General features: G+C 72.9%; 38 protein-coding genes (1 of these 38 running past the window's edge). 15 read left to right on the top strand and 23 right to left on the bottom strand.

Annotated features, from left to right (window positions below; all coding sequences use genetic code 11):
* Nucleotides 1-185 carry the 5' end (the start) of a GMC family oxidoreductase gene (locus tag ACFY0D_RS02735; protein ID WP_390796612.1) on the bottom strand. The gene continues 1,465 nt to the left of window position 1, outside the view, so only the first 185 of its 1,650 coding nucleotides appear in the window; its start codon is at nt 183-185; its stop codon lies beyond the left edge, outside the window.
* Between the two features lie 188 nt (nt 186-373).
* Between ACFY0D_RS02735 and ACFY0D_RS02730 the strand changes: the two genes are divergently transcribed.
* The 3 genes from ACFY0D_RS02730 (at nt 374) to ACFY0D_RS02720 (ending at nt 2,258) form a co-directional block, all read left to right on the top strand.
* Entirely contained in the window at nt 374-925 is a 552-nt protein-coding gene (locus tag ACFY0D_RS02730) for an EF-hand domain-containing protein (RefSeq protein WP_390796611.1), read from the top strand.
* A gap of 164 nt (nt 926-1,089) precedes the next feature.
* Nucleotides 1,090-1,536 carry a DUF6153 family protein gene (locus ACFY0D_RS02725; RefSeq protein WP_390796610.1) on the top strand — a complete coding sequence of 149 codons (447 nt, stop codon included), beginning with the start codon at nt 1,090-1,092 and terminating at the stop codon, nt 1,534-1,536.
* 89 nt (nt 1,537-1,625) lie between these two features.
* Nucleotides 1,626-2,258 (top strand): DUF305 domain-containing protein, encoded by a 633-nt coding sequence (locus ACFY0D_RS02720; RefSeq protein WP_390796609.1) that lies wholly within the window; start codon nt 1,626-1,628, stop codon nt 2,256-2,258.
* A 71-nt stretch (nt 2,259-2,329) separates the two neighbouring features.
* Here the strand turns inward: ACFY0D_RS02720 and ACFY0D_RS02715 are convergent, their stop codons facing one another.
* The 9 genes from ACFY0D_RS02715 to ACFY0D_RS02675 form a co-directional block, all read right to left on the bottom strand.
* Complete coding sequence (locus ACFY0D_RS02715; protein ID WP_390796608.1) at nt 2,330-3,313, bottom strand: MASE1 domain-containing protein; 984 nt, start codon at nt 3,311-3,313, stop codon at nt 2,330-2,332.
* A 62-nt stretch (nt 3,314-3,375) separates the two neighbouring features.
* Complete coding sequence (locus ACFY0D_RS02710) at nt 3,376-4,206, bottom strand: PP2C family protein-serine/threonine phosphatase (protein ID WP_390796607.1); 831 nt, start codon at nt 4,204-4,206, stop codon at nt 3,376-3,378.
* 82 nt (nt 4,207-4,288) lie between these two features.
* Complete coding sequence (locus ACFY0D_RS02705) at nt 4,289-5,833, bottom strand: alpha/beta fold hydrolase (RefSeq protein WP_390796977.1); 1,545 nt, start codon at nt 5,831-5,833, stop codon at nt 4,289-4,291.
* A 332-nt stretch (nt 5,834-6,165) separates the two neighbouring features.
* Nucleotides 6,166-8,271 (bottom strand): SpoIIE family protein phosphatase, encoded by a 2,106-nt coding sequence (locus ACFY0D_RS02700; protein WP_390796606.1) that lies wholly within the window; start codon nt 8,269-8,271, stop codon nt 6,166-6,168.
* 126 nt (nt 8,272-8,397) lie between these two features.
* The gene (locus ACFY0D_RS02695; RefSeq protein ID WP_390796605.1) at nt 8,398-9,372 is read right to left on the bottom strand and encodes an ABC transporter substrate-binding protein; all 975 of its coding nucleotides are present in this window, start codon (nt 9,370-9,372) and stop codon (nt 8,398-8,400) included.
* A 1-nt stretch (nt 9,373) separates the two neighbouring features.
* Complete coding sequence (locus ACFY0D_RS02690) at nt 9,374-11,359, bottom strand: ABC transporter permease subunit (RefSeq protein WP_390796604.1); 1,986 nt, start codon at nt 11,357-11,359, stop codon at nt 9,374-9,376.
* An 88-nt stretch (nt 11,360-11,447) separates the two neighbouring features.
* Entirely contained in the window at nt 11,448-12,581 is a 1,134-nt protein-coding gene (locus ACFY0D_RS02685; protein WP_390796603.1) for a glycine betaine/L-proline ABC transporter ATP-binding protein, read from the bottom strand.
* Nucleotides 12,578-14,113 (bottom strand): GMC family oxidoreductase, encoded by a 1,536-nt coding sequence (locus ACFY0D_RS02680; RefSeq protein ID WP_390796602.1) that lies wholly within the window; start codon nt 14,111-14,113, stop codon nt 12,578-12,580. Before ACFY0D_RS02680 ends, ACFY0D_RS02685 begins: the two co-directional genes overlap by 4 nt.
* Before the next feature lie 2 nt (nt 14,114-14,115).
* On the bottom strand, nt 14,116-15,624 hold the full coding sequence (locus tag ACFY0D_RS02675; RefSeq protein ID WP_390796601.1) for an aldehyde dehydrogenase family protein: 1,509 nt from the start codon (nt 15,622-15,624) through the stop codon (nt 14,116-14,118).
* A gap of 354 nt (nt 15,625-15,978) precedes the next feature.
* On the opposite strand from ACFY0D_RS02675, the gene ACFY0D_RS02670 reads away from it, so the two are divergent.
* The gene (locus ACFY0D_RS02670) at nt 15,979-16,191 is read left to right on the top strand and encodes a hypothetical protein (RefSeq protein WP_390796600.1); all 213 of its coding nucleotides are present in this window, start codon (nt 15,979-15,981) and stop codon (nt 16,189-16,191) included.
* A 428-nt stretch (nt 16,192-16,619) separates the two neighbouring features.
* Here ACFY0D_RS02670 and ACFY0D_RS02665 read toward each other — a convergent pair whose 3' ends face one another.
* Together ACFY0D_RS02665 and ACFY0D_RS02660 are read right to left on the bottom strand one after the other, a co-directional pair.
* The gene (locus tag ACFY0D_RS02665; protein ID WP_390796599.1) at nt 16,620-17,657 is read right to left on the bottom strand and encodes a DUF6745 domain-containing protein; all 1,038 of its coding nucleotides are present in this window, start codon (nt 17,655-17,657) and stop codon (nt 16,620-16,622) included.
* Nucleotides 17,658-17,688: 31 nt separating this feature from the next.
* On the bottom strand, nt 17,689-18,015 hold the full coding sequence (locus ACFY0D_RS02660; protein WP_390796598.1) for a hypothetical protein: 327 nt from the start codon (nt 18,013-18,015) through the stop codon (nt 17,689-17,691).
* 188 nt (nt 18,016-18,203) lie between these two features.
* On the opposite strand from ACFY0D_RS02660, the gene ACFY0D_RS02655 reads away from it, so the two are divergent.
* Genes ACFY0D_RS02655 through ACFY0D_RS02630 form a run of 6 tightly spaced genes read left to right on the top strand, consistent with a single transcriptional unit; the run spans nt 18,204 to nt 24,540 of the window.
* On the top strand, nt 18,204-19,163 hold the full coding sequence (locus tag ACFY0D_RS02655) for an STM4015 family protein (RefSeq protein ID WP_390796597.1): 960 nt from the start codon (nt 18,204-18,206) through the stop codon (nt 19,161-19,163).
* A gap of 10 nt (nt 19,164-19,173) precedes the next feature.
* Nucleotides 19,174-20,298, top strand: coding sequence for an STM4014 family protein (locus ACFY0D_RS02650; protein WP_390796596.1), 1,125 nt, complete (start codon nt 19,174-19,176; stop codon nt 20,296-20,298).
* A gap of 31 nt (nt 20,299-20,329) precedes the next feature.
* Nucleotides 20,330-21,136: an STM4013/SEN3800 family hydrolase gene (locus ACFY0D_RS02645; protein ID WP_390796976.1), complete on the top strand. Its 807-nt coding sequence runs from the start codon at nt 20,330-20,332 to the stop codon at nt 21,134-21,136.
* Nucleotides 21,133-22,503: an STM4012 family radical SAM protein gene (locus ACFY0D_RS02640; protein ID WP_390796595.1), complete on the top strand. Its 1,371-nt coding sequence runs from the start codon at nt 21,133-21,135 to the stop codon at nt 22,501-22,503. The genes ACFY0D_RS02645 and ACFY0D_RS02640 overlap by 4 nt, the downstream gene beginning before the upstream one ends.
* A gap of 5 nt (nt 22,504-22,508) precedes the next feature.
* On the top strand, nt 22,509-23,414 hold the full coding sequence (locus tag ACFY0D_RS02635; RefSeq protein ID WP_390796594.1) for an STM4011 family radical SAM protein: 906 nt from the start codon (nt 22,509-22,511) through the stop codon (nt 23,412-23,414).
* A 40-nt stretch (nt 23,415-23,454) separates the two neighbouring features.
* On the top strand, nt 23,455-24,540 hold the full coding sequence (locus ACFY0D_RS02630) for an alpha/beta hydrolase-fold protein (protein WP_390796593.1): 1,086 nt from the start codon (nt 23,455-23,457) through the stop codon (nt 24,538-24,540).
* 16 nt (nt 24,541-24,556) lie between these two features.
* On the opposite strand, the gene ACFY0D_RS02625 is transcribed toward ACFY0D_RS02630, so the two are convergent.
* From ACFY0D_RS02625 to ACFY0D_RS02590, 8 genes are all read right to left on the bottom strand, one after another.
* A complete protein-coding gene (locus ACFY0D_RS02625) occupies nt 24,557-26,257 on the bottom strand; it encodes an ABC transporter ATP-binding protein (protein WP_390796592.1) in 1,701 nt (566 codons plus the stop codon).
* The gene (locus ACFY0D_RS02620; RefSeq protein WP_390796591.1) at nt 26,244-37,283 is read right to left on the bottom strand and encodes an amino acid adenylation domain-containing protein; all 11,040 of its coding nucleotides are present in this window, start codon (nt 37,281-37,283) and stop codon (nt 26,244-26,246) included. Before ACFY0D_RS02620 ends, ACFY0D_RS02625 begins: the two co-directional genes overlap by 14 nt.
* 56 nt (nt 37,284-37,339) lie before the next feature.
* Nucleotides 37,340-39,133: an ABC transporter ATP-binding protein gene (locus tag ACFY0D_RS02615; protein ID WP_390796590.1), complete on the bottom strand. Its 1,794-nt coding sequence runs from the start codon at nt 39,131-39,133 to the stop codon at nt 37,340-37,342.
* Nucleotides 39,130-40,191, bottom strand: coding sequence for an iron-siderophore ABC transporter substrate-binding protein (locus ACFY0D_RS02610; protein WP_390796589.1), 1,062 nt, complete (start codon nt 40,189-40,191; stop codon nt 39,130-39,132). The genes ACFY0D_RS02615 and ACFY0D_RS02610 overlap by 4 nt, the downstream gene beginning before the upstream one ends.
* 113 nt (nt 40,192-40,304) lie before the next feature.
* A complete protein-coding gene (locus tag ACFY0D_RS02605) occupies nt 40,305-41,165 on the bottom strand; it encodes an ABC transporter ATP-binding protein (protein WP_390796588.1) in 861 nt (286 codons plus the stop codon).
* A 103-nt stretch (nt 41,166-41,268) separates the two neighbouring features.
* Complete coding sequence (locus tag ACFY0D_RS02600) at nt 41,269-42,336, bottom strand: FecCD family ABC transporter permease (RefSeq protein ID WP_390796587.1); 1,068 nt, start codon at nt 42,334-42,336, stop codon at nt 41,269-41,271.
* Nucleotides 42,333-43,391, bottom strand: a complete 1,059-nt coding sequence (locus ACFY0D_RS02595; RefSeq protein ID WP_390796586.1) for a FecCD family ABC transporter permease — start codon at nt 43,389-43,391, stop codon at nt 42,333-42,335. Before ACFY0D_RS02595 ends, ACFY0D_RS02600 begins: the two co-directional genes overlap by 4 nt.
* A 271-nt stretch (nt 43,392-43,662) precedes the next feature.
* Nucleotides 43,663-43,938, bottom strand: coding sequence for an isoamylase early set domain-containing protein (locus ACFY0D_RS02590; protein WP_030384091.1), 276 nt, complete (start codon nt 43,936-43,938; stop codon nt 43,663-43,665).
* 287 nt (nt 43,939-44,225) lie between these two features.
* Here ACFY0D_RS02590 and ACFY0D_RS02585 point away from each other — a divergent pair, with 287 nt between their 5' ends.
* The 5 genes from ACFY0D_RS02585 to ACFY0D_RS02565 all read left to right on the top strand — a co-directional run bounded on the left by ACFY0D_RS02585 (nt 44,226) and on the right by ACFY0D_RS02565 (nt 54,985).
* On the top strand, nt 44,226-46,475 hold the full coding sequence (locus tag ACFY0D_RS02585) for an MMPL family transporter (protein WP_390796585.1): 2,250 nt from the start codon (nt 44,226-44,228) through the stop codon (nt 46,473-46,475).
* 69 nt (nt 46,476-46,544) lie between these two features.
* Nucleotides 46,545-51,338 (top strand): type I polyketide synthase, encoded by a 4,794-nt coding sequence (locus tag ACFY0D_RS02580; RefSeq protein WP_390796584.1) that lies wholly within the window; start codon nt 46,545-46,547, stop codon nt 51,336-51,338.
* A complete protein-coding gene (locus ACFY0D_RS02575) occupies nt 51,335-52,000 on the top strand; it encodes a 4'-phosphopantetheinyl transferase family protein (RefSeq protein ID WP_390796583.1) in 666 nt (221 codons plus the stop codon). Before ACFY0D_RS02580 ends, ACFY0D_RS02575 begins: the two co-directional genes overlap by 4 nt.
* Before the next feature lie 126 nt (nt 52,001-52,126).
* The gene (locus ACFY0D_RS02570) at nt 52,127-54,565 is read left to right on the top strand and encodes a SpoIIE family protein phosphatase (RefSeq protein ID WP_390796582.1); all 2,439 of its coding nucleotides are present in this window, start codon (nt 52,127-52,129) and stop codon (nt 54,563-54,565) included.
* Between the two features lie 189 nt (nt 54,566-54,754).
* The gene (locus ACFY0D_RS02565; protein WP_030010891.1) at nt 54,755-54,985 is read left to right on the top strand and encodes a response regulator transcription factor; all 231 of its coding nucleotides are present in this window, start codon (nt 54,755-54,757) and stop codon (nt 54,983-54,985) included.
* A 79-nt stretch (nt 54,986-55,064) separates the two neighbouring features.
* On the opposite strand, the gene ACFY0D_RS02560 is transcribed toward ACFY0D_RS02565, so the two are convergent.
* From ACFY0D_RS02560 to ACFY0D_RS02550, 3 genes are all read right to left on the bottom strand, one after another.
* Nucleotides 55,065-56,081: a serine/threonine-protein kinase gene (locus ACFY0D_RS02560; RefSeq protein ID WP_390796581.1), complete on the bottom strand. Its 1,017-nt coding sequence runs from the start codon at nt 56,079-56,081 to the stop codon at nt 55,065-55,067.
* A 216-nt stretch (nt 56,082-56,297) separates the two neighbouring features.
* Nucleotides 56,298-56,861, bottom strand: a complete 564-nt coding sequence (locus tag ACFY0D_RS02555; protein ID WP_390796580.1) for a hypothetical protein — start codon at nt 56,859-56,861, stop codon at nt 56,298-56,300.
* Between the two features lie 163 nt (nt 56,862-57,024).
* Nucleotides 57,025-57,498, bottom strand: a complete 474-nt coding sequence (locus tag ACFY0D_RS02550) for a hypothetical protein (protein ID WP_390796579.1) — start codon at nt 57,496-57,498, stop codon at nt 57,025-57,027.
* Nucleotides 57,499-57,671 lie beyond the last annotated feature (173 nt).

Genomic DNA, 57,671 nt, shown 5'->3' with positions numbered 1-57,671 from the left:
CAGTCCATGTGCGTCCGGTACAGCGCGGGGAAGCCGGCGGGCATGTGCACCATCGGCGAGACGTCCGCGCCGCCCGCCTCCAGCAGCAGCACGCGCACGTCGGGGTCTTCGCTGAGGCGGTGCGCGAGCACGCATCCCGCCGAGCCGGCGCCCACGACGACGTGGTCGAAGGAGTCCTCACGCATGAAATCGGACCCTCTCGCATGGGTTGCCGTCCGTCCTGCATCCGCCTCGACGGAGCGTACTGATCAAGGAGTGCCGCCTCATATCCCAGCCGGTGATCACCACCCGAACGGCCGAGCATGACCTCTTCGGGCATGGGTATTCCCCCCGCGACCAACCGCACCACGCACATGAGCGAAGAGAGACCCTGATGCCTGAGCGCACCATCCTGGACACCAAGCTCGACCGGTTCTTCGGCATGCTCGACGCCGACGACGACGGCGGCATCCGGGAGAGTGACGTCGTCTCGCTGGCGACCAAGCTGAACGCGGCGGTCGGCGCCGACGACCCCGCCACCCTCGCCCGCCTGCGTGACGCGCTCGGGGCGGTCTGGTCCACGGACCTCAAGGCGATGGACACCGACGGCAACGGTGCCATCGACGCCGAGGAGTACCGGGTCGGCGTGCGCCGCTCGCTGGAAACCGACGCCGACGGATTCCTGGGACGGATGGGCACGTTGATGCAGGAGTGGACGACGCTCTGCGACACGGACGGCAACGGCGTGCTCGACCGCGAGGAATACGCGGCCATGTACGGGAAGACGTTCGGTGTGCCGCGGCAGAAGCTCGACGAGGCGTTCAGCAAGCTCGACCTCAACGGCGACGGGGTCCTCAGCAGGGACGAGATCAGCGCCGCGGTCCTGGAGTACTTCACCAGCGAGGAGCCCGACGCCCCCGGCAACTGGCTTTTCGGCTCCGCCTGATCACGGCCGCTTCCCTCAACGCCGCTCCCTGAGCAGGGGGCCCGTATCCGCCGTTCGGCAGGTCGCACCGACCTGCCGAACGGCGTCCCCGTGGACATCTCTTCGAAGGACAGGCATTCCGGCCCGGCTTCGCCCTGTGCGCGCCGGGCGCCTACGATGCCGGTATGGATCAGCAGGCGAGGCGCGCGAGGAAGCCCCTCGTGCTGCGCTCCCGCCTCCTGCTGATCCTGGCCGTGCTGGTGGGCCTCGTGGCCATGCACGGCCTGGGGCCGGGGGCCGTTGCGGCCTCCGCCGCCGCACCCGGGTGCGCGGCCGCCCACGGGACGGCCGTCGCGCACGGCATGGCTGCCGCCGGCGAGCACGCGGTGCGGCACGACCCCGCCGTACGGGCCGATGAGCCGGCCGGCGACGGAAGCGGCGGGCACCCCCAGCACGCGGATGCGACCTGCGCCGCCACGGGTACGGCGGGCGCGCCCGTCCTGCCCTCCCCGGCCGCCGCCCCGGGCGGCGTCGCGGCCGTCCCGGTCCTCGGTGCCGGGATCGACATGAGCGGTGCGGCCCGCGGACGCGCGCCACCGTCCCTGAGTGAATTGCAACTCCTGCGCATATAGGGCGGCCCAAGACACCCCCCCAGCACTCGGACCGGTCCCTACCCCGGCACGCCCCGACGCGCGCGTGCCCTCACCGCAGGAGCAGCACCATGACCAGCAAGCGTTCCCTGATCCGCCGCGCCACGGCCGTGGCCGCGGCCGCCACCGCCGCACTCGTCCTCGCCGCCTGCGGCGGCAACGGCGACGACTCCGGCTCCGGCTCGGCCCACGACGAGCACGGCTCCTCGGCCTCGCCGTCCGCCGCCCCGGCCCGGCAGGGCGACCACAATGCCGCCGACACGGTCTTCGCCCAGGGGATGATCCCCCACCACCGGCAGGCCGTCGAGATGGCCGGCCTCGCCGCGGCCCGCGCGGAGTCCGCCGAGGTGAAGCAGCTCGCGGAGGAGGTCCAGAAGGCCCAGGATCCGGAGATCAAGACCCTCTCCGGCTGGCTGACCGCCTGGGGCGAGAAGATCCCGGCCGCGGGCGGGGACCACGGCGGACACGACATGTCCGGCATGATGACCGCCGAGGAGATGCGGCAGCTCACGGCCTCTTCCGGCAAGGCGTTCGACACCGCCTTCCTCCGGATGATGGTCAAGCACCACGAAGGCGCCGTCGCCATGGCGAAGACCGAGCAGGCCGACGGCGCGTACCGGCCCGCCGAGGACATGGCCGCAGCGATCATCACGTCCCAGAGCGCGGAGATCGCCCGTATGAACACCCTTCTCGGCAAGAGCTGACCGGCTCGGCCGCTCCGGTGCGGGCAGCCGACCCCGGCTGCCCGCACCCCGCCCGTGCCGGCGCGGGCGGGTCAGGGCGGCGGATGGTCATCGGGCGGGTACCGGTACGACCGGGGGCGCGGCTCCATCCGGGCCACGACCTCCGCGAGCCGTCCGCAGAGCTGTTTGATCTCCTCATGCGTCCTGTCGCGTTCGGTGATGACGGCCGCGACAAGGAGGGCCGTCAGCGCGGTCGTGCCGTTGAAGGCCTGGAGCGTCACCATGTTGGCGAAGACGTCGCCGCCCACGAACGGGCCTCTCTCGCCGTCGGCTGCCAGGACCGCCAGCGTCACCACGGCGAGCGCGCACGGCGCCGCGCCGGCCAGCCGGAAGCGGAACGCCGCCCAGATCAGGAACGGCGAGACGAGGAACAGCAGGTTCGAGTCGCGCGTGCGCGTGGCCAGGAGCGTGACGAAGACCGTACCGAGCGCCAGCGCCACCGCCTCGCACCATCGGCCGATTCCGGCATCCGCCGGCCACCGGGCCTTGCGCAGCACGAGCAGGAAGGGGGTGACGACAAGGATTCCCATCGCGTCACCGGTCCACCACACCGACCACGTCGGCCAGAAGTCGGCCGCGTCCAGTGCTCCGGAGAGGACCAGTACCCCGCTGCCGATGGTCGAACTGATCGACATCCCGGCGAGCGCGCCGAGGAAGACCAGTGCCAGTACGTCCCGCAGGCGGTCCAGCTCGTTCCGGAACCCGGCTCTGCGCAACAGTAGACAGGCGCAGACCGGCGCGAGGGTGTTGCCCGCGGTGATGGCGAGTACAGCGGGCAGCGACGGCCCGAGGAACACGTTGACGAGGAACGCGCCCAGCGCGATGCCCGGCCAGACGCGCAACCCCATCAGGAGCAGGGCGGCCAGGGCGACGCCGGTCGGCGGCCACAGGGGGGTGACCTGGTCGCGTACCAGCTGTTCGAGAAGGCCGATCTGTGCGGCCCCGTAGTAGACGGCGGCGACGGCGAGGATGCGCAGCGCGGTGGACCCGAGACGACCCCTCTCCGTGCTGCCCACGACAGCAGTCTGCGCTCTGATCCCGCCACCGGCGACCCCAGTGGCGCCTGTGGTCCCGTCGGTCAGAGCTGCTGCTCGGGGCCGTCGTAGCGGACGACGAGGACCGCCGCGTCGTCGCGGTGTCCCGTCAGGTCGGCCACTTTGACGACGGCGGAGGCAAGCACGTCGGGATCGGCGTCGAACCCCGCGCGCACCAGTCTGGCCACCTCGGCCAGACCGGACTCCATCGGGTAGTGCGGGCCCTCCACCACTCCGTCGGTGAGCAGGACGAGCACGCCTGCCTCGGTCAGCCGCCGGTGGGTCACCGGGTACCGCTCGCCCGGCACGATGCCGAGCGGCGGCCCGCCGCGGTCGAGTGCGATGCCGTGACGGCCGCCTGCTGTGGCCCAGACCATCGGGACGTGGCCGGCCCTGGAGACGGTCAGATCGCGGCTGACCGGGTCGAAGCGAAGGAAACAGCACGTCGCGAAGAGGCCGCGCCCCATGGCGATCAGCAGATCGTTGGCGCGGCCCAGTACCTCGCGGGTGTCGCTCGTGGTCTGCGCGAGGGCGCGCAGGCTGGTGCGCACCTGTCCCATGAAGGCGATGGCCTCCACGTCGTGGCCCTGCACGTCGCCGACCGTGAGCCCCAGTGACCCGTCGTACATGACGAAGGCGTCGTACCAGTCGCCGCCGACCTCCAGACCGCCCCGCGAGGGCGCGTACCTGGCGGCCAGCCGCAGCCCGGGCAGCTGCGGCAGCCCGGGCGGAAGCATGTGGCGCTGCAGGGCCTCGGCCAGCTCTACCCTGGCCCGCTGGTACTCGATCCGGTCCAGGGCCTGATCGACGAGCTGCCCGAGAGCGACCAGCAGTTCCTGCACGTTGTCGGGCTGCTCGGGACGGTGTCCGCGCATCACGGCTCCTGGCTCTCCCACAGCCTCCTCGTCTCACCCTAGCCGCTGCCCCCGCACGCCTCCACAGGGGTGATCCCAGGTCTCAGGACCCGATCTCGAACTCGGGCGCCCGCAGGCCCTTGAGGCATGCGGTCTTCGGCGCGGCCGGGTCGTCGAAGAAGGAGACGGTGATCTCCTGGGCGCACTTCGAGGTCGCGAACACCACGTGCGGCTCGTACGGGACCGTGACGACCTTGGCCTTGGGCAGCGTCCGGGCGACGTACGGCCCGTTGTCCGCCCCGGTCTGGGAGTCGAACCCGCCCGACAGGGCGAGGGTCGGGATGTCACCGCGCGTGACGTCCCGGATCGAGGGCGGCGCCGGGGGCACGTTCCAGGCGTCGCAGTCCGGGCGGAGGAAGGTGAGCTGCGGAGCCTGCGCCTGTACCGAGCGGGGGTACGTCGGGAAGGCTTCCTGTCCGCCCCGGAGCGCCTCCGCCTGGCTCTCGTACGGGGTCCACTCGCTGCAGAAGACGCCGTAGACGAGTCCGTGCGCGACCCTGCCGATGGCCTGGGGGCTCAGCTTGCCGCCCGCCCACTGCCGGGCGATCCGCTGCGGCTTGCCGTGCGCCAGCTCGTCGAGCGCGGCGGGCACCTGGGGCGCCACATGGGTGGCGGAGGTCATCCAGTTCACCAGGGCTCCGCCGTCCAGGACGACCTTGACCGGCTTGTCGCTGCCGGGGAGGGTGACGGTGGTGGTGACCGGCTTGGCTTCGAGCTCGCGGACGAGGCGGTCGAAGGTGGCCGACAGGTTCGGATAGCGCTTGTTGCACGCCGGCTGGTCCGCGCAGGCTTTGAACAGGCCGTCGAAGCCCTGCCGGGCGCTGCTCCAGGTCGCCGCCGACCCGGAGTTGGAGGGCGGCAGTATGCCGTCGATGCCCACCGAGCGGAGCCCGTCGGGGTGCAGGCGCATGTAGACCAGCGCCAGGTGGGTGCCGTAGGAGATCCCGAACAGGTTCCACTGCTTGATGTCCAGGGCCTTGCGCAGGTCCTCGTAGTCGGCGGCGCTCTCGGTGTCGTTGTAGGCGTCGAGGTCGATCCCGCGGGCCGCCAGTCGGTCGCGGCAGGCCTTCGTGGCCTCGACGTGCAGGCGTTCGGTGGACGGAGCGTCGTAGACGAGGCCGACGGAGCGTGCGTTGAACTCGTCGATGTTGGGGCACAGGAGATCCGGCTCGGCCGAGTACGTACCGCGCTGGGACATGAAGATCACGTCACGGTCGCGGTTCAGGCCGCCGTCGATCGCCATCTTCGCCTCCCCCACGGCGTCGTCGCCGGGTCCGCCCGCGAGCCACACGATGGGGTCGGGTTTCGGCTTGTCGGTCGCGGCGGGCACGATCGCGACACCGAGGTCGATGGTCCGGCCGTTCGGTTCGGCGCGGTTCTCGGGCACGGTGAGCGTTCCGCAGCGGGCCTCGTCGAGCGCCTCGATCGGTTCCGGCGTCTTCGGGCAGGGGCCCGGTTCGAAGCGGGCGTCGCCCACCGTCCGGGCGACCGTGCCGGTGGGCGCGTCGGGGCCGGCGCTGGTGTCGGTGCGGGACTGCGCCTGGGCGGGCGCGGTGAGCAGGCCCGTGACGAGGAGACCGGTCACCATGCCGGCCGAGGTGGCCAGGAGCCGTCGTGCGGTGCGGCGCCGACGGGGCGCCGGGTGGAGTGCCATGTGCCCTCCCGGTCAGTTCGGGGTGATCGTGAACGGTTCGGGCTCGCGGCCGGGTTTGCGTCGCCGAGTTCGGCAGCGGCTTGCGCAGGTCGGCGAAGTCGGCGGCGTTCTCGGATGTGTTGTCGGCGCCCAGGTCGATGCCGTCGGCCGTCAGGCGGTCCCGGCACTCCTTGACCGCCTTCGGCATGAGCGGCTGCGCGGCGGGTTCGGACGGAACGCTCGCTCTCGACGCTACCGGTCGGGCCGTAGGCGCGCACGCGGAGCGATCAGCGGCCCGCGGTGGTCAGCGCGAGGGACCCACCGATGGGCTGCTCCGTCCAGATGGTCTTGCCGGTGCTGGTGAACCGGCAGCCCCAACGGTCGGTGAGCTGGGCCACGAGGAACAAGCCCCGCCCGCCCTCGTCCGTTTCCCGGGCACGACGCAGGCGTGGCTGAGTGCTGCTGGGGTCGGACACCTCGCAGACGAGCACCCGGTCGCGGATCAGCCGGAGCCCGACCGGTCCCCCGGCGTAGCGGATCGCGTTCGTGACGAGCTCGCTGGCGACGAGTTCGGTGACGAAGCCCAGGTCGTCCAACTGCCAGTCGGACAGCTGGCCCACCACCAGCTCACGCGCGTGCGCGACGAGCGAGAGGTCGGCTTCGAGTTCCCACTCGGCGACCTGGTCGGACGAGAGGACATGGATGCGGGCGAGCAGCAAGGCGGCGTCATCGACGGGTTCTTGTGGCCGCACCCCGTCGAAAACGGTCCGGCTGAGCTCGTCGAGCGGCAGCCTCGGGTCGGCTCCGGCGAACGAGCCCCGCAACCTCTCCATCCCCTCCTCGATGTCGCCGCCCCGGCTCTCCACGAGTCCGTCCGTGAAGAACGCGAGCATGCTGCCGGGCCGTACGCCGAACTCCGTCACCTCGAACGGCACTCCACCGACCCCCAGCGGCGGCCCCGGCGTCACCCCGAGGAAGGCCGGCTCCCCGTCCGGCGGGAGCAGGACGGGCGGCGGATGTCCCGCGGCGGCCGCGGCGCACCGGCCCGCCACCGGGTCGTAGACGGCGTACAGGCACGTCGCTCCCAGCACCGCCGGCTCCGAGCGCTCCGTGCGCTCTGTGCGGGACTCGCCGGCCATCTGCTCCTCGGAGAAGCCGAGTACCAGGTCGTCGAGGTGCGTGAGGAGCTCGCCCGGATCCAGGTCGAGGTCGGCGAGGGTCTGCACCGCGGTCCGCAGTCGCGCCATGGCCGCGGTGGCATCGAGGCCATGGCCGACGACATCCCCGACGACGAACGCGACGCGCAACGACGGCAGGGGGATCACGTCGAACCAGTCTCCGCCGACGCCCAGGCCGCCACCCGCCGGCTGGTAGACGCCGACCGTTTCGGCGGCGGCGGAGTCCAGGGCCGAGCGCGGCAGCAGGCTCCGCTGCAGGGTCACCACCGACCGGTGTTCCTTGGTGTAGCGGCGCGCGTTGTCCACGCCGAGTGCGGCCCGGGAGACGACGTCCTGCAGCAGTGCGGCGTCCTCCTCGCCGAACGCGGAAGGCAGCTGACTGCGCCATACCGTGACGCAGCCGAGGATCAGGCCCCGCGCGTAGAGCGGCATGGCCACGGAGGAGTGAGCTCCGCTCGGGACGAACAACGGCAGGGCGTTCGGATCCACGCCGAGCTTCGCGTGCAGGACGGCGACGTCCGGCACCAGTACGGGCAGCCCCTTCATGAGGGGACGCATCAGCGTGCTGTCCGTCACGGGAGGAAGCGCCTCTCCCACGGCCAGCAGGTCCTCGGCGGATATCTCCGGGCTCTGCGCGGCGGCGGTCCGGCGCAGGCGGACGTCGCCGCTGGTGTCGAAGCGCGGGGGCTCGTCGCCCACCAGCACGTTCTCGGCGATGTCCACGGTCGCGAGGTCGGCGAAGTCGGGGACGAGCAGATTCACCAGGGTCCCGGCCATCTCGGTCACGTCCAGGGAGGTGCCGATGCCCGCGGCGGCGGCCTGGGAGAGCGCCGTCCGGCGTCTGCGCGCATCGCGCTCGGCGGCCTCCTCCGCCGTTTCCGCCGGGGTGAGCAGGACGAGCCACTGCGTGCCGGCGCCAAAGTCGCCCGGGGTGCGAGCCGCGAGCCGGACGACGGTGCAGACCAGCGGGACCTTGGGGCCCGCATGATCGCCACCCGGAACGGTCATCGGGTGCCCGGCCGGTCCCGCATCCGTTCCGGCGCGCGGCAGCACCCCCAGCAGGGGCACACAGGTCCGGCCCGGCGAGCACTCCAGCAGCGTCGCGGCCCGCTCCGAGCGGGCGATGACCACGCCTTCGTCGTCCAGGACGACCGCTGCCGTGTCGCTGACGGCGGCCGAGGCCGGCCCCGGGCCGCGATGCTCCGGTTCACGCATGTCGCCTCCACGCACCGTGACCTTCAGTATCGTCCCCGAGCGGAGACCCGGCGACCCGCAGCACGCGTCTTCGCCGGGCAGGAGCGAGGCCGGGGCCTGGAGGGGGTGCCCCTCCAGGCCTCCGTGTCAGGACGGGAGCCACGACCGCCAGGTGGCCTCGTTCCGCTTCGCCCAGCGGCCGGCCGCTTCCTGCGGTGACAGCTTCTCCTCGGCGATCATCAGGGCGACGTCGTTCTGCATCTCTGTCGTCCAGCGGAACTTCTTCAGGAAGGCCGCGGCGTCACCTCCGCCGTCCGCGAAGCGGGCGTTGAGGAACTTCTGCAGCGGCGTGTGCGGGTACGCGCAGGCCACCTTCTGCGGGTCGGCGTCACAGCCCTCCTCGTAGGCGGGCAGCTTCACCTCCGTCATCGGGACCTTCTCGAACAGCCACTGGGGCTTGTACCAGTAGCTCAGGAACGGCTTCTTCTCCTTGGCGAACTGCCTGATCTGGGTGATCTGCGCCGCCTCCGAGCCCGCGAACACGACCTGGTAGTCGAGGTCCAGGTTCTTCACGATCGCCTTGTCGTTCGTCACGTAGGACGGGGAGCCGTCCAGCAGCTGGCCCTTGCCGCCGCTCTCCGCGGTGCGGAACTCGGCGGCGTACTTGTTCAGGTTCTTCCAGTCGGTGACGTCCGGGTGTTCCTCGGCGAAGTACGTCGGCACGAACCAGCCGATGTGGCCGGTCACTCCGAGGTCGCCGCCCCGCGCGATCGTCGCCTTGTCGTCGACGTACCGCTTCTCCTGCTCGGGGTGGCCCCAGTCCTCCAGGATGGCGTCCACCCGGCCCTGGCTGAGCGCGTCCCAGGCGGGTACCTCGTCGATCTGGACGGTGTCCACCCGGTAGCCGAGCTCGTGCTCCAGCAGGTACTGGGCGACGGCGACGTTGGCCTGGGCGCCCACCCACGACTGCACGGACAGCGTCACGGTGCGGGAGCCCTTCGCGTCGGCGTACGGGGAGGCCTGGCGGGTCATGTCGGCGGCGCCGCAGCCGGTGAGGGCCGTCAGGGCGACGGCGAGGCCGGCCGCGAGCGCGGCCGGGGTGGTGCGTCGTGCGTGAGCCATCTCAGGCCCCCTTTCCGGCGGAGTCGCGGCGTTCTGTCGGCTGGGTGACGCGGTCGAGCATCAGGCCGAGGCAGACGATCGCCGCGCCGGCGACCAGACCGGTCGCCAGGTCGCCCTGGGCGAGGCCGAAGACCGCGTCGTAGCCGAGCGCGCCACCACCCACGAGGCCGCCGATGACGACCACCGCGAGGACCAGCACCACGCCCTGGTTGACGGCCAGCAGCAGCGCGGGCCGTGCCAGCGGCAGCTGGACCTGGAGCAGTTGCTGCCGTCCGGTCGCGCCCATCGAGCGTGCGGACTCCAGCGCGGCCGGGTCCACCGCGCGCACGCCCTGGGCCGTGATCCGCACCACCGCGGGCAGCGCGTAGACCACGGCGGCCGCGGCGGCCGGGGCGCGGCCCACGCCGAAGAGGGCGACGACGGGGATCAGGTACACGAACTGCGGCATCGTCTGGAAGACGTCGAGCACCGGACGCAGCGCGCGCCCCAGGCGGGTGCTGCGGGCTGCGGCGACGCCGAGGGCGAAGCCGATCAGCAGGGTCACGGTGACGGCGGCCAGGACCTGGGACAGGGTGTCGAGCGCCGGGTCCCAGACGCCGAGGACACCGATCGCGGCCATCGCCAGGACGGCGGTGGCGGCGGTGCGCCAGGTACCGATGAGCAGGGCGAGTGCGCCGACGGTCAGCAGGACCGTCCACCAGGGCAGCCACTGCAGTCCGTCGCGCAGAGGGCCCAGGACCCACGTGGTGAAGTGCCCCGCCCAGTCCGCGGTGCCGCCGACGAGGGGCACTCCGGAGTAGAGGTGGGCGGTCATCCAGTCGACCGTCTTGTTGACGGGCCCGGCGATGTCCACCGTCCAGGTGCCGGGCCATGAGAGCCCGTCGACGAGGCGGCCGCCGACGACGACCGCGGCGGTCAGCAGGGCGGCGACGGACCGGACGAGCCCGCTCCGGGGGGCCACAGGGGCGCCGATCCGCTCCCCCGCCGCGGCGGTGACCCGGTCCAGGACGATGGCGAGCAGCACGATCGGCACACCGGCGGCGAGCGCGGCGCCGACGTCGACGGAGGCCAGCGCCTGGTAGACGCGGTCGCCGAGACCGCCCGCGCCGATGACGGACGCGATCACGGCCATGCCCAGCGCCATCATGATCGACTGGTTGACGCCGAGCAGCAGTTCCTTGCGGGCCAGCGGCAGCCGGGCCGTCAGCAGCCGCTGCCTGCCCGTGGCGCCGAGCGAGGTGGCGGCCTCCACGACGCCGGCGTCGGCGTCGCGCAGCCCGAGCGCGGTGAGGCGGGCCATGGGCGGGGCGGCGTAGACGACGGTCGCGAGGACGGCCGCGGGTACGCCGATGCCGAAGACGAGGACGACGGGCAGGAGGTACGCGAAGGCCGGCAGCACCTGCATGGTGTCCAGCACGGGCCGCAGGATCCGGTGCATACGGTCCGACAGGCCGGCGGCCAGCCCGAGGAGACCTCCGAGCAGCACGGACGCGGCGACGGCGACCACCATCAGGGCGAGCGTCTGCATGGTGGGCACCCACATGCCGAGCAGTCCGCACACGGCGAAGGCGGCGGCGGAGGTCAGCGCGAGCCGGACTCCCGCCACCCGCCAGGCCAGCAGAGCGGCGGCGGCGGTGACGCCGGCCCAGCCGAGGGCGAGCAGCACCAGGTACACGGCGCGGACGGACACGACCACGATGTTGCTGACGTGCCCGAAGAAGTAGAGGAAGAGCGGGTGGCCGTCGCGGTTGTCGATGATCCAGTCACTGGCGCGTCCGAGCAGTTCGGACAGGTCGGCGGTGAGCGATGCCGGCCAGTTTCCGGCGCCCGGGAGCAGGCAGCCGAGGACGAGCGCGAGCGCCGCGCAGACGCCGATGAGCCGAGCGCGGTGGTGCGCGAGCGTGCGCAGCACACCGGGTCTGCCGTCGGTGGGGGGCGTGGTCGTGGTCGTGCGGCCCGGAGGAGCGGGGGTGAGGGTGGTGGTCATCGGCCCCACCGCCCTGCGCCGGCCGGCACCGTGCCTGCGGCGGCGCGGGTCGTGCCGCACGGCGGCGGCCAGGTCGTATGGCCGTACATCAGGCCACCGCCTTCCCGGTCGCGGCCGGGAACCCGGCGACGACACCGAGGAGTCCCGCGTGGTCGACCACCCCGAGGCACCGGCCGTCCTCGACGACCCGCGCGTTCTCGCCGGTACGGGCGACGGCCTCGATGGCCTCGTGGACGGTGGCGCTCGGGGCGAGCGCCGGGCCGGCCTCGGACTCGTCGGCGCGTGCCGGGCGCATCGCCGAGCGCACGGTCAGGACCTGCTCGCGCGGCACGTCCCGGACGAAGTCCCTGACGTAGTCGTCGGCGGGGGCGCCGACGATCTCCTCCGGCGTGCCGAGCTGCACGATCCGGCCGTCGCGCATCAGCGCGATGCGGTCGCCGAGCTTCAGTGCCTCGCTCAGATCGTGCGTGATGAAGACCATCGTGCGTCCCTCCTCGCGGTGCAGGCGTACGACCTCCTCCTGCATGTCCCGGCGGATGAGCGGGTCCAGCGCGCTGAACGGTTCGTCGAACAGCAGGACTTCGGGGTCCACGGCGAGTGCGCGGGCCAGGCCCACGCGCTGCTGCTGGCCGCCGGACAACTGGCCCGGCCTGCGGTGCTCCAGGCCGTCCAGACCGACCTTGGCCGCGAACTCGGCCGCCCGGTCCCGCCGTTCGCCGCGTCCCACGCCCTGGATCTCCAGCCCGTAGGCGATGTTGTCGAGCACCGTCCGGTGCGGGAGCAGCCCGAAGTGCTGGAAGACCATGGCCGCCCGGTGCCGGCGCAGCTCGCGGAGCCGGCCGGTGTCCATGGACAGCACGTCCTCGCCGTCGATGGAGATCGTGCCCGAGGTCGGTTCGATGAGCCGGGTGAGGCAGCGTACGAGCGTGGACTTGCCGGAGCCCGACAGGCCCATGACGACGAAGACCTCGCCCTTGCGGACGTCGAAGGAGACGTCGCGGACGGCGGCGGTGCAGCCGGTGCGCTCGCGCAGCTCGGCCGCGCCGAGGGCCGCGAGCTCCTTGTCGGCGGGCACGCGGGCCGCCTTCGGACCGAAGACCTTCCACAGGTCGCGTACGGAGAACACGGGCTCGGCGGTGGGTTGCGGCCCGGTCGCGGTGTGCGGCTGGGGGTGCGGTGTGGCGTGCGGCGTCGCGTGCGGTGTGGCGTGCGGCGTTGTCATCGGGTGGTTCCTCCCAGCAGGTCGGCGCATTTCTCGCCGACCATGAGCACGCCGATCATGGGGTTGACGGCGGTCATGGTGGGGAAGACGGACGCGTCGGCTATCCGGACGCCGTCGAGGCCCCGGATCTTCAGATCGGGCGCGACGACGGCGAGTTCGTCGTCGGCGGCCCCCATCCGGCAGGTGCCGGCGGGGTGGTAGACGGTGTGCGCGACCTGGCGGGCGTACGCGCTGAGTTCCTCGTCGGAGGTCACCTCGGGGCCCGGGCACACCTCCCGCTTGAGCCAGCCGGCCAGGGGTTCGCTCGCCGCGATCCGCCGGGCGATGCGGATCCCGTCGACGAGGGTCCGGCCGTCGTAGTCGTCCTCGTCGGTGAAGTACCGGAAGTCGAGCGCGGGCTTGACCTGGGGGTCGGCGCTCGTCAGGTAGAGCCGGCCGCGGCTGCGCGGCTTGGGGATGTTCGGGGTCATCGACACGCCGTGCGCGGGCCGTTCGTAGCCGAGGCGCTCCGGATTGTCGGTGAAGGGGATCTGGTAGAAGTGGAACATCAGGTCCGGGCCCTCTGCCGCTGGGTCCCGGCGGACGAACAGTCCGGCGTCGGAGTCCATCGCGGAGTTCTCCGGGATCGGCCCGTGCGTCTCCCACACGATGACCGACTCGGGGTGGTCGAGCAGGTTCTCCCCGACGCCCGGCAGGTCGTGCACGACGGGGATGCCGAGCTTCTCCAGGTCGGCGCGCGGCCCGATGCCGGAGTGCAGCAGCAGGCGCGGGGTGTCCACGGCCCCGGCGCACACCAGGACCTCGCGCCGGGCGCGTACGACGTGCTCCGCGCCCTCCTTGGTACGGATGTGCACGCCGGTGGCGCGGGTGCCCTCCAGCTCCAGCCGGAACGCCCAGGTCTCCAGGGCCATGTGCAGGTTCGGCCGGTCCAGGAACGGGTGCAGATAGGCGACGGAGGCGGACGAGCGCTTGTTGTTCTCCGGGTGGTAGGCGAGGTCGAAGAAGCCGACGCCTTCGTCGAAGGGGCGCCGGTTGAAGCCCTCGATCCGCGGCACGCCGAGCGCGGTCTGCGCCGCGTCGACGAAGTCCCGGGCGATGGCGTTCCGGTCGGCCTCGCCGACGGGGACGATGTTGTTGCGCAGCCGGGCGAAGTAGGGGTCCATGGCTTCCGCGTCCCACCCGTCGGCGCCGGCCTCGGCCCACTCGTCCCAGTCGGAGGGGAGGGGCTTGAAGGCGATGAGGGTGTTGTGCGAGGAACAGCCGCCCAGCACCCGCGCTCGGCTGTGGCGGATGTGGGAGTTGCCCCGGGGCTGCTCGGTCGTGGGGTAGTCGTAGTCGAGCTCACCGCCGAGCAGGCCCATCCAGCGGCGCAGGGTGAGGACGTCGTCGCGGCCGACGTCGCTGGGGCCGCCCTCGATGACGGCGACGCTGACGTCCGGGTCCTCGGTCAGCCGGGACGCGATGACGGATCCGGCGGTGCCGCCGCCGACGACGACGTAGTCGTACACGTGGTGCACGTGGTGGTCGTTCATGCTCAGCCCTTCGCCGTCGTCGTGCCTGCGAACCAGCGCACGGGGCGCGGAGCGAGGTTCTGGTAGATGTGCTTGGCCTCGCGGTATTCGGCGAGACCGCCGGGGCCCAGCTCGCGGCCGATGCCGGACTTCCCGAAGCCGCCCCATTCCGCCTGCGGCAGGTAGGGATGGAAGTCGTTGATCCAGACGGTGCCGTGCCGCAGCAGGCCGGCGACCCGCCGGGCCCGGTGTTCGTCGGAGGTCCACACCGCTCCGGCGAGGCCGTACTCGGTGTCGTTGGCGAGGGCGACGGCCTCTTCCTCCGTGCGGAAGGTCTCCACGGTGAGGACGGGGCCGAAGACCTCCTCGCGGACGACGCGCATGCCGCGGTGGCACCGGTCGAGGACCGTGGGCCGGAAGAAGTAGCCGGGGCCGGCCGGCCTCCCGCCGCCCGCGCGCAGGACCGCGCCCTCGGCGAGGGCGGAGGCCACGTACGTCTCGGTCCGCGCCAGCTGGGCCGCGGAGACGAGCGGGCCGCACTCGACACCCGCGTCGGTGCCGCGTCCCAGCCGGATCAGTTCGGCCCGGCGGGAGAGCTCGGCGACGAAACGGTCGCGCAGCGGCTCCTCGACGATGAGGCGGGAGCCGGCGGAGCAGACCTGGCCGCTGTGGATGAAGGCGGCGTTGAGCGCCTGGTCGACGGCGGTGTCGAAGCCGTCGGGCGTCGAACAGGCGTCGGCGAAGACGACGTTGGGGTTCTTGCCGCCCAGTTCGAGTGCGACCTTCTTGACGCTGTCGGCTGCGGACCGGGCGACCTTGGTCCCGCTGACGAGACCGCCCGTGAACGACACGAGGTCGACAGCGGGGTGTTCGGCCAGCCGGGCGCCGACCGTGTCGCCGGGACCGGTGACGACGTTGGCCGCGCCGAGCGGAAGTCCGGCCTCCAGGAGCAGTTCGATCAGCACGACGGTGGTCAGCGGGGTGATCTCGCTGGGCTTGATCACGAAGGTGTTGCCGGCGGCGAGCGCGGGCGCGATCTTCCAGCTGGCCTGGAGCAGCGGGTAGTTCCACGGCGTGATCAGGGCGCAGACGCCGACCGGCTCGTGCACGACGACGCTGCGGATCTCGTCCGAACCGGCGTCGACGACCCGTCCGCCACCGTTCTCGTTCTCCACGAGGTCGGCGAAGTAGCGGAAGGCGTCGCGGACGCAGTCGACGTCGACGCGGCCTTCCTCCAGCGTCTTGCCGGCGTCCCGGCTCTCCAGGGCGCCGATCCGCTCGCGGTCGCGCTCCAGCAGTGCGGCGACCCGGCGCAGCAGGGCGGCCCGCTCGGCGACGGGCGTGCGCGGCCAGGCACCGAAGTCGAACGCGGCGCGCGCCGCGGCCACGGCGTCGTCGGTGTCCGGGACACCGCCCTCCGCCACGACCTCGAAGGGGGTCGCGTCGACGGGGTCGATGATCTCGCGCGTGGCCCCGGACAGGGCTGCGCGCCACTCTCCGCCCACGTGGATGGTCTGCTGTGCTGCCGTCACGGTACGTGTTGCCTTTCGTTCCTTTGAGTCCCCCTGTCGGTCAGACCGACTTGATCCGGCCGCCTGCCCCGACTCCCGAGAGCCATGCGCAATGCATTGCGGAGAGTGTTCTGCTTCACTCGCAAAAACGCCCGAAAAAGGGACATAGGGCACGACTCTTCGGTTTGCGGACGACGCGCCGCAGCGGCTCAAGGCGGTGGCCGCCACCCGCGGGACGGCGGGGCGGGAGATTGCGCAGGTCGGGTCCGTCACAAGCGGGGTGTGGAGGGGGTGCGACGGATCCACCCGCAGGCAGCGCGCCGGGGATGCCGTTCACCTGGCAGCACGCTTTCCGGCGGACAGGAGGAGGAGCTCATGGCCAGGCAAGGCAGGACGAAAGCCGCCTCGCGCGGAGCGGCAAGGGCGAGGGCGAACCTGGAAGCCGCTGTCGCCGACACCGACCGCGCGCTGGGGCTGCAAGAGATCCGGACCGGTCGGGGTGGCGGCGCCGCGATCGCCGGCTTCCAAAGCACCCAGTCGATCGGCTGCAGCACCTACGGCGTGGCCTGCCGCCCGGAGCAGATGTGATTCCGGAAATTCAGCAGGTCTACCTCGACCGCGCCGTGCAGGCGGGGGAACACCTGCTCAGGACCGCGCGGCAGGAGGGCGACACCTGCTACTGGCGGTCCTCCCACGACGACAGCGTCCACTACGGATACATACGGGTACGGGTACGGGGCGAGCGGCATCGCGCTCTTCCTCCTCCACCTGCACCTGACGACCGGCGACGCCCGCTTCCGGCCGTACGCCGTCCGCGCCCTGCAGTGGCAGCGGGTCCAGGACGACCCCGCCGTGTACCCGTACTGGATCCACGCAGGCGCCGGCGTCGGCAGCGTGCTGGTCCGGTTCCACGACCTGCTGGGCATCGAGCGGTACGGCGATCTCGCGCGCCGGGTGGCGGACGACACCTTCTCCGGCGGCCTTGAGTCTCTGACGGACAGTCACTCCCGGTGGGGTCATGTCTCCCGGAGCGGTGCGTATGCCTCGGGTTCGAGGCCGAACGTCCAGGCCACGCCCTGGCGGGCGGTCCGGGTCGCCGGCGGTACCCGCAGCCAGTAGGTGCGGCTGGTGCCGTCGGGCTCCGGCGTCGAGTTGACGACCTCCACCATCACGACGGCCTCGTCGTCCGGCATGGGTATGCGCCACAGGACACCCGTCTCGTCCCGGTGCACGGGGGCGGCCCCCGACTCCCGCAGATAGCGGTCGTACCCGTAGAACTCCAGCATCACCCGGCGCAGTTCGGCGTTCTCCTCCTCCCGGATCCGCTCCGGCGTCAGCGTGCCCAGTCCGGCCAGGAATTCGGCCGGAACGGGCATGCCCCGCCACGCGTACAGCGCGAACCCGTCGGGGAACGCCAGCGCCGGGCCGTCCCCGCGGTCCAGCCTGCCCGCCTCGTCGCGGTGCAGCTCCACCGGGCGCTCGCACAGCACCGCCAGCCGTTCGTAGGGCCACCACCAGCCGGCCGAGCGGGCCAGGACGCCGAGTCCGTGCAGGGGTGTGCCCTCCCGCGTGTCGAAGGCGCACAGCCAGGCGGCGTCGTGCTGCCCGAGCACCGCGTCCAGGAGCAGCAGGCGCAGCGACCGCTCCGCGGCCGCGGGGGCGTCGGCCCCGGCCGTCAGCTCCTCGACGAGACCGCTGCGGACCCGTTCCGCCAGGCGTTCCGTGTTCTCCCACAGGCGGCCGCCCGTCGCGCTCCAGTGCCGCCCCCAGCCCTGCGGGCCCAGCCTCCGCTGTGCCCGGTCCCGCTCGGCGGCCCACGGCGCGCTGCGCACCGTTTCCCGTACGCCGCGCCCGCGCGCGGCGGGCCCGCACGGCCCGTCGTCCCCGCCGAGCAGGCGCACCGCCTCCCGGGGCGAGTCCGCCCAAACGATCCGCTCCGGCTCCGCCAGGCCCGCGGCGCGGTACGCCAGGCGCACCCCGGCCTCCGAGGCCACGCGGTCGGCCGGTCCGGTGGCCGCCGCGGCCGCCCTCCACACGTCGATGTCCGTCGACACGATCCTGCTCCCCCCACTGTCCGACACGCTGTCAGTCCGCCACGATCCGTACCGCTCCGGGCAGGTACTCCCGCTGCCGCACGACCCGGTACCAGCCCTTGGGCAGGGGTATCGCGGCGTGCTCCTCGTGCACCACCCGCCCGCCGTCCGGGAGATGCAGCAGCAGCGGGCCGAAGTCTCCCGGTTCGCGGACGAGCCGCCCGGGCCCGAGCACGGCGTGGGCGTGCCCGGTGACCTCGCCCAGCGCGAGGACCATGCGGCCCCGCCCGTCCCGCGGCTCCTGTTCCGCGTCGGCCGCGTGCGATGGCACCGCCGACTCGTCGAGCGGCACGATGAGCACGTCCCCCTGCCGGTACATGGGTGTCCCCTTCCCCACGCGCCGCCCGGTGCGCCGCGTTCTTCTCCGAAGGTAGGGGGCAGGTCTGACAACGGCCTTCCGCCCGCCCCGCACCGGCCCCGCACCCGCCCTGCCTCGGTGCCTGTCAGTGCGCCTTGGTACAACTTGCAGCACATCGGACGCGACAGGCGAGGAACGGCGGGCACCCCATGAGTTACCCGAGACACCTGACGGAATCGTGCGGGCTGCCCGTCTTCGATTTCCCGAGCCCCGGGGACGCGGACACGACCCCGCTGCCCGCGGCGGACGCCGTCGCGTGGCGGATCTCCAGCGACAGCTACGACAGCGAGGAGAGCTGGACCGAGGCGTTCGCCCGGTTCGCCGCCGCGGTCGACACCACCGTGGTCCGCGCGATCGTCGTCGGCTCCTGGGAGGAGGCCTACGAGAGCGGGCCCGAGGAGATCATCGGCGCCCTCCTCGACGCACGTCCCCGCCTGCCCGCCCTGCGGGGCCTGTTCCTCGGGGACATGAAGTCCGAGCAGTGCGAGATCTCCTGGATCATCCAGAGCGACGTCGGCCCGCTCCTCGACGGCTTCCCGGAGCTGGAGGAGTTCGGTGTGCGCGGCGGCTCCGGGCTGGTCTTTCCCGCCGTCACGCACCGCAGGCTGCGCTCCCTGACCGTCGAGACCGGCGGCATGCCCGCCGAGGCGGTCCGCGGCGTGGCCGCCAGTGACCTGCCCGCCCTGGTCCACCTCGACCTGTGGCTCGGCACGAGCGAGTACGGCGGAGACGCGGCGATCACCGATCTGGCGCCGATCCTCGACGGCGACCGGCTGCCGCGCCTGCGTCACCTGGGCTTGCGCAACAGCGACATCCAGGACGAGATCGCCACGGCCGTCGCGTCCGCTCCCGTCGTCGCCCGCCTGGAGACCTTCGACCTGTCCATGGGCGTCCTCACCGACCGGGGCGGCGCCGCCCTGCTCTCCGGACAGCCCCTGACGCACCTCAAGAAGCTGGACCTGCACCACAACTACCTCGGTGGGCCGCTGCGCGAGCGGCTGCAGGAGGTCCTGGGCGGCGCCGGCGTCACCCTCGACCTGGACCGCGGCCACGCCGAAGAGGAGGAGGACGAGGACCATGTCTGGCGCTACGTCGCCGTCGGCGAGTAGCGCGCGGGCCATGACGGACCACGCACCACCGCCGCGCTGGGCGGTCGTCGGCAACCCGGAGAACCGGCGCGTCGCCCTGTTCTCCGGGGCGGTGCGCGACGCGGGGCTGCCCACGCCGCGTGTCGTGCCCTGGACGGACGTCCTGCGCGGGGGCGGCGCCGCCTTCGCCGCCGACGAGATCGTACGGATCGAGTCGCCGGGGGAGAACGCCGAGGTCGACGGGCTCCTGCGCGGCGCCGGGGACCCCACCCGGGTGGAGGGCGGGGCCCGCTGGTACGCCGCCTTCACGGCGGCCGTCCGGACGCTGACCGGCGGCCTGCGCCTCGACGACCCCGACGAGCTGGCCGTCCTCTTCGACAAGCGGCTCTGCCACGAGGTCCTCGCCCGCGCCGGGGTCCCCGTTCCGCGGTCGCCGACCTCCGGCGGCGACTCTCCCGTACGCGGCTGGGACGACGTACGGGTCCTCATGGCCGCGCACCGCATGCCGCGGGTGTTCCTGAAGCCGGCCCACGGGTCCTCGGCCTCCGGTGTCGTCGCCGTCGAGACGGCCGTCGGGGGCCGGATCAGGGCGACCACCTCCGTGGAGAGCGCGGAGGGCGGCCGGCTGCACAACTCCCTGCGGGTGCGCCGCCTCACGCGCGAGCCGGAGGTCGCCGTGCTGGTCGACGCCCTGGCCCCCGACGGACTCCACGTCGAACGCTGGTGGCCCAAGGCCTCCCTCGGGGACGGGGCGGCCGACCTGCGCGTGGTCGTCGTGGCCGGCCGGGCCACGCACGCCGTGGTCCGCACCAGCCGGACCCCCATGACGAACCTCCATCTCGGCGGCCGGCGCGGTGACCTGGCCGCCGCGGTCCGGGCGGCGGGCCCCGCCTGGGCCGAGGCGCTGCGGACCTGCGAGCGCGCCGCGGCCTGCTTCCCGGGCACCCTGTGCGTCGGTGTGGACCTGCTGCCCGCGGTCGGCTGGCGCCGGTTCGCCGTCGCCGAGGTCAACGCCTTCGGCGATCTCCTGCCGGGCCTGACCGGACTGCCCGGCAGCGGCGCCGAGCGCCAGGACACCTATGCCGCGCAAGTGGCCGCCACCATCCGAAGACACGTACAGCACCACCCCACGAGGAACCACCGTGCACCCGCCTGAGACCCCAGCGCTCCCGCTCCCGCTCCCCGACATGAACGAGGTCGTCGGCAGCGACGACCTGCTCCTGCTCACCCTGGACACCCTGCGCCACGACGTCGCCGTCGAACTGGCCGCCGCCGGACGCATTCCGAACCTGGCCCGGCACCTGCCCGGGGGTGTCTGGGAGGAGCGGCACGCCCCCGGCAGCTTCACCTACGCCTCCCACCAGGCGATGTTCGCCGGCTTCCTGCCCACCCCCGCCCGGCCCGGCCCGCACCCCCGGCTGTTCGCCGCCCGCTTCGCCGGCAGCGAGAGCACCGCCGGCCGCACGTACGTCTTCGACACCCCCGACCTGGTGTCCGGCCTCACCGCGGCCGGGTACCGCACGGTGTGCGTCGGCGGCGTCGGCTTCTTCAACAAGCAGGGCGCGCTGGGCGGCGTGCTCCCCGGCATGTTCCAGGAGAGCCACTGGGAACCGGCCTTCGGCGTCGCGTCGCCCACCTCCTTCGAGGCACAGGTCGAGCGGGCCGAACAGGTCGTCGCCGCGCTCCCCGCCGAGCAGCGGCTGTTCCTCTTCGTCAACGCCTCGGCGCTGCACCAGCCCAACTGGTTCCACCTGGCCGGCGCCACCGCCGAAGCGGGCGACACGCGCGCCACCCACGCCGCCGCCCTCGAATACATCGACCGGTACATCGGCCGGCTGTTCACCGCCATGAGCTCCCGCCGCCGCTGCTTCGCCATCGTCTGCTCCGACCACGGCACCACCTACGGCGACGACGGCTACACCGGCCACCGCCTCGCCCACGAGGCCGTCTGGACCGTGCCGTACGCCCACTTCTTCCTGGAGCCGTCCGCATGACCGCCCCCGCCCCCGCGCCCGCCCCGCTCGCACCCACCGCGCCGCCGCCGGGCAGCCCGTACAGCGCCTACGTGTACGCCTACCCCCACAAGACCGCCTACCGGCCGCTGCCCGAGCGGCCCGCCCTGCGGGACCTGTGGCTCGGCGAACGCAAGGACGCCCTCTCCCTCTACCTCCACATACCCTTCTGCGAGGTCCGCTGCGGCTTCTGCAACCTCTTCACCCGCATCGGCGCCCCCGACGGGCTCACCGGCCGCTACCTCGACGCGCTGGAGCGCCAGGCCACCGCCGTCCGCGACGCCCTCGGCGACGACGGCCCGGTCTCCTTCGCCAACGCCGCCTTCGGGGGCGGGACGCCCACCTTCCTGACGGCCCGCGAACTGGAACGGCTCTGCGACATCGCCGAGCGGCGCATGGGCGCCGACCTGCGCGCCGTCCCGCTGTCCGTCGAGACGTCCCCGGCCACCGCCACCGCCGACCGGCTCGCCGTCCTCGCCGAGCGCGGCGCCACCCGTGTCAGCATCGGCGTCCAGAGCTTCGTCGCCGAGGAGGCCCGGGCGGCCGTACGCCCCCAGCGCCGCGCCGATGTCGAGGCGGCCCTCGGCCGGATCCGCGACGCCCGCGTCCCCGTCCTCAACATCGACCTCATCTACGGCATAGACGGCCAGACCCCCGCCACCTGGCGCACCTCCCTGGACGCCGCCCTCGCCTGGCGCCCCGAGGAGCTGTACCTGTACCCCCTGTACGTCCGCCCCCTCACCGGGCTCGCCCGGCGCACCGCGCTCACCGACCGGGCCTGGGACGAGCAGCGCCTGAGCCTCTACCGGCAGGGCCGCGACCACCTCCTCGCGCACGGCTACGAGCAGGTGTCGATGCGCATGTTCCGGCTGGCCGGTACGGCGCCCCAGGGCCCGGACGACCACGCCTGCCAGACCGACGGCATGATCGGCCTGGGCTGCGGGGCCCGTTCCTACACCTCCGGGCTGCACTACTCGTTCGACTACGCGGTCGACATGGGCGAGATCCGCGGGATCATCGACGACTACACCGCCACCGACGACTTCACCCGTGCCGTCCACGGCCGTCCCGCCAACGGCGACGAGGCGCGCCGCCGCCACCTCCTCCAGTCGCTGCTCCAGGCGCAGGGCATGCCGGTCGCCGACTACCGGGAGCGGTTCGGCGCCGGACCGCACGAGGACTTCCCCGCCGAACTGGCCGCGTTCGCCGCCCGCGGCTGGCTCGACGGGGACGGCACGGGCCCGCTCCTGCGCCTCAGCCCCGAGGGCCTGGCCCACTCCGACGCGCTCGGGCCCGAGCTGTTCTCACCGGCCGTACGGGCCGCGATGGCCGCCTACGAGGCCAAGTAGCCGCCGTGGACCTCACCCTGCTCTACCGCGGCCCGCTGGCCTCCTGCGACTACGACTGCCCGTACTGCCCCTTCGCCAAGCGGCGCGACACCACGGCCCAGCTGCGCGCCGACCGGGCCGCCCTCGAACGGTTCACCGGCTGGGCGCGCTCCCGTACCGGGGAGGACCGGCTCTCCCTGCTGTTCACCCCGTGGGGCGAGGGGCTGGTGCGCTCCTGGTACCGCCGCGCCCTCGTCGACCTCTCGCACCAGCCGCACGTCGACCGCGTCGCCATCCAGACCAATCTCAGCTGCCGCACGGACTGGCTCGCGGACGCCGACCCCGCCACGCTCGCCCTGTGGTGCACCTACCACCCGGGGCAGACCCCGTACGACCGCTTCCTCGCCAAGCTGCGTGACCTCGCCGACCGGGGCATCCGCCACAGCGTCGGCATCGTCGGCCTTCCCGAGAACCTGGAACACGCCCGCAGGCTGCGTGCCGACCTGCCGGCCCACGTCTACCTGTGGGTGAACGCGGCCGACGGTCACGGCTACACCGACGCCGAGGCCGACCTGTGGACCGCCCTCGACCCGCTGTTCCCGTACAGCCGGCACCCGCACCGCTCGGCCGGACTGCCGTGCCGCACCGGCGAGTCGGTGATCTCGGTGGACGGCGACGGCACGGTCCGCCGCTGCCACTTCGTCCGCGCCGAGCTCGGCAACCTCTACGACGGCTCCTACCGGACGGCGCTCGGCCCCCGTCCGTGCCCGCTGACCACCTGCGACTGCCACATCGGCTACGTCCACCTGGAGACGCTGCCGCTCTACGACGTCTTCGCGGGCGGCGTCCTGGAACGCGTCCCGGCGGCCGCGTCCCGCCCGGTCGGCCCTCCCGGCGCAGTTGCTCTCCCGGACCCCACGGGAACGCTATAAACTTAGGCTCACCTAACTCCCGTCGTCGCTAGGAGACTTCATGCCCCCGGAGACCGTCTTCGCCGCATACGGGCTGCCCGGCGAGCCGGGGTCCGAGGAGTTCTGGGCGGCGGCCGCGGGGCCCGGGTCGCGGCCTGCCGACGGCAGTGGCTGGACGACCCTGTTCCTGTGGCGGGGCGCCGCGGCCGACCTCGCCTTCGAGAGCTGGTCGGACGACGTGCCGTTGCGCCGCTGGCGCGAGACGGACTGCTGGTACGCCGAGGTCCGCATGCCCGCGCGGCTGCGGGTGACGTACCGGTTCCTCGTGGACGGCACGGCGTACGCCGACCCGTTCAACCCGGCCGGGGCGGGCGGGGACCGGTCCGTCGCCGCCACCCCGGACGCTCCGGCCCAGCCGCACTGGCCCCTCTTCGGGGCCGACGACGTGCTGCCCGTGCCGCGGACCCGGGTCCGCTGGGCGAGCGAGCGGCTCGGCGGGCGGCGGACCGTACGGGTCCACCCGGCGGGCGGCGGCGGACCCGTGGTGCTGCTGCTGGACGGGGACGACTGGCTGTACCTGCACCCGGCCATGACCGCCTTCGACTCCGCCGTCGCCGGTGGCGAGATGCCCCCCGTCACGCTCGTCTTCCTGCCGACGAGGGACCGGGAGGCCGAGTTCGGGTGCCGGCCTGAGCTGTGGGAGGCGGTCCGGGACGAACTGCTGCCGCTGGTCGCGGAGTCCGGCGTCCCCGTGGACGGGGACCGCCTGGTGGTCGCCGGGCAGAGCCTGGGCGGGCTGAGCGCGGTGTACGCGGCGCTGGAGTTCCCGGACCTGGTGTCCCGGGTCGCCTGCCAGTCGGCCTCGCTGTGGTGGACACCCGAGGCCGTGCGGTCGGCGGACCCGCTCGGCGGTCCGGTCGGCGGCTCCGTCGCCGCACGCCTGCGGGAGCGCCCCGACCTGTCCGGCCTGCGGATCGCCTTCGACGTGGGGGAACACGAGACGCGGATGCTGCCCCACTGCGCGCTGGTCGAGACCCTGGCCGAGCGGGCCGGGGCGACCGTGCGGGCCTCGCGGTCGGCGTCGGGCCACGACCGCGCGGGCTGGCGCCAGGCCCTGCTCCGGGACGTGGCCTGGGCGCTCCGCTAGCGGCCGTACCAAGGGGTCAACGGGCCACCGCCAGGCAGTACTCCTCGTCTCCGGCGAGGAGGTTGCGGTGGGTGTCCTCGGCCGTGATGACCCCGTCGTCCAGGACGAGCACACGGTCGGCGGCGTCCAGGAGGGCCGGGCTGCTGGTGATGACGACGGTGGTGCGGCCACGGCGCAGCTTCGCGACGTTGCGTGCGATGAGCTGCTCGGTGACCGCGTCGACGGCCGTGGTCGGATCGTGCAGGACGAGGATGTCGGAGTCGGCGGCCAGGGCGCGGGCCAGGGACAGCCGTTGGCGCTGTCCGCCGGAGAGGTTCGCGCCGCGGTCGCGGACCCCGTGGTCGAGTCCGTCGCGGTGGAGGGCGACGACGTCGGTCAGCATGGACGCCTCGACGGCCGCGTCGACCGTGCGGCTGGTGCCCGACGGGTCGATGTTCGTGCGGAGGGTGCCCGCGAAGATCTCGCCGTCGTACGGGTTCACCAGCATGTGCTCGCGGACCGCCTCGATCGACAGGGCGGCGAGCTCCTCCCCGCCGACCCGCACCGCTCCTTCGTACGCGTGCGGCGGGACCTTCACCGCCAGGATCGCGGCGAGGTCGGCCGCCGCCCGCGGCTGGTAGACGGCGATCGCCACGAACTCGCCGGCCGGCACCTGGAACTTCAGGGCGCGCAGGGTCCCGTACCGGACACAGTCGACCTCCAGGCCACCGCCGGCGGTCGGGCGCTCCGGCCCGTGGGCGGCCACCGGGGGCGCGGTCAGCACGAGCGCCATGCGCTCGGCCGAAGCGCGGGCCATCATCACGTACTTGGGCATGTCCGAGAACAGCTTCAGCGGTTCCATGATGAACTGGGCGAGCCCGACGGCCATGACGAGTTCCCCGACGGTGATGTGGCCGTTGAAGGCCAGCCAGCCGGCCGTCAGGGTCACGCCGGCGGCGAGTGCCGCGTTGAGGGCCATGGCGGTGCCCGCGTACACGCCGTTCACCCCGGCCACGGTGATCGCCTGGTGCTTGGCCTCCGTACTGACCTTCCGGTACGACCGGAAGGCCGCGTGGTTGCCGCCGAAGCCGTGCAGCGGGCGCAGGCCGGTGATCAGGTCGGCCACCTTCGCGCCCGCCCGGGCCACCCGGGCCTGCTGTTCGCGCGTGCTGGAGCCGATCCGCCGGGACATCACGCTCAGGACGGAGAGGATCAGGGCGGTGCCCACGATCACCAGCAGGCCGAGCCGGATGTCGGCCAGTCCCAGCGCGACCGCCGCGACCAGTACGGCGACCAGTGAGCTGATCAGCAGCGGCACCACCTCGATGATGTCGGCCGTCTGGTCGGCGTCCTCGGTGGCGATGGTCAGCACCTCGCCGGACTTGAGGCCGGCGTCCCTGGCCACCGGCTCCAGCCCGCAGTCCGCGACCCGCACCCGCCAGCGGTGCGCCTCGGTCGTGTTGGCCTTCTGCAGGATGCGCATGCCGAACCGCCACGACAGCGACACGGTCGTGATGATCACGGCCAGCGCGCCGATCGACAGGGCGAGCGCACCGGGGCTGCGGTCCTGCATCGTGTGCTCGACGATCAGGCCGAGCGCGATGGGGAAGGCGGTCTCACCGGCCTGGTAGAGGCCCATGAGGACGGTGCCCCAGGTCATGGCGCCGATGTTGCGGCGCAGGGCGGTCTTGAGGATGTCGGACCCCGGTCGGGGCCGCTGCGTGTCAGGAGTTTTCATCGAGGTGGCGGGCAATCATTTCCGGGGTTCGCAGGGTGAACAGATCGCGGACCGTGACCACAGGACCGTACTCCCGGCGGAGGAGGCCGATCAGCCGCACCGCCAGCATGGAGTGCCCTCCCAGGGACACGAAATCACTCAACGCGCTCACCTCGTCGTCGTCCAGGTCGAGTGCTTCGGCGAAGAACTCGCACACGACGGTCTCGGTCCGGGTCTGCGGGCCGCGCTCCCCCGCCGTGGTCAGCGTGCCCAGTGGCCGGGCCTCCGGCAACGCCTTGGTGTCCGCCTTCCCGTTCACGGTCAGCGGGATGCGGTCGACCTGGGCGTAGTGCGTCGGGCGCAGGAAGTCCGGCAGCCCGGCGCCCACCTCGGCGGCGACCGCCGCCAGGTCGGAGCCGCCGGGGCCGCCGAGTACGAGGTAGGCGGCCAGCCGGTACGCACCGTCGACCTGCGGGTCGGGCTGGGCGACCGCGGCGACGAACCGTACCGCCGGGTGCGCGGCGAACGCGGCCTCGACCTCACCCGGTTCGACGCGGTGTCCGCGGATCTTGACCTGCTGGTCGGTCCGGCCCAGGTACATCAGGTTCCCGTCGGGCCGCCGGGCCACCAGGTCCCCGGTGCGGTACATGCGTTCGCCGGGCGCGCCGAACGGGCAGGCGACGAACCGGTCGGCGGTCTGGGCGGGCTGCCCGAGGTAGCCGCGCGCGATGCCGATGCCCGCCACGTACAGCTCGCCGGGGACGTTGTCCGGCAGCGGCCGCAGCCACGGGTCCAGGACGTACACGTCCGTGTTGTCGATGGCCACGCCCACCACCGGGTCCTGGCATTCGAAGGTGCCGACGCCCAGGGTGTTGATCGTGTATTCGGTGGGGCCGTACAGGTTGTAGCCGGCCGTGCCCTCGGTGTCGGCGAGCCGCTGCCACAGGGTCGGGGTGACGGCCTCGCCGCCCAGCAGCACCAGGGCGGGCCGCCGCTCGGGGTGGTCGAGCAGGCCCTCGGCCACCAGCTGCTGGGCGTAGGTCGGGGTCACGTTGATGACGTCGATCGCGTGCTCCAGGCAGTACTCGACGAGGCGGGGGGCGTCGCGGCGCAGTTCCTCGTCGCAGATGTGCACCTCGTGGCCGTCGGCGAGCCAGAGCAGCTCCTCCCACGACATGTCGAAGGCGAAGGACACGGTGTGGGCGATGCGGAAGACCCGGTGACCGGGGTCCGCGAGCACCGGCTCGAAGATCCGGCGCTGGTGGTTGATCAGCATGTTGGTGAGCCCGGCGTACTCGGTCACCACGCCCTTCGGCCTGCCCGTGGATCCGGAGGTGTAGATCGTGTACGCGGGGTGGCGCAGGCGGTCCGGGTCGTCGGGTGCGAAGGTCACGAACGGCTCGGCCTCGGGGAGGGGCCGGTCCAGTTCGATCAGGTCGCCGCTCAGCCGGGGCGAGACGGCGCTCACGGTGAGGGTCACGTCCGGGCGGGAGTCCGCGACGATGGCGGCGATCCGCTCGTCCGGGTGGTCCAGCTCCAGCGGCACGTACGAGGCGCCCACGCGCAGTACGGCGAAGAGCGCGACGATCGAGTCGAGGGAGCGCGGGACGGCGAGGGCCACCGTCGTCTCGGGTCCGATGCCGCGTGCGGCGAGCACGCCCGCCAGCTCCCGGCTGCGGTCGCGGAGCCGCTCGAAGGTCATCGTCCGGCCGTGGGCGACGAGCGCGACCCGCCGCGGATCGCGGTCGGCCGCCAGGTCGAACCGGTCGACCACGGTGTCCGTGCCGACCTCCGTGCGCACGGCGGGCACCGGATCGGGCCCCGCGCCCGGCAGCGTGCCCACCGGCCCGGTGGAGCGGGCCAGGTCCCCGAGCAGGTCCAGGTAGTCGTCGAGGAGCTTACGGGCGGCCGCGGTGTCGTGATCGCGGTACTCCAGCTTGACCGTGAGCCGGTCGCCGGGGGTGACGACCCAGGTGAACGGATAGTGCGTGGAATCGTCGGCCCGGACCGCGGTGATGCCGTGCCGTGCGTTCATCTCGGCGAACGCGTCCATGTCCAGGAAGTTCTGGAGCACGAACAGGTTGTCGAACAGGGTGTCGTGGCCGCCGGCCCGCTGGATCTCGCCGAGTCCGAGGTGCTCGTGCTCCATCGCCTCGACCCGGGCCGCCTGTACGGCCGTCAGGTAGTCCCGGACGGTGTCGTCCGGCCGGGCCCTGGTCCACATGGGCACGGTGTTGAGCAGGACGCCGACGACCTCGGAGAGGTCCTCGCCCTCGCGGCCGGAGACGGTCACGCCGAACACGGCGTCGGCGCGGCCGGTGCGGGCTCCGAGCAGGAGCCCGAACGCGCCGGTCAGCACCGAGTTGAGGGTGACGCCGTACGTCCGGGCGACGTCCCGCAGCAGCTGCGACGCTTCGGCGGAGAGGGTGTGCACGAGTGTCCGCGGCAGGTCGTCGACCAGGGCCGGCGCCGGGCCGGCCAGCAGCGTGGGGCCGGGGAGACCGGCCAGGTGCTGCGCCCAGAAGCGTTCCGAGACGGCCGGGTCCCTGGCGTCGAGGGCCCGGGCGTAGTCCTCGAAGCTCGGAGTCGCCGGGGTCGCGGGGGTCAGCGTGCCCGCGACGGCGGCCTCGTAGGCGTCGAACAGGTCCCGCAGCACGATCTCGCGGGACCAGCCGTCCCACAGCAGCAGGTGGTAGCTGAGCAGCAGGCCGTCGCGGTCGCCGGGCAGCCGCACCACGGTCAGGCGGATCAGCGGCGGTTCACCCGGATCGAATCCGGTGTCGCGGTCGCGGGCGAGCAGGGCGTCGACCTCCGCCTCCGTCGCGAGGCCGACCGTACGGACGCCGACCCGCCGGCCGGCGCCCAGGACCTGAACGGCCTTGCCGTCGTCGTCGGTGGTGAAGCCGGCGCCCACGACCGGGTGCCGGGCGATCACCCACGCCATCGCCTCGGCCAGCGCGTCGGTGTCCAGGCGCCGGTCGAAGGTGAACCAGCTCTGTGCGACGTAGTGTCCGGCCGGGCCCGCCAGCTGCGCCTGGAAGAACAGGCCGCGCTGGAGCGGGGTGACCGGCGCCGTGCGCTCGGCGGTCGTGGCGGCGGCCGCGATGTCTTCCAGGGCGGCGCGCCAGTGCTCGGTGATCTCGTCGGGTATGCCCTCGGCGAGGGTGAAGACCGCGTGCAGGCTTCCGGTGGCCGCGTCGGTCCAGGCGTTGACCTCGACGGCGTACGGGCTGCCCTCGTCGGCGCCGGTGAGGTGGAGGGCCTGCGATTCGCCGCCCCGGCCGAGGTAGTTGAACAGCACCTGCGGGCGGGCGGTGAGCAGCGGGGCCGTCTGCGGGTTGAGGTACCGGAGCCCGCCGTACGCGACGTGTGCGCGCTCGTCCGGCTGGCGTTCGGCGACCTCGCGGGCCGCGGCGACGGGGTCGGTGTGCGCCGTGAGGCGCACCGGGGCGATGGCGGTGAACCAGCCGACCGTACGGGTGTAGTCGTGGTGTGCCGATGCCGGGACCCGGCCGTGCCGCTCCAGCTCGATCGCCAGATCGGTGGGCGAGGGCTGGATGCGGGTGAGCGCGGTGCGCAGCGCGCCGCACAGCAGCTCGGTGAGGCCGACGCCGAGTGCGGCGGGCGCGGTGCGTGTCACCCGGTCGCCGATCTCGGGCGGGAGGACGACCGTGGTCGCGCGCGGCCGCTCGGCCACGGGCAGCAGCGGGGGTGCCTGGAGGGTGGTGATCCAGTGCCCGAGGTCGCCGGTCTCGTGGGCCGACCGGTCGGCCAGTGCCTGCGCGTACGCGGCGTAGGAGGTGGTCGGTGGCGCGAGCGGGTTCCCGCGCAGGGCGGTGGCGATGTCGTCCAGCAGGATCAGCCAGGAGACGGCGTCGACGGCGAGGTGGTGCACGGTGACCACGAGGGTCCGGGTCGCCTCCAGCCAGGAGAACGCGATGACGTCCCCGGTCTCGGGGTCGAGCCGTCCGGCGGCTTCGTCCGCCGCGGCCGTCGCGTCGGGCGCGTCGCTGCGTACGACGGTGACCGCGCGGGCGGGTTCGGTGCGCAGGGCCCACACCCCGTGGTCGGTGCGCAGCCGCAGCCGCAGGGCCGGGTGTGCGGCGACGACGGCGTTCGCGGCGCGCTCGGCGTCGGCGTGGCCGGTGCCTTCGGCCGCGACCAGGGACCGGGCCTGGGCGAACCGGGCGAGGGATCCGCCGAGTTCGCGCCGGCGCAGGATGATCGGGGTCGGGGTCAGCGGGCCGTCCTCGCGGGGTGCGGGTGCGGGTGCGCCGGGCGCCGCGGGGTGCGGGGTGCCCGTCGCAAGGGCAAGGTGCCCGGCGAGCGCGCGGGGGGTCCTGAGCAGGAACACGTCCCGGGGGGCGATCGCGAGGCCCAGGGCCCTGGCCCGGTTGACGACGGTGATGGCGAGGATGCTGTCGCCGCCGGCCCGGAAGAAGTCGCTGTCGCCGTCGACGGCGGTGCCGGGCAGGGTCTCGGTGAAGATGCCGACCAGTGCGGTGAGCGCGGAGCCGGTCGCGGAGCCGGTCGCGGAGCCGTTCGCGGAGCCGCTCGTGGCGGCCGGTGCGTCGTGCGGTGCGTCGTGCGACGCGGCGCGTGCGGTGAGGGCCTCGCGGTCCAGCTTGCCGTTGACCGTCAGCGGCAGGGCGTCGACCGGCAGGACCAGGCCGGGCACCATGTGGACGGGCAGCTTCGAGGCCAGCAGGGCGGCGAGGTCGCCAGGCACCCGGCCCACGACGTGCGCGACCAAGTGGTCCGCGCTGCCGGCCACGGTGACGGCCACGTCGACCACACCGTCGAGTTCCCGGATCGCGGACTCCACCTCACCGAGCTCGATGCGGAAGCCCTTGAGCTGTACCTGGTCGTCGGCGCGGCCGGTGAACTCCAGCTCGCCGTCGAGCGTACGGCGGGCGAGGTCGCCCGTGTGGTACATCCGGGAGCCGTCGGCCGCGAACGGGTCCGCGACGAACCGGCCCGCGGTGAGGGACGGGCGTCCCAGGTAGCCGAGGGAGACCTGGTCGCCGGCGACGTAAATGGCGCCCACCCGCCCCGGCGGGACCGGCCGGAGCCGGTCGTCGAGCAGGTGGGTGACCAGCCCGGGGATCGGTCCGCCGATCGGGCTGACGTCGTCGCCGGGGCGGAAGTCCTCGTCGGTCAGGATCCGGTGCGTGACGTGCACGGTGGTCTCGGTGATGCCGTACATGTTGACCAGTTCGGGCGAGGCCGTCCCGTGCCGCTCGACCCAGCCGCGCAGCCGTCCGGGATCCAGTGCCTCGCCCCCGAAGATGATCCGGCGCAGGGCGGTGGCGGGCTCCTCCGCGTGCCGGTCGGCCTCGATGAACTGGTAGAAGGCCGACGGGGTCTGGTTGAGGACGGTCACCCGGCGCTCGCGCACCAGGCGGTGGAAGTCGACGGGTGAGCGGGTCAGTCCGTATTCCGGCACGAGCAGCTCGGCGCCGTGTGCGAGCGCGCCCCACAGCTCCCACACCGCGAAGTCGAAGGAGTACGAGTGGAACTGGACCCACACGTCGTGCGGGCCGAAGTCCATGGCGGGCCGGGTGTTCGCGAGCAGGGTCACCACGCTGGAGTGCGGGACGACGACGCCCTTCGGCCTGCCGGTCGACCCGGACGTGTAGATCACGTACGCGGGATCGTGCCAGTCGGCCTCGGGCCCTGCGGCATCCCCGGCGTCCGGGGCGTCCAGGGGGTCCTGCGGCGGCCGCTCCCCCTGTACGAGCACACGGGCCGGTACGCCCGCCCGGGCCAGCAGCCGCGTGAAGCGGTCCCGGTGCTCCGGGTCCACGAGCACGACCTGCGGAGCCGCGTCGGTGAGGATGTACTCCAGGCGTCCGTCCGGGTACGCGAGGTCCAGCGGTACGTACGCACCGCCCGCGGTGACGACGGCGACGAGGGCGACGACCTGTTCGAGGGAGCGCGGGACGGCGACGGCGACGCGTTCGCCCGGCCGGACACCGGCGGCGCGCAGGGCCGAGGCCAGCTCGTCCTTCGCGGCGGCCAGTTCGCCGTAGGTCAGTGACCGGCCGGCGCCGTCGAGGGCGCACTGGGTGACGGCGGTGGCGGCCGGATCGCGGTGCGCGGCGGCGTCGAAGAGTGCGCCCAGCGTCGTCGGCGTGATCCGTGCGGGGGGCCGGGTGCCGGTGGGATCCAGGTCGTCGACGAGGGCGTCCGGCCGGGTCAGCAGGCCGGTGAGGGTGCGGGTGAAGGTGTGCAGGATCGTCCGGGCGGTCGACTCCTTCACCAGCGCGCCGTCGTGGATCAGGTTGAAGCGGGGGCGGCCGTCGAGCGCGCGCTCCACCACGAGGGTCAACGGGTAGTGCGGCGCGCCCTCGTTCACGATGTCGCCGATGACGAGCGTGTGCTCGGGGCCGCGCAGGCCCGCCACGTCGGTCGCCACGTCGAACACCACCAGGGTGTCGAAGAGCGGGCCGGCTCCGCTCAGCCGGCTGATGCGCGCCAGGGAGACGTGCTGGTGCGCCAGCACCGCGCTCTGGTGGTCCCGTACCGAGGCGAGCAGGTCGCGCGCCGTGGTGGTGGCGGCCCAGCGCGCGCGCACGGGGATCGTGTTGATGAACAGACCCACCATGTCCCCGATGCCGGGCACGTCGGCGTCGCGCCCGGACACCGTGGAGCCGAAGACGACGTCCCTGCCCTGCAGGAGGCCGCCGAGCGTCGCGGCCCAGGCGCTGTGCACGGCCACGCTGAGCGGCACGCCGGCGGACCGGGCGGCCTCGTCGACGTCGCCCTCCGGCGAGGTGGCGGTGTCGGCGAACCGGTCGGACGGCGTGTGCCCCTCGGCGACCAGCGAGGGGCCGGGGAGCCCGGCGAGCTGCTCGCGCCACACCCGGTCGCTCTCGTCCTCGTCGCGTTCGGCGAGCCAGCGCACGTAGTCGGTGAAGCCGCCGAGCGGGTGCACGGTCCCCGGCGCGTGGTACTCGGTCAGCAGCGCGCGGAGCATCGGCGGCACCGACCAGCCGTCGGCGATGATGTGGTGCACGGTCTGCACCAGGACGCTGCGGGCGGGGCCGGTGCGGATCAGCGTGTACCGCATCAGCGGGCCGCTCGCCAGGTCGAACCCGGCGCGGCGGTCGCGCTCGGCGTGCTCGCGGATCTCCTCGTCGGTGATGCCGGGGCGGTCCAGGGTGGTGAACGGGGCCCGGACCCCGCCTTCCAGTACGGAGACCACGCGGCCGTCGGCGAGGGCCGTGAACCGTGCGGCCAGGTTGGGGAAGAGCGTGAGCAGGCGGGTGGCCGCCGCCGCGAGCCGGTCGGCGTCCGCCTCTCCGTCCAGGGTCAGGAGCTGCTGCTCGACGTAGCTGCCCGCGGAGTCGTCGTCGAAGACCGAGTGGAAGTAGAGGCCCTCCTGGAGCGGGGTCAGCGGCAGGACGTCCCGCAGCGCCGGACCGTCCAGCTCGTCGACGTCGGCCTGGGTGAGCTCCGGCATGGCGAAGTCGCTGGGCGAGTGGCCGCCCACGCCGAGCCCGGCCAGGTCGAGTGCGGCAAGGGCGGCCAGTCCGGCCAGGGCCTCGCGGAAGTACCCGCCGATGGTCTCGATGTCCGGGTCGGTGAGCAGCCCGTCGGGCCAGGAGAGGGTGGTGACCAGTTCGTACGCGCCGCCGGCCGAGGCGGGTTCGGCGATCGCGTTGAACTCCAGGGCGCGCGGCAGCCGCATCCTGGGGGCGCGCTTCTCGCCCAACTGGCCGGTTGTGTGCGCGAGTTCCCAGTCGCCGGAGGATCCCGCGTCGAATCGGCCCAGGTAGTTGAAGAGCACCTGGGGGGCGGGCGCGTCGAACGCCGTGCCGGCCAGATAGCGCAGGGCGCCGTAGGAGACGCCGTTGCTCGGCACCCGCGCGAGGTCCTCCTTGACCGCCTTGAGCGCGGCGACCAGGTAGGCGGGAGCCGTGAGGTCGGCGGCGGCGCCGGGGTCGACGGTGACCGGGAACAGCGTGGTGAACCAGCCCACGGTCCGTGACAGTTCCGGCTCGAAGCCGGCGGAGTCCGCCACGTGGCGTCCTTCGCGGCCGTGGCCCTCCAGTTCGATGTGCGCGAACGTCTGGTCCTGGCCGAGGTCGCGGCGCCACCGGGCGAGGGTGACGGCGAGCGCGGTCAGCAGCACGTCGTTGACGCCCGCGTGGAACCTCGCGGGGACCTCGCCCAGCAGCGCGGCCGTGATGTCGGGGCCGACCGAGAGGGTCGTCGTGCGTTCCCGGGCGACGGTGTCGGCCGCCGACAGCGCGCGCCGGCCCAGCGGCGCGTCCGCCCCGGGCAGGGCGCGCCGGAAGTGGGCGAGGTCGGCGTCGAACCCGGCGCGCGCCAGGAGCTGCGTCCAGCGCCGGAACGACGTGCCCACCGGGGGCAGGCCGATCGGTGCGCCCGAGACGTACCAGCGCCATGCCGTGGAGAGGTCCTCCATCAGGATCCGCCAGGACACGCCGTCGATCACCACGTGGTGGGCGACCAGGACCAGCTGGCGCGCCTCGCGGCGCCAGACGGCGCGCAGCATGACGCCGTCGGCCGGGTCCAGACCCTCGGTGGCGAGCGCGAGGCACTCGTCGAGCGGCCGGTCGCTCTCCTGCCATCGCGCTACGGCCCGGTCCGCTTCCGGGATCTCGAAGCTCCAGCGCTCGCCCCGCACCAGCTTGGCGCGCAGCATGTCGTGCCGTGCGACCACGGCGGTGAGGACGGCGTCGAGCGCGTCGGCCGTCAGGTTCGCCGGGGTGTTCAGCACCACCGACTGCACGAAGCCGTCGATGGCGTCCGTGGTCGCGCCCAGCCACTGCACGATCGGCGATCCCACGACCGTACCGGTGGCGACGTCGCCGTGGTCCACGGCGGCCGCTTCGCGGTCCGCGACCGCCGCCAGCGCGCCCACGACGCTGTTGGTGAAGATCTGGCGGGCCGTGACGTGGAGGCCCGCCTCGCGCAGGGCGCTCAGCAGGGAGATCGCCAGGATGCTGTCTCCGCCGAGCTGGAAGAAGTCCTGGTCGACGCCGACCGCGTCACGCCGCAGCACCGCCGCGACCGCCGCGCACACCAGGCGTTCGTTCTCGGTGACGGGCGGGGCGAACGCGCCCGCGCCGGCCTGGGGCTCCGGCAGCGCGCCCCGGTCGAGCTTGCCGTTGGCGGTGAGCGGGAACTCCTTCATCACGACGATGTGGGCGGGCACCATGTACTCGACCATGTGCCCGGTGGCCCACTGCCTGACCTCGTCGGCGCGCAGGTCCTCGCTCCCGGTGGCGGGGATCACGTAGCCCACGAGGTAGGTGCCGCCGGCCGTGTTCTTCTTGGCGACGACGCAGGTGTGGCGTACCTCGGGGTGCTCGGCGAGGCCGACCTCGACGTCCTCGATCTCCAGCCGCATTCCGCGGATCTTGATCTGGTTGTCGGCGCGGCCGAGGAAGTCCAGGGATCCGTCGGGGGCGAAGCGGGCGAGGTCGCCGGTGCGGTACAGCCGGGATCCGTCGGCGGCGAAGGGGTTCGCGACGAACCGGGAGGCCGTCAGGCCGGGAGCGCCCACGTAGCCGCGCCCGAGCAGGAACCCTCCGACGTACAGCTCGCCGCCGACCCCGACCGGGACCGGGCGCAGTTCGTCGTCGAGGACGTACAGCTGGGTGTTGGGGTTGGCCTTGCCGATCGATGTCGACAGGCGTTCCGCGGCGCCCCGGTAGATGACGTGCGAGACGCCGATCGTCGTCTCGGCCGGGCCGTAGCCGTGGTACATGGGTATGTCGAGCCGGGTGCGGAAGCGCTCGTACAGCTCCGGGGTCAGCACCTCGCCGCCGCACCACACGTGCCGCAGGCTGTCCAGCCGTCCGGAGTCGCCCGCGATCTCCAGCAGTACGTCCAGCATGGACGACACGAGGTAGGTGAAGGTGACGCGCTGCTCGGCGATCACGCTCAGCAGGTGGTGCGGGTCGCGTTCGCCGCCGGGGCGCAGGACCACCAGCCGGCCGCCGCACACCAGCGGCAGGAAGATCTCGTTGATGGAGATGTCGAAGGACAGCGGCGCCTTGAACAGCGACGCGTCGTCGTGGCCGAAGCCCAGGATCTCCCCGACCTGCCACAGCAGGCGCTCGCTGATGGCCTCGTGGCGGATCATCGCGCCCTTGGGCCGGCCGGTCGAACCGGAGGTGAAGATCACATAGGCCAGGGCGTCGCCGGGGACGGTGACCCCGGTCCCCTCGCCGGGGTAGGAGCCGAACCGCCAGTCGCCGAGGTCGACGGGCACGGCTTCCGGTTCGTCCGGGGCGTGTTCGCCCGAGTCGTTGAGCTGCAGGACCACGCGGGCGTCGGCGATGACGACGGAGCGGCGCGCCGCGGGCCACTGCGGATCGAGCGGTACGAACGCGGCTCCCGCCTGGAGCACGCCGAGCAGGCCGATCACCATGGCGGCGGAGCGGTCGAGGGAGACGGCGACGACCTGTTCGGCGGTGAGGCCGCGTTCGATCAGGTGGTGGGCCAGCTGGGCGGAGAGTTCGGCGGCCTGGCGGTAGGTCAGCGAGCGGTGCTCGTCGACGACGGCGACGGCGTCCGGCCGCAGGCGTGCCTGCTCGCGGAACATCTCGACGATGGTCGGGCGGATCCGGTCCGCCCCGGTGTCGTTCCACTCGGCCAGGGTCGCGAGCCGCTGCGCGACACCGGAGGGGCCGATGGTGGAGAGGGGCCGGTCCGGGAAGTCGGCCAGGTCGTCCAGGGCGAGTTGCGCTTCGGCCGGTACGACGCCTTCGGGGAGGGTGATGCTCCGGCCGGCCGGGCCGACCGGGCCGTCGAGGCCGTCGAGGCCGTCCGTCCCGACCTCCCAGCCGGCCGTTCCCGCACCGCCGCTGTCCGCCCAGCCGAGCACGTCGGCGAAGAGGGTGCCGGGGGTGAGGTCCAGGCCGTCGGGGCTCCGGCCCGTAGCCCAGTAGGCCAGTGCGACGGCGCACGCCCGGGCGATCGTCGTGTCGCCGTAGTCGCCGGATCGCCGGCGCACGTCGGCCAGGCGGGTGGGAGAAAGCAGCACGAGACGAGCGGTCGATTCCGTCATCGAAGGCTCAACGCCCTTTCCAGATCGATATGTTGTCCCAACCGAAAAATGGGGGCCTAGCTGCCTTCGCGCCAGGCCCGCCACAGTCGTGCGTAGCGGCCGCCCAGGGCCACCAACTCCTCGTGCGTCCCCTGCTCCACGACGCGTCCCGCGTCCAGTACGGCGATCCGGTCCGCCGCCATGGCCTGGGTCAGCCGGTGTGCCACGAACAGCGTGGTCCGTCCCGCACACGCGGCGAGCACGGCCCGTTCCAGCTCGGCCGCGCCCTCGCTGCCCGCCTCCGCCGTGGACTCGTCGAGCACCACGACGGGGGTGCGGCCCAGCACCAGCCGGGCCAGGGCGATGTGGGCGACCTTGGTGACGTCGAGGCGTTCGCCGCCCTCACCGACCAGGGTGTGCAGACCGTCGGGCAGCGCGTCGACCCAGCCGTCGGCGCCGACCGTGCGCAGGGCGTCCATCAGCTGGGCGTCGGTCGCCTCCGGTGCGGCCAGGCGCAGGTCCTCGGCGAGCGGTCCGGAGAAGACGTGGGTCTCCTGCGTCAGGATGCTGACCAGGGCCCGCGCCCCGGCCTCGTCGAGGCCGGCGAGGTCGGTGGACCCTATGCGCACGGACCCGGTCTGCGGGGTGCCGATACCCGCGATCAGCGCGGCCAGGGTGGATTTGCCCGCGCCCGTCGCCCCGACGAGGGCGAGCGAGGTGCCGGCCGGGATCGTCAGGTCGACGTCCCGGACGACGGGATCCTCGGAGTCGGGGTAGCGGAACGTCAGCCCGCGCACCGTCACGGGCACCGGGTCCGGCGGGTCCACCGTCCCCGCCACGGCCAGGGCGCCCACCAGCCTGTCCTCCGCGTCTTCCTCCAGCACTCCGACCAGGCGGGTCAGGCTCGCGCCCGACTTCTGCGCCTCGTCGAAGGTGAACATGATGGAGCCGAGCGGGGTGAAGAGGCGGTGGAACAGCAGCGGGGCCGCGGACACCTCGCCGAGGCTGGCGGCGTCGGCCTCCAGCAGGGCGTACCCCACCACGATGATCAGGACCAGCCCGATGAACTCGGCGCGGTTCTCCCGGCCGACGAACCGGCCGAAGAGCCGGAACACCTCGACGCCGAGGTCGCGCACGCGCCACGACTCATGGGTGACCTTCTCGCGGACGGCCCCTTCGAGGCGGTACGCCCGGACCGTGTCTATCCCGTTCAGGCCGCTGATCAGGGCCTGCGCGCGGTCGGCCTGGGCCGCCCGCTGCTTGCGGTAGAGCGGGGCGGAGCGGGGCAGGTACCAGCGCAGGGCCAGCCCGTACGCGGGCAGCGCGCAGGCACCGGCCAGACCGAGCCGCCAGTCCAGGCCGAACATGCCGAGCGTGGCGATGACGACCAGCACCCCGGCCGAGAACACGGTGGGGACGGCCGTCCTGATGCCTTTGGACAGGACGGCCACGTCGTCGCCGACCCGGGAGAGCACGTCCCCCCGGCCGACCTGCTCGATCCGGGCGCTCGGCATCCCGAGCACCGCCCGGACGGCGCCTTCGCGCAGCCGGGCGAGCAGGTCCGCGCCGAGGCGCCCGATGAGGTAGGTCGACAGGGCGGTGGCCGCCGCGCCGAGCAGCGCGGCGGCCACCATCAACACCCCGGTCGTGACCAGGATCGAGCGCGGTCCGCCCGCGACCACCGCGTCGACGACCCGGCCGAGCAGGAGCAGCGGGAGCACCTGGAGGGCCGCCCCCGCCACCGTGGTGAACACGGTGGCGAAGGTCAGCCACGGCACCTCGCGGCAGTGCGCCGTGACCCAGCGGGTGGCCTCGCGTCCGGTCGTCGTGCGCAGGGTCGGCTGGGCGACGCGCGTGGCGGTGAGGCTCACACCTGACCGACCGACTTGACGAGTTCGTCGATGGCGTACGGCAGGGAGAGCAGGGTGCCCTGGGACATGGCCGCGCCGACGGCCGGGCCCTCGCTGTCGAGGAGGTAGGAGACCTTGCCGTTCTTGACCGCGTTCAGGTTGGTGAACAGCTGGAACTTCTTCAGTGCTTCCTGGTCCGCCTTGTCGGCGATGACGAAGATGCGGTCGACGTCGACGAGGTCCATGCGCTCCGGGGAGAGCGTGGTGTAGAACTTGCCGTCCGCGATCTTGTCGATCTCGGTCTGGCCCTTGTAGCCGATGCCCGTCACCAGCCGGCCGCGCACGTCGGTGGTGGTGAAGGGGGCCACCGAGTCCTTGTACCAGGACAGGGGAACGGCGGTCTGGTTCGCGAACTCGGGGTGCGCCTTCTTGGCCGTGTCGAGCTTGTCCTGGATGCCCTTCACCAGCTCGGTGCCCTTGGTCTCCTGGCCGAGCGCCTTGGCGATGTGGACGGCGTTGTCCTGCCAGGGAGCGCTGAACGGCTCCTTCTCGGCCTTGGTGCGGCCCACCGTCGGGGCGATCTTGGTGAGCTTGTCGTAGGCGGCCTGGTCGATCTCGGAGTACACGGCGATGATCAGGTCCGGCCGCAGGGCCGCGATCTTCTCGTAGTTCGGGCCGGCGTCACCGTTGTTCATGATGACCTCGGGGCGGGTGTCGCCCCACTTCTCCTTCACCCACGGCCACTGGGTGTTGATGTCGGGGGAGGTGCCCGGCGGGTTCGGATACTGGTCGACCATGCCGACCGGCTTGATGCCGAACGCCAGGATGGCCTGGTCGTCGGTGTACCCGACCGAGACGACCCGCTTTGGAGCCTTCTCGACCTTGGTCGATCCGAAGGCGTGCTCCACGGTGACGGGGAAGGTGCCTCCGGCGGCCGGGGCGTTGTCGCTCTTCTTGTCGGCCTGGTCCGCCGAATCGGAACCGCATCCGGCCAGGAGGCCGACGCCGAGGGCCGCGGCGGAGGCTCCCGCCGCCAACCGCTGCCAGGGCTTCATACGTGTCGTTCGATGGAAAAGCATCCGAAATCCCTTGCTTTCGTGCCGTCCATTGCAGTTCCGCCCGAGGGCAGCCAAACCCTACCGCGCCTAAGTGAGGCTAGCCTAGCCTTACTTGCGGCGTAACTTTGTTTGATCTATGAGGCGTTCACGTGGGCGCGGCCGATGGGGACGATGAGCGGGCGGTCCCCCACCGGGTCGTCGATCACTTTGGCGCGCAGCCCGAACGCCTCGTACAACAGCTCGGCGGTGATCACGTCACGGGGGTGCCCCTGCGCAAGGATCGAACCGGCCTTCATCACGATGAGGTTGTCGCTGTAGCGCGTGGCCAGATTGAGGTCGTGCAGCACCAGGACCACGGTGCATCCCGACTCGTGCAGGTCGTCCACGAGGTCGAGCACGTCGATCGCGTGCGCCAGGTCCAGATAGGTGGTCGGCTCGTCCAGGAGCAGCAGGTCGGTGCCCTGAGCCAGCGTCATCGAGATCCAGACCCGCTGCCGCTGCCCGCCGGACAGGGCGTCGATCGGGCGGTCGGCCAGGTCGGACACGCCGGTCATGGCCAGGGCCCGCGCCACGACGTCGGCGTCGTCGGAGGACCACTGCCGCAGCCAGCTCTGGTGCGGATGGCGGCCCCTGGCCACGAGGTCGGCCACCGTGAGCCCCTCCGGCGCCACCGGAGCCTGCGGCAGCAGGCCGAGCTTCCTGGCCACGTCCCGGGTCCTGAGCCGGCCGATGTCCTCGCCGTCCAGCACGACCGATCCGCTGGTCGGTTTGAGCAGCCGGGACAGGGTCCGCAACAGGGTCGACTTCCCGCACCCGTTGGAGCCGATGATCGTGGTGATCACCCGCGGCGGGATCGATACGTGGAGGTCGTCGATGACGACCCGGCCGCCGTACCCGACGGTGACCCCTCTGGCCGCCAGCCGTGCGGCCCCGGCCCCGTCGGACTCGATCCCGGCGATCTGCGATACGGCCACGACTCCCCCTGAAGTAGGCATGTCTGAAAGGTCTGCGGGTCTGATGTCTGAGGGTCTGCGGGTCTGCGGGTCTGATGTCTGCGGGTCTGCGGGTCTGATGTCTGCGGGTCTGCGGGGATGTCGGCTAGCGGAGGTTGGCCCGCACCAGCAGATGGATGAGGAAGGGACCGCCGATCACGGCGGTCACCACGCCGACCGGGAGGGTGATCGGCAGGGCCGTACGGGCGACCAGGTCCGCACCGATCAGCAGCAGGGCTCCGACCAGCCCGGAGGCCGCCATCGGCGGTGTCGGGCACTTCGCCAGCCGCATCGCCACCTGCGGCGCCACCAGCGCGACGAACGGGACCGGGCCGGCCGCGCTCACCGCCACGCCGGCCAGCAGCACCGCGCACAGCAGCAGCACCGCCCGCACCCTCGTGTACCGGACGCCCAGGCCCGCGGCGACGTCGTCACCGAGGTGCAGCGGCTTGAACTGGAAGGCGACCACCGTCACGACGGCCATCAGGGCGAGGGTGCACCACAGCGCCACACCCACGTCGTCCCACGACCGGTTGTCCAGCGAGCCGACCAGCCAGGCCTGGGCCCGGGCCACGTCCCTGATGTCGGCCGTGACCAGCAGCCAGGTCGTGACCGCCTCCATCACGGCGCTCACCGAGATGCCGATGAGGATGAGCCGGAAGCCGTCGATCCCGCGCCGCCATGCCAGGAAGTACACGAGGAGCCCCGTGCCGAGGCCGCCCGCGAGCGCCGCCCCGGACAGGCCCACGGAGTTGACGACCGCCGTGGCGGTCCCGCCCGACACCGTCACCAGGAACACCGCGACCGCGCCGGCGCCCCCGGTGATCCCCAGGATGTCCGGGCTGGCCAGCGGATTGCGCGCGATCGACTGGGTGATCGCCCCGGACACCCCGAGCGCGACTCCCACGACGAGCCCGGCCAGGGCGCGCGGCATCCGCAGGTCCATGATCACGAACTTGTCGACCTGCTCGCCCCCGCCCACGACCGTGGCCATCACCCGCGACAGGCCGATGGGGAAGTCCCCCACCCCGAGAGACACGCAGAACACGAGGAAGGTCGCCGCCGCCAGCAGCAGCGTGACGCACACGACCCACGGCCGCCATACGAACGAGACGGAGCCGAGCCGTACGCCCGGCGTCACCGATGCCAATGCCTTCACCCCGGTCCCGGTCATGCGCTCTTGAACTTTCCGCGCCACACCAGGGCCGCGAAGAACGGGGCTCCGAGGAGGGCCACCACGACCCCCGCGTCCAACTCCCCCGGCCGCACCAGCAGGCGCCCCGCCATGTCGCAGACCAGCAGGACGATGGCGCCGAGCAGGCCCGCGTACGGCACCAGCCAGCGGTAGTCCGGCCCGGTCAGGTACCGGGCCATGTGGGCCACCATCAGGCCGAGGAAGGCGATGGGGCCGCACGCCGCCGTGGCGGCTCCCGCGAGCAGGGTGACGGCGGCGATGCCGATGGTCCGGCTCAGCACGATGTTCACCCCCAGCCCGCGCGCGACGTCGTCGCCGAGGTTGAGCAGGTTGAGGGCGGGCAGCGTGATCAGCGCGAGCACCAGCCCGGCGGCGATGAACGCGATCACCGGCCAGATGACGTCGAACCCGACACCGGCCACGGAGCCCGCGTTCCAGAACCGCAGGGCGTTCAGCGAGGCCTTGTCGGACAGCGCGACCGCCGTGGTCATCGCGGCGAGGAACACCGTGACCCCTTGTCCGGCCAGCGCGAGGGTCAGCGGATTGCCGGCCCCCCGGCCGATGCTCGCCAGTCCGAAGACGACGACGCCGGCGACCGCGGCACCCAGGAAGGCGAACCAGACGTACTGGAACGGGTTGGCGAACCCGAACAGGGCGATCACCAGCACCACGGCGAAGGAGGCGCCGGAGTTCACGCCCAGCAGACCCGTGTCGGCGATCGGATTGCGCGTGTACCCCTGGATGAGCGCGCCGCCGACCCCCAGGGCCAATCCCGCCACGACCGCGAGCACCGTGCGCGGCACCCGTACGGTCCGCACGATGAGGCGTATCTCGGTGAGCCGCTGGTCGGGGTCCGGCGCCGCCGACAACCCGCGCCACACCTCGGCGGGGGTCAGCGCCCGCGCGCCGACGGCCAAGGACACCACCACGGCGGCCACGAGGACCAGCACCAGGGTGACCGCGCCCACGACCCGCCGCCGCCGGGCCTCCGTCACGCCCCGGGGCACGGGGCGTTCCACTGCAATGGTGCCCATGTCGCTCTACGTCATCCCTTCGATCCACCACCCGGACGGGTCGGCACGCCGACGCAGCCGCGACCGAAACTTAGGCAAAGCTAAGCTGATTCCCTGGCGCACTGTCGATAGACAAAACGGGCACGCAGGAGTGAGAGGCCACCAACTCGCCCTCAAATGTGTACTGTTGATCGATTAGATTAGCCTAACCTTACTTCAACTGATCGGCACCGCACAAACGCGCCCCGGCCCATGGCCGGGGCGCGCTCCGGTTCGCGAGGAGTCCGGGCCGTCAGGTGTGCAGGCGGCTGTTGGGGCCGTCCTGGTCCCCGGCGCTCTCGTCGTTGAACCAGTAGTCCCCGGCCGCGAGGTACCGGAAGGAATGGGTGCTCTTGCTGGGCAGCTCGACGGTCACGGCGCGCTTGCCGTCCTTCCGGCGGGCCAGGGTGTGGACACCGGGCTGCCAGTCGTTGAAGTCGCCCACCACGCTGACCGGTCCCGGCGGGGTGTCGACGGGCAGGATGAAGGTGACCTCGGTGCGGTCCTTGCGCAGTTTGCGCTCCAGCATGGTGAGCTCCTGACAACGGCAGTGGTGGTGGTACGCCGCCCATAGTCGGCGGCGGACGCACCGGACGCACCCCGGCGCCGCCACTCCCACCGCGGACCCACCACATCGAGTGACCCGCGGGCACGCAATGTCACCCTGCGTGTCGACGCCCCCGGGGCTCCGTCCCCTCCGCTCCTGTCAAGGTACGAATGGCCGGGACTACGGCCTCGTCCCGCCTCCGGGCACGGTGGATATCGACCTTCCTGCGCGAGAGCAGGAGCGAATCGCCGTCCGTACCGGAGGCATCCATGTTCCGCCGCGCAGGGGCCTTCGTGACCCGTCACCCCCGACTCGTCCTCGTCGGCGCGCTCGTCTTCCTCGTCCTGTCCGTCCTTTTCGGGATGGATGCGACCGGACGGCTGAAGACGCAGGGATACGACGATCCCCGGTCCGAGTCCAGCCGCGCCGCGCACCTGGCCGCCGAGCGCCTGGGCGCCTCCCCGAACCTGGTCCTCGTAGCCCTGAGCGGCAGCGGTTCCGTGGACGACCCGCCCGCCCGCGGCGCGGGCGAGGAGCTGACCGGAAAGCTCGCAGCGCAGCCGCACGTGAGCGCCGTGACCTCGTACTGGACCGGCGGCGCGGCGGAGCTGCGCAGCCGCGACGGCCACGCGGCGATGCTGGTCGCACACGTGGACGGAGAGGGGGAAGAGCTCGCGGCGCGGGCCGAGCGGCTGCGCGCGGAGCTGGCCACCCCGGCCGATGCCGGGCAGGCCCTGACGGTGCGCGTCGGAGGGAGCGCCCTCGTCGACGCCGAGCTCCAGGACATCTCGGAGTCCGACCTGAAGCGGGCCGAGTCCGTCGTCCTGCCGGGCACCCTGATCCTGCTGGTCCTGGTGTTCGGCAGTGTGGTCGCCGCGGCCCTGCCCCTGCTCATCGGTGTCCTCGCCATCGCCGGGACGCTGCTGGTCCTGAGCGTTCTCGGCAGTGTCACCGACGTGTCCGTGTTCGCGCTGAACCTCACGACGGCGCTCGGCCTGGGGCTGGGCATCGACTACGGACTGCTGATCGTCTCGCGGTTCCGGGAGGAGCTCGCCGCCGGATTCCTGCCGAGTACCGCCGCCGTACGGACCGTGCGCACCGCCGGCCACACGATCGCCTTCAGCGCCGCGACGGTCTCCGCCGCGCTCGCCACGCTGCTGGTGTTCCCGCCGTACTTCCTGCGCTCCTTCGCCTACGCGGGCATCGCCGTGGTGGCGATCGCGGCGGTGAGCGCCGTGACCGTACTGCCCGCCCTGCTCGCACTGCTCGGGAAGCGGGTGAACGCCTGGGCCGTGCCGTGGCGCCGCAAGGTCCGCTCCGGCTCCCGGTCCGGATTCTGGGAGGGGCTGGCGCGGATCGTCGTACGCCGCCCGCTGATCGCGGCGCTGCCGGTGATCGGCCTGCTGGTGCTGCTCGCCGCGCCCTTCGCGCACGCCGATTTCGCCACCCCCGACGACCGGGCGCTGCCGCCCGGCGCATCCAGCCGGCAGGCCGGCGACCTGGTGCGCGACCGGTTCGACATGAAGGGCGCCAGCGCGCTGACGGTGGTCACCACGGGCGAGGCCTCCCCGTCGGAGCGGGTGGAGTACGCCCGTCGCCTGTCCGCGTTCCCGCAGGTCGCCCAGGTCGTGGGACCCGACGGCGGCTTCCGGTACGGGGCGCGGGCAGCGGTCTCCGGCTCGGCCGCAGCCACCACCCGGCCCACCGCCGACGGCCCGGTCCAGCTCTCCGTGGTGCCGCTGGTCGACCCCCAGTCGCACGCCGCCCAGCAGCTCGTCCACGACATCCGCGCGATCCCCGCCCCCGCGGGCACCGAGGTCCTCGTCGGCGGACCGAGCGCGGTCCTGGTCGACGCGAAGGCCACCGTGGGCGACCGGGTCCCGCTGGCGCTCGCGCTGATCTCCGTCACCACCTTCGCGCTGCTGCTGGGCTTCACGCGCAGTCTGCTGCTGCCGCTGAAGGCCATCGCGCTGAACGCGCTGAGTCTCGCGGCCGTCCTCGGCGCCATGGTGTGGGTCTTCCAGTCGGGTCATCTGCACCAGCTGCTCGGCTTCACGCCGGGGCCCCTCAGTACGACCATGCCGGTCCTGCTGTTCTGCATCGTCTTCGGACTCTCGGTGGACTACGAGGTGTTCGTCCTCGCGCGCATCAAGGAGGCGCACGACGCCGGGCAGGACAACGCCCGTTCGATCGTCACGGGCATGGCCCGCACAGGCGGCATCGTCACCACCGCCGGCGCGCTGCTCGCCTTCACCCTCCTGAGCTTCGGCACCTCGCAGGTGTCCCTGTTGCAGTTCTTCGGGATCGGCGCGGGCCTCGGCGTCCTCCTCGACGCCACGCTCGTACGGGGGGTCCTCGTACCGGCGCTCATGCGGCTGGCGGGCGGCCTGAACTGGTGGGCACCGCGTCCCATCCGGCCCAAGGAGCCCCTCCCGGCGTCCCGTCCGCCCCCGGCTCCCGTCCGCAGGTGCCCCGCGGCCCGGCCCGCCCCGCGGTCCCCGGCCCGCGCGCGCCACTGACCACCGGCCCGTATCCGTCCCCGTCCCCTCCCCCGTACCCGTCCCCCCTCTCGACAAGGAAGAACTCCCATGACCGACATCGCCATCACCGGACTCGGCTGCCGCTTCCCCGGCGCTCCCGACATCAGCGCCTACTGGAAGCTCCTGCTGAGCGGGGAACGGCAGTTCTCCGCCGTGCCGAAGGAGCGCTGGAACCATGAGACCTTCCACGAACCCGGCAATCCGTCGGCACCCCATGCCGCGTACACCGACCAGGTCGCCTTCCTGGACGACGTGGACCGCTTCGACGCCTTCCACTACGGCGTGCCGCCCGCGCGCGCCCGGGCCATGGACCCGCAGCACCGGCTGCTGCTGGACGTCACCCGCGAGGCCCTCGACGACGCGGGGCTGGGCCGGGGCGACTTCGACCGGGAGAACACCGGGGTCTTCTGCGGCATGTCGGTGTCCGACTACAAGGACCTCATGTCGGCCCCCATCCGGGCCATCGCCCTGGCCGAGGACGCGGGGCAGGCCGCGGCGGACGCCGGCGGCCTCCTGGACGCCGTCAGGGACCATGCGGGATCGCTCGGCACCGTGCAGGCCTTCAGCCTGCCGGGGAGCCTGCTCAACATGGCCCCCGGCACCGTCAGCCGGCACTTCGACCTCGGCGGGCCCAGCTTCACCGTCGACGCCGCCTGCTCCGGCTCACTCGTCGCCCTGGACCAGGCCATGGCCCAACTGCGCCAGGGCAGCTGCCGGATCGCCGTCGTGGGTGGCGTGTACCTCAACCTCACCCCCGACAGCCTGATCGGCTTCTCGACGCTCCGGGCGCTGTCCGCCACCGGGGTGTGCCGCCCCTTCGACGAGGGGGCCGACGGTTTCGTCCTCGGTGAGGGCGCCGGCGCCGTCGTCGTACGGCCGCTCGCCGACGCACTCGCCGCGGGCGACCGGGTCTACGCGGTGATCAAGGGCGTCGGCTCGGCCAACGACGGCGCGTCCCCCGGGCCGCTGGCGCCCGCTCCCGAAGGCCAGCTGCGCGCCATGCGCCGGGCCTACGACGACGCGGGGGTCGCCCCGTCCTCGGTCGGCTTCCTGGAGGCCCACGGAACCGGTACCGCCACCGGCGACCGCGCCGAGGTCGAGGCGCTGCGCCGGCTGCGTACCGAGTACCCCGACGACGACCCCTCGCTGTGCTACCTCGGCGCGGGCAAGGCCCTCATCGGACACTCGCTGTCCGCCGCGGGCATCGCCGGACTGATCAAGACGGCCCTGGTCGTCCACCACCGGACCATCGTTCCGCAGCCGACGACCGCCCCGCACCCGGGGCTGGGCATCGGCGCCGCGGGCCTGCGTCTCGCCGACACCTCACGGCCCTTTCCGGACTCCGGCACGCCGCTCCGGGCCGCCGTCAGCTCGTTCGGCTTCGGCGGGACGAACGTCCACGTGGTGCTGGAGGAGCGGCCCGCCCCCGCCCCTGCTGCCGGCCGTCTCCCGGAACGCGCCGGGGACACCGGGGACGCCGGGGACACCCGGGACACCCGGGACGGCTGTCCTCAGCTCGTCCTGCTCTCGGCGGGCAGTCCCGAGCTCCTGGACCAGCACATCGGCGACGTTCTCCACGCACTCGACACGGCGGACCCCGCCCCGCTGGCAGCCGTGGCCCACACCCTCGGCTCCCGCCGGCCGCTGACGGCCCGGCTCGCGATCGTGGCCGACGACACGGAGGCCTTCGTACGGCGGCTGCGCCACGCCCGCGAGCAGCTGGTCGAGGGCGAGCGGGGCGACCTCGGGAACGACGCCTTCGCCGCCGACGCCCCGCTGCCGGCCGAGCGGCGCCGCCTCGCCTTCCTCTTCCCGGGTCAGGGCAGCCAGCGGCCCGGCATGATGCGGGACCTCTACGAGCGGTTCCCCGGCTTCCGGGCGACCGTCGGGGGCCTGGGCGCCGCGGCCCGCGAGGCCACCGGCTTCGACATCGGCGAGCTGCTGTACGGCGAGGCGGCGACCACCGGGGGCGACACCGAGGAGAGCGGGCGCCGGCTCGCCTCCACCGAGGTGTGCCAGCCGCTGCTCGGGACCGTCCAGATCGCCGCCACCCGGCTCCTCGCCGGCTTCGGCATCGCACCCGACCTGGTCCTCGGTCACAGCGTCGGGGAGTTCGCCGCGGCCGCGGCGGCCGGCGCGCTCACCGACGAGGACACCGTACGGCTGCTGGTGCACCGGGGCGCGACCCTCCGGGAGGCCGAGAGCGGCCTGCGCGGCGGGATGCTCGCCGTACAGACCGACAAGGAGACCTGCCGGCGACTGGTGACCGGCATCGACGACGTGTGGCTCGCCTGCTTCAACCAGCCGCGGCAGGTCGTGGTCAGCGGTACGCCGCAAGGGCTCGACGCCATGCGGCAGGCCTGCGCCGAGGCGGGGGTCGTCACGGTGGCGCTCGACGTGTCGAACGCCTTCCACTCGCCGCGGCTCGCCGCCGCCGACGAGAAGATGCGCGCGGACCTCGCCGACCGCCCCGTCAGCAGCCCCGTCCTGCCGTTCGTCTCGTCCGTGAACGCGGCCGTATGCGGCGATCCCGAGCAGCTGCGCGAGCTGTGGGGCCGGCACGCGTCCGCGCCGGTCCAGTTCGGCGATGCCGTGCGCACCGCCTACGACCAGGGGGCCCGGGTCTTCCTCCAGGTGACCGGCGGCAACTCGCTCCTGACCTCGGTCCGCCGCAACCTCACCGACCACGGCGACGTCCATGTCGTCCCGGTCGCCGGGGTGGCGCCGGACGGCGGCCGGGGCTTCGTCCGGGCCCTCGCACGGCTCGCGGTCCTGGGCGCCCCGGTCGACCCGCGCGCCCTGGTTCCCCAGGAGGAGCGCCGACTGCTCGACCTGCCGGCGGCGAAGCTCGCCACGCAGTCCTACTGGGTGCCCCGCCGGCGCGTGGGGACGACGGGCACCTCCGCCCCCTCCCGCCAGACCCGGTCCCGGCCCGTGTCCCCCGAGGAGATCACGATGAACGACTCGCCGCTCCACCCGATGGACGAACTGCTCCAGCTGGTCCAGCAGCAGACGGCGCTGCTCGCCCGCCTCACCGAAACCCTCCCCGGGCCGAACCCGGCCACGGAGGCGGCGCTGCTGGCCCGCCTCGCCGAGACGCTCCCCGAGCGGAACCGGGCCGCGGAGGCCGCCGCCCCGGCGACGGCCGAAACCACCCCGGTGCCCCCGGACCCTCCCACGACGCCCGCCGAGCCCGCCGAGCCCGCCGACGAGGAACCGTCTCCGCCCGCGGACATCACCACGGTCACGGAGTCCGTGCTCGCGCACGTGGCCCGGGTCAGCGCGTTCCCCGTCGCCCATCTGCACGATGACCACTTGCTGATCGACGACCTCGGGTTCGACTCGCTGATGCTGACCGACCTTTTCACCTCCCTCAAGCGGCAGTGGCCGCAGTGGACCCGCGACGACACGGCCACCGACCGGCCGACCGTCGGAGGGATCGCCGCGATGATCGCGAGCAGCTGCGGGGACGCCGTACCGGTCCCCGTCCCCGAGCAGCGCTCCGGAGCCGCGGAAGCCCCGGCACCGCCGCCCGCCGACCCGCCCGCCGACCCGCCCGTCCCCCTGGCCTCCGACCCGCCGACGGCCATGGACCCGGCCGCCTCCCCGCTCCCCGAGCAGCACACACGGATCGAGTGCTTCCCGGAGGTCACCGCCCACTCCGAGCGCGTCGCCGCACTCTCCGGGCTGGGGCTGGCCAATCCGTACTTCCTCGTCCACGAGGGCGCGCTGACGGACACCACCGTCGTCGACGGCCGGGAGCTCCTCTCCTTCTCCAGCTACAACTACCTGGGCATGGCGACCCACCCGCAGGTGAACGAGGCGGCCCACGAGGCGATAGAGCGCTGCGGCACCTCGGTCTCCGCCAGCCGGCTGCTCTCCGGCAGCCGACCGCTCCACCTGGAACTCGAAAGCGAGATCGCCGGCCTGCTCGGATGCGAAGCGGCGATCACCCTGGCCAACGGCCACGCCACCAACGTCACCGTGATCGGCCACCTCGTCGGACCGGGGGACCTCATCGTCCACGACTCCCTCGCGCACGACAGCATCCTGCAGGGGTGCAGGCTCTCCGGCGCGACCCGGCGGCCCTTCCCCCACAACGACGCCGCCGCCCTCGACGCCCTGCTGACGCAGGTCCGCGACCAGTACCGGCGGGTGCTCGTCGTCGTCGAAGGCGTCTACAGCATGGACGGGGACATCGCCGACCTGCCCGCCCTCGTCGACGTCAAGCGCCGGCACGGCGCACTGCTGATGATCGACGAGGCGCACAGCATCGGGACGATCGGCCGGACGGGCCGCGGCATCGGCGAGTACTACGGCATCGACCGCTCGGCCGTCGACCTGTGGTCGGGCACGCTGTCGAAGGCGCTGGCGAGCTGCGGCGGCTACGTCGCGGGGAGCCGGCCGGTCGTGGAGTACCTGCGCTACACCCTGCCGGGCTTCGTCTACAGCGCCGGAATGACCCCGGCCGACACCGCGGCCTCTCTGACCGCCCTGCGCATGCTGCGTGCCGAGCCGCAGCGGGTGGCACGGCTCTCGGAGAACGCGGCGCTCTTCGTCCACCTCGCGCGCGAGGCGGGCATCAACACCGGGGACAGCCGTGACACGCCGGTCGTACCGTGCATCGTCGGGGACTCGCTGAAGACCCTGCAGCTCGCGGAGGCCCTGTTCCAGCAGGGCATCAGCGTCAACCCCATCCTCCATCCGGCCGTACCGGAGGAGCTGGCCCGGCTGCGGTTCTTCATCACGTACGACCACACGCCCGGCCAGATCCGCCAGGCCGTGGCCGCGCTGGCGCGCGAGCTGCTGGTCCTCGGCTCGGCACCGGTCTCGGTCTCGTGACCGCCGCCGCCGTGGACGCCGTCTTCCGGCCGGTCGTGCCGGGCCGGATCCACCGATGGGGCGGAGCCCGCCTGATCGTGGCCCGGACCCGCGAGCTCCGGCAGGTGCCGCCGCTCTCACCGGCCGAGCGGAGCGTGGTCCGCGGGATGCGGGCCCGGCGGCAGGCCGAGTGGACGGCCGGCCGGCTGCTCGCCAAGCGGCTGGTGGGTGAGGTGGTCTCCGCGCCGGCGGACGACGTGGAGATCCTCCCGCGGGACGACGGCAGCCCCCGCGTCGTCGTCGGCGGCAGCCCGATGCCCGCCCTGTACGTCTCGATCAGCCATACCGCCGGGCACGTCGCCGCGGCTCTCGCGCCGGAACCGGTCGGGGTGGACCTGTGCGAGATGGCCTCGGCCGACGCCGTACGCCGGGTCGCGGACCATTTCCTGTCGCCCGAGGAGCTCTCCCTCGTCGGCAGGGAGCGGCCCGACGCCATGACCGGGGCCTGGGCGCTGAAGGAGGCTGCGGTCAAGGCCGACCGGAGCGGGGTCTTCGGCGATGCTCCGCGCGGCATCCCGATCCTCGGCCTCCGGCCGCCCCTCCTCGGCGGACGGCGCCGCGCGATGGTCTGGCGGGCGGACGACGCGGCGCTCGCCCTCGTCCTCGCGCACCCGGGTGGCTGAGTGCCCCGCGTGACGGTACTGCGTTGGTGCTCCTTGCCCGGCTGGATCATTCTGGTCAGAGGAGCGCCTGGCCGCCGTCCCCGTGGGACGGCGGCAGCGGAACGAGCGAGGGCGAGATGAGTGGCGATGGAGCAAGTTCCCACCTCTCCTGGTGAGCGGCCCGAGGAGACGGGCGCCTCCCTCGAGTCGGCCTACACGGCCTCGGCGACGATCAACGAGCAGGGCATCGTCACCGAGTGGAGCGAGGGCGCGACCCGGCTGCTCGGCTATGTGCCGTCCGAGGTCGTGGGGCTGCCCGCCGCCCACCGGCTCGCCGACGTCCTCAGTGACGCGGCCCGGCGGGTGCCGTCCGAGCGGGAGCGGTGGAGCGGCACGGTGGCGCTGCGCCACCGGGACGGTCACCGCATGGAGGTGGCCCTGCTCGCGCACCGCTGGACGTCCAGCGGCGGGACCGTCAAGTGGTTCGTGGTGTCCGCCGTGGGGGGCGCGCACCGCTCTCCCTGGGACGAACCGATGAAGGAATGGGCGTTCACCCAGTCCCCCTGCTTTCTGGCGGTCTTCGACGCGGACCTGCGCCTGGTGCGGGCGAACGCCGGCATGGAACGCACGCTCTCCCTCACGGAGGCCGAGATGCGGGGTCTACGGCTGCCGGAGATCGCGCCGGATCCCGTGAGCGACGAGACCGAGCGCCGGATGCGCCTGGCGTTCGACTCCGGTGAGCCGCAGTACATGGAGGCCTTCGTCCACCCGCCGGGCGCCGGCGCGGAGCACGGTTGGGCCACCTCGCTGGCGCCGTTGCGGGACCCGGACGGCCGGGTGCGCGCCGTATGTCTGGCCGCGCACGACCGGAGCGGGATGGAGAGCGTCCAGCACCAGATGCTCCTGACGGACGAGGTCGACACCGCGCCGATCGGGACCACGCTGGACAGTGTCCGCACCGCGCACGAGCTGGCCGACGCCGCCGTCCCCCGGTTCGCCGATTTCGCGGTCGTCGACCTGCTGGAACCGCTCCCGCGCGGCGACGAGCCGTCCTCGGTCCAGGCTGACGGGCCGGTCACCGTGTGCCGCGCCGCAGCGCGGTCGGTCCTCGACGGAACCCCCGAGTCCGGCGTCGCCGTCGGGGACACGACCAGCTATCCGCCGCTGTCGCCGCCCGTCCAAGCGCTGGTCGCGGGCCACGGCGCCGTGTACGGGGCTGCGGACCCGGACCTCGCCCGGTGGGCGGCCCAGGACCCCGGGGCCGCCTGGATCGGGGAGTACGGGGCCCACTCGATCATGGTGGTGCCGATGCGGGCCGGCGGGGGCACGCTCGGTGTGGCCGTCTTCTCCCGCCACCGGCGCCAGGAACCCTTCCAGCCGGAGGACCTGCGGGTGGCCGGGGAGCTCACGGCCCGGGCGGCGGCCGGAATCCGCAACGCGTACCGGTCCGGCCGGGAGCACACGACGACCATGACGCTGCAGCGCAGCCTGCTCCCGCACACGCTGCCCGACCAGGCCGCACTGGAGATCGCCTCCCGCTATCTGCCCGCGGCCGGCGAGGCCGGAGTGGGCGGCGACTGGTTCGACGTGATCCCGCTGTCGGGCGCCCGGGTGGCGCTGGTCGTGGGCGACGTCGTCGGCCACGGGATCCGGGCCACCGCCACCATGGGGCGGCTGCGCACCGCCGTACGCACCCTGGCCGATGTCGACCTGGGGCCCGACGAGCTGCTCACCCACCTCGACGACCTCGTCATCCACCTGTCCGCCGACGAGGGCGACCAGGAGTCCGGCGGGGAGACGGCCGGGGGCATCGGCACCACCTGTCTCTACGTGGTCTACGACCCGGTCATCCGCCGCTGCACGGTCGCCCGGGCCGGTCACCCGCCGCCCGCCGTGGTCTCGCCGGAGGGCTCCGTGTACCTCCTTGACGTCCCGGCCGGTCCCCCGCTGGGCCTGGGCGGTCTGCCCTTCGAGACGCTGGAGGTCGAACTGCCCGAGGGCAGCATCCTCGCCCTGTACACCGACGGTCTGCTGCAGGCCCGCGACCACGACATCGACGAGGCGCTGGACAGCATGTTCGCGGCCCTGGTCCGGCCCGCGGACACACTGGACGCGGTGTGCGACCGCGTACTGACGGCCATGCTGACGCACCGCCCGGACGACGACGTGGCCCTGCTCGTCGCCCGGACCCGGGCCCTGCACGCCGACCAGGTCGTCGTCTGGGACCTGCCGTCCGACCCCTCCGTCGTCGCCACGGCACGGCGCCAGACCACCGACCAGCTGACGGTCTGGGGTCTGGAGGAGGCCGCCTTCGTCACCGAGCTCCTGGTCAGCGAGCTGGTCACCAATGCGATCAGGTACGGCCAGCCGCCCATCCAGCTGCGGCTGATCCACGAGAAGAACAGCACCCTGATCTGCGAGGTCTCCGACGCGAGCAGTACCGCCCCGCACATGCGGCGGGCCCGGACCTTCGACGAGGGCGGGCGGGGCCTGCTGCTGGTCGCCCAGCTCGCCCAGCGCTGGGGCACCCGGCACGCGGCCATCGGCAAGACCATCTGGGCCGAGCAGTCCCTCAGCGAGTACTGAGGACGCACACGAGGCCGGGCGGTATGCACGGAAATGTTCCCTGTGACGCGCCTGTGACAGTCGACGGACACCTCCATGAAGTCCCGCCGACAAGCTCTTTATCAGGGACAAACACCGACATTCCGGAATACGTCCCCTGCTTCCGAGGACGTGAGCAGTGATGACCAGGCCGCTCCGTCGGAGGAAATCATGAGTCTCACCCTCGTCGCCCCGCAGACCGAAGCCACCGCCCCCACCCTCGCCCCGCGCGAGCAGGAGGCACTGCGACACATCGCCGCAGGCTGCACCTACCTGCAGACGGCCCGCCAGATGGGGCTCTCCAAGCACACGGTCGACGCCTACCTGCGCCGCATCCGCGCCAAGCTGAACATCAGCACCACGGCCGAGATGACCCGCCTGGCCATCTCCATGGGGCTGTGACAGCCGCGGGAAACGTGCAGGGATCACGCAGGAACGACGTACGAAGAAATGCGGAAACGCCCGTGACGGGCGAGGCGGCCTACGGGCCGCCGGGCAGGCCGTAGAAGACCGGCCGGGCCCAGACCGGGGGCTCCCGCGGGGGCACGGAGTCCCCCGGGACACCGGGGGGACGGGAATCCTCCCGCGACGGCGGATCGGCCTGACGGCCGGTGCCGCCTCCCGTTGCGCCGCGCAGGGCGGCCACGAATTCGAGGCAGGACCCGTAGCGGTCCTCGGGGAGCTTCGACAGAGCCTTGGTCAGTACGTCGGCGGCGGCGGGAGCGATTCCCGGCCGCCGTTCCGTCAGTGGGGGCGGGGGGTCGTACTGGTGCGCCCACAGCAGCGCCGCGTCCTCCTCGCGCTGGAAGGGCGGCCCGCCGGCGAGGGTTTCGTAGACGACGCACGCCAGGCTGTAGAGATCGCACCTGCCGTCCACCGGCCTGCCGGAGATCTGTTCCGGCGCCATGTAGTCGAGCGTGCCGACGAACTCGCCGTCCGTGGTGAACCCGGTCAGCGCCAGCGACTTCTTCGTCAGCCCGAAGTCCGTGAGATAGATGTGCTCGGGGTGCTCGCTGTCGGTGCCCGCGGCGACCAGGATGTTGCCGGGTTTGACGTCCCGGTGCACGAGATCGTGGTCATGGGCCGCGTCGAGCGCCGATGCCACCTGGGCGGCGATGCGCAGGGCGGTCGCCACGGGCAGCGGGCCCTCGCGGTCCAGCAGCGCGCGCAGGTCCAGGCCGGAGACGTAGCGCATGGCGATGTAGAGGACGCCGTCGGTCTCACCGGCTTCGAAGATGGGCACGATGTGCGGGTGGTCGATCGACGCGGCCACCCGCGATTCGTGCGTGAAACGGCGCCGGAAGGTCTCGTCGCGGGCGCGCTCGGGGGCGATCAGTTTGAGTGCGACCGTACGGTCCAGGCGCAGGTCCTTCGCGCAGTACACGACGGCCATGCCACCGCGGCCGATCATGCGCTCCACCCGGTAGCCCGCGATCTGCTTGCCGATGAGGCCCGAGGCACGGCCCGCGTACACGCTGAGGTTGGATGCCTCGCTCATCGGACGCCCCCCTCACCCGGCCGGGTGACGCCGCCGGACGCGGCAGGCCGCTCTTCCATACCTGGAAGTCTATCGAGCGGCCCGTCCTCGCGCCGACCCGCCGACCCGCCGAGCGGCACGGGCGGGACGGACGCGCACACGGAAACACACACGGGAACGCACCGTGACCGGTCCCCGAAGGGAACCGGTCACGGTGCGCGCCGCGATCCATGGCGGTCAGTCGTCGTCGCTGCCGCCGGCGCCGCCGTTACCGCCGAAGCCACCGGTGGTCCCGCAGCCGAAGCCGAAGCAGAGGCCGCCGTCCCCGCCGTTGCCGCCCTTGCCGCCGTCACCGCCGGGCAGCGCGACCCCGCCGTTGCCGCCCTTGCCGCCGTTGGCGCTGCCGTTGCAGGTCCCGGCGCAGATTCCGCCCTTGCCGCCGTTCGTACCGTTGCCGCCCGGCACGCCCGTGGTGCCGTTGCCGCCGTTGGCACTCCCGTTGCACAGTCCGGCGCAGATTCCGCCCTTGCCGCCCTTGGTGCCGTTCACCGATCCTTCGCAGTTGCCCGCACAGACCCGGTCGCCGACCTGGACGCTGCCCTTGTCCACCTTGACTCCGCCGAGCACCGCGCGGCCGTCGAACCGGCCGCCGCCCGGACGCGCGTCGCCGCTGCCGAACGCGGAGATCGTCTGGGCGGACGGCGCCGGGGCCGCCGTGGCGACCGGTGCCATGGCACCCGCGCCGATCAGAGTCGCCGAAATGATGAGACCGAGCCGAAACTTCGTGGATCGCGTACGCATGGAACTCTCCCTTTCCTGGAAACTGCTTTCCGTGACGCGGTTACGGGTGTTCTGCTTTCCCGTTTCTCCGCGTTCCCGGCGAATGGGCCGATTCATGTCCGGCCGTTCGTTCCCCGAGGTTTCGCCGGCGCCCCGGCCCGCTGCGGGCCGGGGCGCCGGGGCCTCATGAGCGGACGTCGTCCGCCATCAGGGCGAACCAGTCGCCGTCGACGTAGTACTTCTTCCAGGTGTCGATCTGCTCGTCCGAGATCTTGTACTTCTCGGCGATCTTCTTCGTGGTCTCGTCCGGGTCGTCGGCCGCCAGCACGATGAGCACGATGCGCACCTTGTCGACCACCGTCAGATCCGACTTCGGCTTGTCGGGCAGGTCCTTGAACGTGAAGCAGCCGACCCCGCCGGGCTGACCGGGCTCACCCGGCTGGCCGGGCTCGCCGCCCTTGCCGCCCTTGCCGCCCTCTCCGCCCTTGCCGCCGGCGCCGAACCCGACGCAGTGTTCGGGCTTGTCGGCCGGGGCCGAGGCGCTGATGCCCGTGGGGGTGTGGGACTGCGACGCCTGCGCGGCGCACGCCGTACCGGTGACGAGGGCCAGAGAGGCCGTGACCAGGATGATCGGACGCTGCCAGGACTTCGTGAACATGAGGGGATTCTCCGTTTCGGCACATACCGACGAGGGGGTGTGGGGGGGTGGGGGGGTGGGGGCGCCCGCGGCCCCCCCCCCCCCGGCCGGGGGGGGGGGGGCGCGGGCAGAAGAGGCTGGCCCCCCCCGCGCCGCCCGTGGCCCCCGCGCCCCCCCTAAGGCCACCCACGCCC

The organism is Streptomyces sp. NPDC001502 (assembly GCF_042894785.1).
Taxonomy (GTDB): domain Bacteria; phylum Actinomycetota; class Actinomycetes; order Streptomycetales; family Streptomycetaceae; genus Streptomyces; species Streptomyces kutzneri.
Note: the sequence above shows the minus strand (reverse complement) of the source record. Positions and strands in the feature narration are given on the sequence as shown.

What these genes read in the sequence shown, in the direction of transcription:
- ACFY0D_RS02570 (WP_390796582.1), top strand. Translation starts at nt 52,127, where the DNA reads ATGGAGCAAGTTCCCACCTCTCCTGGTGAGCGGCCCGAGGAGACGGGC.
- ACFY0D_RS02550 (WP_390796579.1), bottom strand. Translation starts at nt 57,498, where the DNA reads ATGTTCACGAAGTCCTGGCAGCGTCCGATCATCCTGGTCACGGCCTCT.
- ACFY0D_RS02680 (WP_390796602.1), bottom strand. Translation starts at nt 14,113, where the DNA reads ATGAACGACCACCACGTGCACCACGTGTACGACTACGTCGTCGTCGGC.
- ACFY0D_RS02690 (WP_390796604.1), bottom strand. Translation starts at nt 11,359, where the DNA reads ATGACCACCACCCTCACCCCCGCTCCTCCGGGCCGCACGACCACGACC.
- ACFY0D_RS02560 (WP_390796581.1), bottom strand. Translation starts at nt 56,081, where the DNA reads ATGAGCGAGGCATCCAACCTCAGCGTGTACGCGGGCCGTGCCTCGGGC.
- ACFY0D_RS02685 (WP_390796603.1), bottom strand. Translation starts at nt 12,581, where the DNA reads ATGACAACGCCGCACGCCACACCGCACGCGACGCCGCACGCCACACCG.
- ACFY0D_RS02650 (WP_390796596.1), top strand. Translation starts at nt 19,174, where the DNA reads ATGACGGACCACGCACCACCGCCGCGCTGGGCGGTCGTCGGCAACCCG.
- ACFY0D_RS02710 (WP_390796607.1), bottom strand. Translation starts at nt 4,206, where the DNA reads ATGCGCGGACACCGTCCCGAGCAGCCCGACAACGTGCAGGAACTGCTG.
- ACFY0D_RS02565 (WP_030010891.1), top strand. Translation starts at nt 54,755, where the DNA reads ATGAGTCTCACCCTCGTCGCCCCGCAGACCGAAGCCACCGCCCCCACC.
- ACFY0D_RS02725 (WP_390796610.1), top strand. Translation starts at nt 1,090, where the DNA reads ATGGATCAGCAGGCGAGGCGCGCGAGGAAGCCCCTCGTGCTGCGCTCC.
- ACFY0D_RS02590 (WP_030384091.1), bottom strand. Translation starts at nt 43,938, where the DNA reads ATGCTGGAGCGCAAACTGCGCAAGGACCGCACCGAGGTCACCTTCATC.
- ACFY0D_RS02705 (WP_390796977.1), bottom strand. Translation starts at nt 5,833, where the DNA reads ATGGTGACCGGTCTCCTCGTCACGGGCCTGCTCACCGCGCCCGCCCAG.
- ACFY0D_RS02605 (WP_390796588.1), bottom strand. Translation starts at nt 41,165, where the DNA reads ATGCCTACTTCAGGGGGAGTCGTGGCCGTATCGCAGATCGCCGGGATC.
- ACFY0D_RS02655 (WP_390796597.1), top strand. Translation starts at nt 18,204, where the DNA reads ATGAGTTACCCGAGACACCTGACGGAATCGTGCGGGCTGCCCGTCTTC.
- ACFY0D_RS02620 (WP_390796591.1), bottom strand. Translation starts at nt 37,283, where the DNA reads ATGACGGAATCGACCGCTCGTCTCGTGCTGCTTTCTCCCACCCGCCTG.
- ACFY0D_RS02585 (WP_390796585.1), top strand. Translation starts at nt 44,226, where the DNA reads ATGTTCCGCCGCGCAGGGGCCTTCGTGACCCGTCACCCCCGACTCGTC.
- ACFY0D_RS02695 (WP_390796605.1), bottom strand. Translation starts at nt 9,372, where the DNA reads ATGGCTCACGCACGACGCACCACCCCGGCCGCGCTCGCGGCCGGCCTC.
- ACFY0D_RS02720 (WP_390796609.1), top strand. Translation starts at nt 1,626, where the DNA reads ATGACCAGCAAGCGTTCCCTGATCCGCCGCGCCACGGCCGTGGCCGCG.
- ACFY0D_RS02580 (WP_390796584.1), top strand. Translation starts at nt 46,545, where the DNA reads ATGACCGACATCGCCATCACCGGACTCGGCTGCCGCTTCCCCGGCGCT.
- ACFY0D_RS02630 (WP_390796593.1), top strand. Translation starts at nt 23,455, where the DNA reads ATGCCCCCGGAGACCGTCTTCGCCGCATACGGGCTGCCCGGCGAGCCG.
- ACFY0D_RS02610 (WP_390796589.1), bottom strand. Translation starts at nt 40,191, where the DNA reads ATGCTTTTCCATCGAACGACACGTATGAAGCCCTGGCAGCGGTTGGCG.
- ACFY0D_RS02700 (WP_390796606.1), bottom strand. Translation starts at nt 8,271, where the DNA reads ATGCGTGAACCGGAGCATCGCGGCCCGGGGCCGGCCTCGGCCGCCGTC.
- ACFY0D_RS02670 (WP_390796600.1), top strand. Translation starts at nt 15,979, where the DNA reads ATGGCCAGGCAAGGCAGGACGAAAGCCGCCTCGCGCGGAGCGGCAAGG.
- ACFY0D_RS02600 (WP_390796587.1), bottom strand. Translation starts at nt 42,336, where the DNA reads ATGACCGGGACCGGGGTGAAGGCATTGGCATCGGTGACGCCGGGCGTA.
- ACFY0D_RS02595 (WP_390796586.1), bottom strand. Translation starts at nt 43,391, where the DNA reads ATGGGCACCATTGCAGTGGAACGCCCCGTGCCCCGGGGCGTGACGGAG.
- ACFY0D_RS02555 (WP_390796580.1), bottom strand. Translation starts at nt 56,861, where the DNA reads ATGCGTACGCGATCCACGAAGTTTCGGCTCGGTCTCATCATTTCGGCG.
- ACFY0D_RS02660 (WP_390796598.1), bottom strand. Translation starts at nt 18,015, where the DNA reads ATGTACCGGCAGGGGGACGTGCTCATCGTGCCGCTCGACGAGTCGGCG.
- ACFY0D_RS02640 (WP_390796595.1), top strand. Translation starts at nt 21,133, where the DNA reads ATGACCGCCCCCGCCCCCGCGCCCGCCCCGCTCGCACCCACCGCGCCG.
- ACFY0D_RS02625 (WP_390796592.1), bottom strand. Translation starts at nt 26,257, where the DNA reads ATGAAAACTCCTGACACGCAGCGGCCCCGACCGGGGTCCGACATCCTC.
- ACFY0D_RS02645 (WP_390796976.1), top strand. Translation starts at nt 20,330, where the DNA reads ATGAACGAGGTCGTCGGCAGCGACGACCTGCTCCTGCTCACCCTGGAC.
- ACFY0D_RS02730 (WP_390796611.1), top strand. Translation starts at nt 374, where the DNA reads ATGCCTGAGCGCACCATCCTGGACACCAAGCTCGACCGGTTCTTCGGC.